Source organism: Streptomyces sp. NPDC012510, from assembly GCF_042955065.1.
Taxonomy (GTDB): domain Bacteria; phylum Actinomycetota; class Actinomycetes; order Streptomycetales; family Streptomycetaceae; genus Streptomyces.
In genome coordinates this window covers 265,545-314,135 of sequence record NZ_JBIBEN010000011.1, presented here as the reverse complement: position 1 = coordinate 314,135, position 48,591 = coordinate 265,545, and the positions used below count along the sequence as shown (strand labels likewise).

General features: G+C 71.2%; 56 protein-coding genes (1 of these 56 cut by a window edge). 28 read left to right on the top strand and 28 right to left on the bottom strand.

Features of this window, described 5'->3' with window-relative positions; translation table 11 throughout:
* Positions 1-98 precede the first annotated feature (98 nt).
* From ACFY9I_RS22435 to ACFY9I_RS22410, 6 genes are all read right to left on the bottom strand, one after another.
* On the bottom strand, positions 99-2,075 hold the full coding sequence (locus tag ACFY9I_RS22435; RefSeq protein ID WP_391004242.1) for a M20/M25/M40 family metallo-hydrolase: 1,977 nt from the start codon (positions 2,073-2,075) through the stop codon (positions 99-101).
* A 237-nt stretch (positions 2,076-2,312) separates the two neighbouring features.
* Complete coding sequence (locus tag ACFY9I_RS22430; protein WP_391004240.1) at positions 2,313-2,849, bottom strand: hypothetical protein; 537 nt, start codon at positions 2,847-2,849, stop codon at positions 2,313-2,315.
* A gap of 39 nt (positions 2,850-2,888) precedes the next feature.
* Positions 2,889-3,110: a helix-turn-helix domain-containing protein gene (locus ACFY9I_RS22425; protein ID WP_391004239.1), complete on the bottom strand. Its 222-nt coding sequence runs from the start codon at positions 3,108-3,110 to the stop codon at positions 2,889-2,891.
* Positions 3,110-3,607: a DUF2975 domain-containing protein gene (locus ACFY9I_RS22420; RefSeq protein ID WP_391004237.1), complete on the bottom strand. Its 498-nt coding sequence runs from the start codon at positions 3,605-3,607 to the stop codon at positions 3,110-3,112. Before ACFY9I_RS22420 ends, ACFY9I_RS22425 begins: the two co-directional genes overlap by 1 nt.
* A 54-nt stretch (positions 3,608-3,661) precedes the next feature.
* Positions 3,662-3,907, bottom strand: a complete 246-nt coding sequence (locus tag ACFY9I_RS22415; RefSeq protein WP_391004235.1) for a hypothetical protein — start codon at positions 3,905-3,907, stop codon at positions 3,662-3,664.
* Positions 3,901-4,245 carry a hypothetical protein gene (locus ACFY9I_RS22410; protein WP_391004233.1) on the bottom strand — a complete coding sequence of 115 codons (345 nt, stop codon included), beginning with the start codon at positions 4,243-4,245 and terminating at the stop codon, positions 3,901-3,903. The genes ACFY9I_RS22415 and ACFY9I_RS22410 overlap by 7 nt, the downstream gene beginning before the upstream one ends.
* Before the next feature lie 227 nt (positions 4,246-4,472).
* Between ACFY9I_RS22410 and ACFY9I_RS22405 the strand changes: the two genes are divergently transcribed.
* On the top strand, positions 4,473-4,931 hold the full coding sequence (locus ACFY9I_RS22405) for a nuclear transport factor 2 family protein (protein WP_391004231.1): 459 nt from the start codon (positions 4,473-4,475) through the stop codon (positions 4,929-4,931).
* 196 nt (positions 4,932-5,127) lie between these two features.
* Here ACFY9I_RS22405 and ACFY9I_RS22400 read toward each other — a convergent pair whose 3' ends face one another.
* Entirely contained in the window at positions 5,128-5,601 is a 474-nt protein-coding gene (locus ACFY9I_RS22400; RefSeq protein ID WP_391004229.1) for an SRPBCC domain-containing protein, read from the bottom strand.
* A gap of 9 nt (positions 5,602-5,610) precedes the next feature.
* Positions 5,611-6,624: a helix-turn-helix domain-containing protein gene (locus ACFY9I_RS22395; protein WP_391004227.1), complete on the bottom strand. Its 1,014-nt coding sequence runs from the start codon at positions 6,622-6,624 to the stop codon at positions 5,611-5,613.
* Between the two features lie 127 nt (positions 6,625-6,751).
* On the opposite strand from ACFY9I_RS22395, the gene ACFY9I_RS22390 reads away from it, so the two are divergent.
* From ACFY9I_RS22390 to ACFY9I_RS22380, 3 genes are all read left to right on the top strand, one after another.
* Positions 6,752-7,672, top strand: coding sequence for a squalene/phytoene synthase family protein (locus ACFY9I_RS22390; protein WP_391004225.1), 921 nt, complete (start codon positions 6,752-6,754; stop codon positions 7,670-7,672).
* Positions 7,673-7,935: 263 nt separating this feature from the next.
* Positions 7,936-8,247: a hypothetical protein gene (locus ACFY9I_RS22385; protein ID WP_391004223.1), complete on the top strand. Its 312-nt coding sequence runs from the start codon at positions 7,936-7,938 to the stop codon at positions 8,245-8,247.
* Between the two features lie 93 nt (positions 8,248-8,340).
* Positions 8,341-9,207, top strand: a complete 867-nt coding sequence (locus tag ACFY9I_RS22380; protein WP_391004221.1) for an endonuclease/exonuclease/phosphatase family protein — start codon at positions 8,341-8,343, stop codon at positions 9,205-9,207.
* A gap of 55 nt (positions 9,208-9,262) precedes the next feature.
* On the opposite strand, the gene ACFY9I_RS22375 is transcribed toward ACFY9I_RS22380, so the two are convergent.
* The 3 genes from ACFY9I_RS22375 to ACFY9I_RS22365 all read right to left on the bottom strand — a co-directional run bounded on the left by ACFY9I_RS22375 (position 9,263) and on the right by ACFY9I_RS22365 (position 12,257).
* Positions 9,263-9,898, bottom strand: a complete 636-nt coding sequence (locus ACFY9I_RS22375) for a GNAT family N-acetyltransferase (RefSeq protein ID WP_391004219.1) — start codon at positions 9,896-9,898, stop codon at positions 9,263-9,265.
* 448 nt (positions 9,899-10,346) lie between these two features.
* Positions 10,347-11,789, bottom strand: a complete 1,443-nt coding sequence (gene rox / locus ACFY9I_RS22370) for a rifampin monooxygenase (protein ID WP_391004217.1) — start codon at positions 11,787-11,789, stop codon at positions 10,347-10,349.
* A 234-nt stretch (positions 11,790-12,023) separates the two neighbouring features.
* The gene (locus ACFY9I_RS22365) at positions 12,024-12,257 is read right to left on the bottom strand and encodes a hypothetical protein (protein ID WP_391004215.1); all 234 of its coding nucleotides are present in this window, start codon (positions 12,255-12,257) and stop codon (positions 12,024-12,026) included.
* A 184-nt stretch (positions 12,258-12,441) separates the two neighbouring features.
* Here ACFY9I_RS22365 and ACFY9I_RS22360 point away from each other — a divergent pair, with 184 nt between their 5' ends.
* From ACFY9I_RS22360 to ACFY9I_RS22350, 3 genes are all read left to right on the top strand, one after another.
* Positions 12,442-13,530, top strand: coding sequence for a glutamate--cysteine ligase (locus ACFY9I_RS22360; protein ID WP_391004213.1), 1,089 nt, complete (start codon positions 12,442-12,444; stop codon positions 13,528-13,530).
* Between the two features lie 207 nt (positions 13,531-13,737).
* Positions 13,738-15,465: a SpoIIE family protein phosphatase gene (locus tag ACFY9I_RS22355; RefSeq protein WP_391004211.1), complete on the top strand. Its 1,728-nt coding sequence runs from the start codon at positions 13,738-13,740 to the stop codon at positions 15,463-15,465.
* Between the two features lie 163 nt (positions 15,466-15,628).
* Positions 15,629-16,063, top strand: coding sequence for an ATP-binding protein (locus ACFY9I_RS22350; protein ID WP_391004209.1), 435 nt, complete (start codon positions 15,629-15,631; stop codon positions 16,061-16,063).
* A gap of 58 nt (positions 16,064-16,121) precedes the next feature.
* Here the strand turns inward: ACFY9I_RS22350 and ACFY9I_RS22345 are convergent, their stop codons facing one another.
* The 3 genes from ACFY9I_RS22345 to ACFY9I_RS22335 all read right to left on the bottom strand — a co-directional run bounded on the left by ACFY9I_RS22345 (position 16,122) and on the right by ACFY9I_RS22335 (position 17,851).
* A complete protein-coding gene (locus ACFY9I_RS22345; RefSeq protein ID WP_391004207.1) occupies positions 16,122-16,580 on the bottom strand; it encodes an ATP-binding protein in 459 nt (152 codons plus the stop codon).
* 45 nt (positions 16,581-16,625) lie between these two features.
* Positions 16,626-16,931: a DUF5133 domain-containing protein gene (locus tag ACFY9I_RS22340; RefSeq protein WP_391004205.1), complete on the bottom strand. Its 306-nt coding sequence runs from the start codon at positions 16,929-16,931 to the stop codon at positions 16,626-16,628.
* Positions 16,932-17,011: 80 nt separating this feature from the next.
* A complete protein-coding gene (locus ACFY9I_RS22335) occupies positions 17,012-17,851 on the bottom strand; it encodes a SigB/SigF/SigG family RNA polymerase sigma factor (RefSeq protein ID WP_391004203.1) in 840 nt (279 codons plus the stop codon).
* A gap of 334 nt (positions 17,852-18,185) precedes the next feature.
* On the opposite strand from ACFY9I_RS22335, the gene ACFY9I_RS22330 reads away from it, so the two are divergent.
* Together ACFY9I_RS22330 and ACFY9I_RS22325 are read left to right on the top strand one after the other, a co-directional pair.
* Positions 18,186-19,061, top strand: coding sequence for a SigB/SigF/SigG family RNA polymerase sigma factor (locus ACFY9I_RS22330; RefSeq protein ID WP_391004201.1), 876 nt, complete (start codon positions 18,186-18,188; stop codon positions 19,059-19,061).
* A 118-nt stretch (positions 19,062-19,179) separates the two neighbouring features.
* The gene (locus ACFY9I_RS22325; RefSeq protein WP_391004199.1) at positions 19,180-19,584 is read left to right on the top strand and encodes an anti-sigma factor antagonist; all 405 of its coding nucleotides are present in this window, start codon (positions 19,180-19,182) and stop codon (positions 19,582-19,584) included.
* A 172-nt stretch (positions 19,585-19,756) separates the two neighbouring features.
* Here ACFY9I_RS22325 and ACFY9I_RS22320 read toward each other — a convergent pair whose 3' ends face one another.
* Positions 19,757-20,233, bottom strand: a complete 477-nt coding sequence (locus ACFY9I_RS22320; RefSeq protein ID WP_391004197.1) for a MarR family transcriptional regulator — start codon at positions 20,231-20,233, stop codon at positions 19,757-19,759.
* Positions 20,234-20,293: 60 nt separating this feature from the next.
* Here ACFY9I_RS22320 and ACFY9I_RS22315 point away from each other — a divergent pair, with 60 nt between their 5' ends.
* From ACFY9I_RS22315 to ACFY9I_RS22290, 6 genes are read left to right on the top strand one after another with little or no spacing between them, the layout of a single operon-like run.
* Entirely contained in the window at positions 20,294-21,478 is a 1,185-nt protein-coding gene (locus ACFY9I_RS22315) for a SpoIIE family protein phosphatase (protein ID WP_391004195.1), read from the top strand.
* Positions 21,479-21,538: 60 nt separating this feature from the next.
* On the top strand, positions 21,539-22,438 hold the full coding sequence (locus ACFY9I_RS22310) for an RsbRD N-terminal domain-containing protein (RefSeq protein ID WP_391004193.1): 900 nt from the start codon (positions 21,539-21,541) through the stop codon (positions 22,436-22,438).
* On the top strand, positions 22,435-22,875 hold the full coding sequence (locus ACFY9I_RS22305) for an STAS domain-containing protein (RefSeq protein WP_391004191.1): 441 nt from the start codon (positions 22,435-22,437) through the stop codon (positions 22,873-22,875). The genes ACFY9I_RS22310 and ACFY9I_RS22305 overlap by 4 nt, the downstream gene beginning before the upstream one ends.
* Entirely contained in the window at positions 22,875-23,315 is a 441-nt protein-coding gene (locus ACFY9I_RS22300; RefSeq protein ID WP_391004271.1) for an ATP-binding protein, read from the top strand. The genes ACFY9I_RS22305 and ACFY9I_RS22300 overlap by 1 nt, the downstream gene beginning before the upstream one ends.
* The gene (locus ACFY9I_RS22295; protein WP_391004189.1) at positions 23,315-24,382 is read left to right on the top strand and encodes a SpoIIE family protein phosphatase; all 1,068 of its coding nucleotides are present in this window, start codon (positions 23,315-23,317) and stop codon (positions 24,380-24,382) included. The genes ACFY9I_RS22300 and ACFY9I_RS22295 overlap by 1 nt, the downstream gene beginning before the upstream one ends.
* Positions 24,379-26,124, top strand: coding sequence for a SpoIIE family protein phosphatase (locus tag ACFY9I_RS22290; protein WP_391004187.1), 1,746 nt, complete (start codon positions 24,379-24,381; stop codon positions 26,122-26,124). The genes ACFY9I_RS22295 and ACFY9I_RS22290 overlap by 4 nt, the downstream gene beginning before the upstream one ends.
* 4 nt (positions 26,125-26,128) lie before the next feature.
* Here the strand turns inward: ACFY9I_RS22290 and ACFY9I_RS22285 are convergent, their stop codons facing one another.
* The 5 genes from ACFY9I_RS22285 to ACFY9I_RS22265 form a co-directional block, all read right to left on the bottom strand.
* Positions 26,129-26,542: a MarR family transcriptional regulator gene (locus ACFY9I_RS22285; RefSeq protein ID WP_391004185.1), complete on the bottom strand. Its 414-nt coding sequence runs from the start codon at positions 26,540-26,542 to the stop codon at positions 26,129-26,131.
* A gap of 89 nt (positions 26,543-26,631) precedes the next feature.
* Positions 26,632-27,441 carry an SAM-dependent methyltransferase gene (locus ACFY9I_RS22280; protein ID WP_391004183.1) on the bottom strand — a complete coding sequence of 270 codons (810 nt, stop codon included), beginning with the start codon at positions 27,439-27,441 and terminating at the stop codon, positions 26,632-26,634.
* 34 nt (positions 27,442-27,475) lie between these two features.
* Complete coding sequence (locus ACFY9I_RS22275) at positions 27,476-27,997, bottom strand: hypothetical protein (protein WP_391004181.1); 522 nt, start codon at positions 27,995-27,997, stop codon at positions 27,476-27,478.
* A 391-nt stretch (positions 27,998-28,388) separates the two neighbouring features.
* A complete protein-coding gene (locus ACFY9I_RS22270) occupies positions 28,389-28,640 on the bottom strand; it encodes a DUF397 domain-containing protein (protein WP_391004179.1) in 252 nt (83 codons plus the stop codon).
* 3 nt (positions 28,641-28,643) lie between these two features.
* Positions 28,644-29,465, bottom strand: coding sequence for a Scr1 family TA system antitoxin-like transcriptional regulator (locus tag ACFY9I_RS22265; protein WP_391004176.1), 822 nt, complete (start codon positions 29,463-29,465; stop codon positions 28,644-28,646).
* Between the two features lie 303 nt (positions 29,466-29,768).
* Here ACFY9I_RS22265 and ACFY9I_RS22260 point away from each other — a divergent pair, with 303 nt between their 5' ends.
* From ACFY9I_RS22260 to ACFY9I_RS22235, 6 genes are all read left to right on the top strand, one after another.
* Positions 29,769-31,181, top strand: coding sequence for a hypothetical protein (locus ACFY9I_RS22260; protein ID WP_391004175.1), 1,413 nt, complete (start codon positions 29,769-29,771; stop codon positions 31,179-31,181).
* Positions 31,182-31,656: 475 nt separating this feature from the next.
* The gene (locus ACFY9I_RS22255; RefSeq protein WP_391004172.1) at positions 31,657-32,076 is read left to right on the top strand and encodes an ATP-binding protein; all 420 of its coding nucleotides are present in this window, start codon (positions 31,657-31,659) and stop codon (positions 32,074-32,076) included.
* 14 nt (positions 32,077-32,090) lie between these two features.
* A complete protein-coding gene (locus tag ACFY9I_RS22250) occupies positions 32,091-32,630 on the top strand; it encodes a DUF6624 domain-containing protein (RefSeq protein WP_391004170.1) in 540 nt (179 codons plus the stop codon).
* A 46-nt stretch (positions 32,631-32,676) separates the two neighbouring features.
* Positions 32,677-33,213, top strand: coding sequence for a GNAT family N-acetyltransferase (locus tag ACFY9I_RS22245; RefSeq protein ID WP_391004168.1), 537 nt, complete (start codon positions 32,677-32,679; stop codon positions 33,211-33,213).
* Positions 33,214-33,560: 347 nt separating this feature from the next.
* Entirely contained in the window at positions 33,561-34,337 is a 777-nt protein-coding gene (locus ACFY9I_RS22240; protein ID WP_391004165.1) for a DUF6193 family natural product biosynthesis protein, read from the top strand.
* Positions 34,338-34,567: 230 nt separating this feature from the next.
* Positions 34,568-35,068, top strand: coding sequence for a hypothetical protein (locus ACFY9I_RS22235; protein ID WP_391004163.1), 501 nt, complete (start codon positions 34,568-34,570; stop codon positions 35,066-35,068).
* Between the two features lie 37 nt (positions 35,069-35,105).
* Here ACFY9I_RS22235 and ACFY9I_RS22230 read toward each other — a convergent pair whose 3' ends face one another.
* From ACFY9I_RS22230 to ACFY9I_RS22220, 3 genes are all read right to left on the bottom strand, one after another.
* Positions 35,106-36,074, bottom strand: a complete 969-nt coding sequence (locus ACFY9I_RS22230; protein WP_391004160.1) for an aldo/keto reductase — start codon at positions 36,072-36,074, stop codon at positions 35,106-35,108.
* 68 nt (positions 36,075-36,142) lie between these two features.
* A complete protein-coding gene (locus tag ACFY9I_RS22225) occupies positions 36,143-37,444 on the bottom strand; it encodes an MFS transporter (RefSeq protein ID WP_391004158.1) in 1,302 nt (433 codons plus the stop codon).
* Positions 37,445-37,592: 148 nt separating this feature from the next.
* On the bottom strand, positions 37,593-38,198 hold the full coding sequence (locus ACFY9I_RS22220) for a LysE family transporter (protein WP_391004269.1): 606 nt from the start codon (positions 38,196-38,198) through the stop codon (positions 37,593-37,595).
* A gap of 78 nt (positions 38,199-38,276) precedes the next feature.
* Between ACFY9I_RS22220 and ACFY9I_RS22215 the strand changes: the two genes are divergently transcribed.
* A complete protein-coding gene (locus tag ACFY9I_RS22215) occupies positions 38,277-39,185 on the top strand; it encodes an ArgP/LysG family DNA-binding transcriptional regulator (protein WP_391004156.1) in 909 nt (302 codons plus the stop codon).
* A gap of 94 nt (positions 39,186-39,279) precedes the next feature.
* On the opposite strand, the gene ACFY9I_RS22210 is transcribed toward ACFY9I_RS22215, so the two are convergent.
* Positions 39,280-39,957 (bottom strand): NUDIX domain-containing protein, encoded by a 678-nt coding sequence (locus ACFY9I_RS22210; RefSeq protein WP_391004154.1) that lies wholly within the window; start codon positions 39,955-39,957, stop codon positions 39,280-39,282.
* 101 nt (positions 39,958-40,058) lie between these two features.
* On the opposite strand from ACFY9I_RS22210, the gene ACFY9I_RS22205 reads away from it, so the two are divergent.
* Entirely contained in the window at positions 40,059-40,736 is a 678-nt protein-coding gene (locus tag ACFY9I_RS22205) for an AIM24 family protein (protein ID WP_391004151.1), read from the top strand.
* Between the two features lie 64 nt (positions 40,737-40,800).
* On the top strand, positions 40,801-41,433 hold the full coding sequence (locus ACFY9I_RS22200; protein ID WP_391004149.1) for an alpha-ketoglutarate-dependent dioxygenase AlkB: 633 nt from the start codon (positions 40,801-40,803) through the stop codon (positions 41,431-41,433).
* Between the two features lie 17 nt (positions 41,434-41,450).
* On the opposite strand, the gene ACFY9I_RS22195 is transcribed toward ACFY9I_RS22200, so the two are convergent.
* Positions 41,451-42,662, bottom strand: coding sequence for an FAD-dependent monooxygenase (locus ACFY9I_RS22195; protein WP_391004147.1), 1,212 nt, complete (start codon positions 42,660-42,662; stop codon positions 41,451-41,453).
* 402 nt (positions 42,663-43,064) lie between these two features.
* On the opposite strand from ACFY9I_RS22195, the gene ACFY9I_RS22190 reads away from it, so the two are divergent.
* Complete coding sequence (locus ACFY9I_RS22190) at positions 43,065-43,517, top strand: SRPBCC family protein (RefSeq protein WP_391004145.1); 453 nt, start codon at positions 43,065-43,067, stop codon at positions 43,515-43,517.
* Positions 43,518-43,547: 30 nt separating this feature from the next.
* Here ACFY9I_RS22190 and ACFY9I_RS22185 read toward each other — a convergent pair whose 3' ends face one another.
* Positions 43,548-44,282 carry an RNase H family protein gene (locus tag ACFY9I_RS22185; RefSeq protein ID WP_391004143.1) on the bottom strand — a complete coding sequence of 245 codons (735 nt, stop codon included), beginning with the start codon at positions 44,280-44,282 and terminating at the stop codon, positions 43,548-43,550.
* 64 nt (positions 44,283-44,346) lie between these two features.
* Positions 44,347-45,156 (bottom strand): VOC family protein, encoded by an 810-nt coding sequence (locus tag ACFY9I_RS22180; protein WP_391004140.1) that lies wholly within the window; start codon positions 45,154-45,156, stop codon positions 44,347-44,349.
* A gap of 197 nt (positions 45,157-45,353) precedes the next feature.
* On the opposite strand from ACFY9I_RS22180, the gene ACFY9I_RS22175 reads away from it, so the two are divergent.
* The 3 genes from ACFY9I_RS22175 (at position 45,354) to ACFY9I_RS22165 (ending at position 47,623) form a co-directional block, all read left to right on the top strand.
* Entirely contained in the window at positions 45,354-45,770 is a 417-nt protein-coding gene (locus ACFY9I_RS22175) for a DUF6153 family protein (RefSeq protein WP_391004138.1), read from the top strand.
* An 85-nt stretch (positions 45,771-45,855) separates the two neighbouring features.
* The gene (locus ACFY9I_RS22170) at positions 45,856-46,554 is read left to right on the top strand and encodes a DUF3105 domain-containing protein (RefSeq protein ID WP_391004135.1); all 699 of its coding nucleotides are present in this window, start codon (positions 45,856-45,858) and stop codon (positions 46,552-46,554) included.
* Positions 46,555-46,693: 139 nt separating this feature from the next.
* The gene (locus ACFY9I_RS22165; protein WP_391004133.1) at positions 46,694-47,623 is read left to right on the top strand and encodes an SGNH/GDSL hydrolase family protein; all 930 of its coding nucleotides are present in this window, start codon (positions 46,694-46,696) and stop codon (positions 47,621-47,623) included.
* Here ACFY9I_RS22165 and ACFY9I_RS22160 read toward each other — a convergent pair.
* On the bottom strand, positions 47,620-48,591 hold the 3' portion of the coding sequence (locus ACFY9I_RS22160; protein WP_391004131.1) for a TerC/Alx family metal homeostasis membrane protein. The gene runs 27 nt beyond the window's last position; only the last 972 of its 999 coding nucleotides appear in the window; the start codon falls outside the window, past its right edge; its stop codon occupies positions 47,620-47,622. The genes ACFY9I_RS22165 and ACFY9I_RS22160 overlap by 4 nt on opposite strands.

The window sequence follows — 48,591 nt, the reverse complement described above, 5'->3', positions numbered from 1 at the left end:
CTACGCAGCTGACCGCGTCCCGATACCCAGCGGCCTCGTGCACGACACCGACCTCTGACCAGGTCAAGTCCACCCACTTTTGTTAGGACCCCTAAGGGTCATAGGCCCGCGAGGGTGAGGGCGGTCGCCGTGACGGAGCGGGCGATCGTGGCCGCGAACCGGGGGCTGTGGTCCTGGTCGGTGACGGTGTCTCCCGGGGTGTGGTACTGCCTGGTGCCCGTGCCGGGTCCGCCGTCGGGGGCGAAGATGTCCTCGGAGACGGCGATGGCCGCCCAGCCCCGCTCGTGGAAGCTCGCGTGGTCGCTGCGTCCGATCGCCGGATCGGAGGGGCCCGTGAGCCGCTGGACGGTGACCGCGGGGTCGACGGCGGGGACGGCGTCGGCGACGAGCGCGCCCAGCGCGTCGGACGCGCCCGCGACCGGCCCCGGCACCGAGGAACCGGCGTGGATCTCGACGACGGCCGTGCTGCCCTGCCGGCGTCCCGCGATCATGTCCATCTGGAAGACACCAGCGATACGGTCGTCCGCCGCGGCGGCGGCCCGCGCGTAGAACTTGCTGCCGGTCAGGGCCTGTTCCTCGGCGTTGAAGAGTACGAAGCGCACGTTCCGAGTCGGTTCCCTGCCCTCCGCGAGGATGTCCCGCAGGCACTCGGCGGCGGCCATGACGGCGGCGGTTCCGCTGCCGTCGTCGTCGGCGCCCGGTGCGGGGTCCACGGCGGGGTCGTAGGGGCGCGGGTCGCCGTTCTCGTCGACGAACTCGCCGTTGGATGCGGTGGAATCGAGGTGCGCGGTGATCAGCACCGCCGAGTCCGCCCCGGTGACATGGTGCTCGGCCTCCACGTTGAACAGACGGCGTCCGCGCCACCGGAACCGGTGCAGTCGTACCCTCAGGCCGAGGTCCCGGAAGCGGTCCGCGAGTGCCTCGACGACTCGGGGGTTGTCCTCGGACGACGCGTCACGGCTGCGTACCACCAGCGGCTCGCCGTCCCTGAGCGGCTCGGCACCGGAGATGCGAGCGACGTGGCCACGCAGCACCTCGGGGGTCACTGCCGCCCGTACCGCGGCGATCGTCTCCGGGGAGGGGAGGCCGTCACCGGCTGCCGCCGTGGGTGGGCCCGGTTCTGCGAGGCCTTCGGCGGGGCCGGCGGCGAGTCCTTGCGCCCATGCCTCGCCGGGACGGGAGAGGAGCGCCGGGTCCGGAAGCAGTCGCTCGGTGTGGCCGGGCTTGGCGCCGGGCAGGTGGACGTCCTCGATCGGGGCGCCGGCGGGCGCTGCGACGTAGGCACCGCCCGGTGCGGGGCCCAGCGGGTGGAGCGGCGGTGTGGTGGGGCCGGCGAGTTCCTCGGCGACGACGGCGAAGGCGGACGTGGCGCGCGTGGTGGCACGGTCCGGGGCGTCGGCCAGGTCCTGGGAGGGGGCGAGGGGGCGGTCGTCGCGGATCAGGAAGGCCGCCGTGTCCTCCACCGGCCCTCGCAGGTCCACCGTGAACCCGGCCTGTTCGAGTGCCACGGCGCCGCGCATGCTGGCCATGGCCAGTACGAGCCGCGCGGAGGCGATGTGCACGGGGACGACCTCGGTCTGGTTCGCGACGGTCTCCAGCGCTGGCAGACCCCGGTCCTCTGGCAGTTCGATCCGCGCCCAGAGGACGGGACGGTTCTCCAGTGCGGCGCCGGTGAACACGGGGTGGGCCGCCGTACGCAGTCCGGCCTGTCGAGCGAACGCGCGCTCCTGGTGATCCTCGCCGACGAAAACGCACTCATCGGCGGCGCAGGCCGGGTTCCCCTCGCCTGCGGTGCCGGCGACCGCTTCCTCGAAGATCTCCCGGTTGTCCTTGGGGCCCCAGTGGATGAGCGTGTCGTCCGTGAACCGGCCGGGGAACGCCGCCCGCAGGGCCGACGCCGCCCGCTCCGCGGCGCCCTCGCCCGGCCCCGGGTTGGAGATGACGCCCTGGCGTACGTCGAGGAAGCCGTCGAGCACGGCGAGGACTCGGGGGCGGGGCAGCAACGTCAGCGAACCGTCCGCTTCCTCCCGCGCGTCCGCCAGCGTGGCTCCTATGTCGAAGAAGAGCACGGGCATTTCGGTGCCTCCACACAATGGCCGTGGCCGCACACCCGGGTCCGGGAATGGGCTCCCGACCACTCCATCGTCTGCCTTCGGTTGCGCGCTCGCATCCCGGGATGCGGGCGAATGCCGTTCGACGCCGGACAGTTGAAGGGCATACGGGTGTGGGTGGCGCGGGCCGCGCTCCGTGCGGACGACGCACCGCGCCGCCGCACAACCAGCCGTACCGTCGGCTCGGCGGCTCGCCGCGTGTCAGCCGGCCTCCGGCCGCTGCCTCGATCTCGCGCCGGGTATGTCGCGCAGCCAGTCGTCGAGTACGGCGAAGTCCGCCTCGGTGAGGCCGATGCCGGGATCGACGCGGTGGAGGAGGGCGAGCCCTTCGTGGTGTCCTGACACCCAAGCGCGGTCGCGATCGGTGATCTCGTCGTCGACCCAGATGAACGGGCGCCCGGCCGCCACCCGTACGAGGGCTCGGGTCTTCCAGTGCAGGAGGCCCGCCGCGTCCTCCTCCGCCTCCGGCAGGTCCACCACCGGGAGTGCCGGAAGGCCGAGCAGCGGGGCGATCACCTCGTTGGCGTCCTCCATCCACGCGGTGGCCCACCGCAGATCGCAGGGCAGTTCCCGCAGACGTGGGCCGTGGGTACGGTCGATCTTCGCCAGTTGGGGATTCGACAGCTCCTGCCAGCCGTCTCCTTCCTCAGAGGCCGAGGGAAGCCTTTTTCCGCCGTAGGGCAGAAGCGTTCCGTCGACGTCCAGGAAGAGCAGCGGGCGTCCGGCATGGTCGGTCATGAGCCGTCCGTCATCGGGGACAGGCAGCGGCAGTCGGTGTCAGTCATCCGCGTCTTTCTCGGCTTCCCAGCGCAGCAGGTCTCCCGGCTGGCACTCCAGTACCTCGCAGAGCGCGGCGAGCGTGGTGAAACGGACCGCCTTGGCGCGGCCGTTCTTGAGCACCGCCAGGTTGGCGGGGGTGATGCCGACACGTTCCGCCAAGTCGCCCACGGTCATCTTGCGCTTGGCCAGCATCACGTCGATGTCGACGGCGATCGGCATCAGATCACCTCAGCGAGTTCGGCCCGCATCCGCGTGGCCTCGATGTCGCGCGTGACGGCCTGCGCCAGCAGCATCCGCAGGACGAGGACGATGAGCGCCATCCCCAGCACCGCCAGGCCGATCACGCCCACCAGGAGCACGATGCCCGGGGGCACGGCCTCGCCGGGCGCCAGCACCGCTCCGAGTGCGAACACCAGGAGCGAGGCCGCCGTCATCGCGCCGATCACGCCGTGCACGTACCGGAAGGCAGCGTGGGAGAAGACCGTGTCGCGCCGGACCATCGTGACCAGCCGCCACACACAGCCCAGGACGACCTGGACCGTCACCATTCCCAGGACCACGATCACGAGCGCCGGCGTACGCATGGGCGCCGCGTCGGCGCCGGCGTTCTCCAGGTCCACGGCCAGCAACGGCACCATCACCGTCTGCACCACCACCGTCCCGGCGAACAGCGCCACGATCACGGCGCGCAGCGCCAGCACTGTCAACTGTCCCATCACCCCTCCATCCATCGACCAGCGATGGGAATCTATCGATATTCGATAGGGGAATCAAGGGGTGCGACCAGGCACGAGCGACTCCAGCCGGTCTGCCAGGTCTGCCAGGTCTGCCAGGTCTGCCACGTCGGTCAGGTCGGTCAGGTCGGTCACGTCGGTCAGGTCGGTCAGGTCGGAAGCGTGCGCGTCGAAGCGGTCCGAGGGGGCGGGTGGGTCGCCGACGGGCCGGGCGACATGGGCCATGCGCAGGCCTACGTTCTGTGCGCCGCGCAGGTCCCAGGCGTGGGCGGCGATCAGCAACCGCTCCGGCGATCGTCCGCCGGCCGGCGGCCCGACAGGGCGAGCGCCGCCGCGGCATCCGGCTCGTCACCGACTCCGGCGGTGTCGGTGACGAGCCGGGCGGCTTCCAGGTCGAGAGCGTCGCTGGGGGCGTAGGGCCGGGTGCCTTCGAGGATGCGGCGTTGCTCCCGGTCGACGTGCTGGTGCCACAGCGCCGTGAGCCGTTCGGTCTCGGGATCGTCGAGCCACGGGGCGAGCTCGCGGATAACGGCGCGGATTCCGGCGCGGATTCCGGCGGGTTCGTCGACGAGCGTGCCGAGCACGTCGACGACAACGGCATCGGTTTCCAACTCAGACATGGCGGAGGCCTCCTGGTGGAAACAGCGTGAGGACGAGAACGAGGAAGCGGTGGGACGGGGGTGGGGGAAGAGGGATGTCAGGCGAACGCGGTGGGGAGCCGCCCCGATCCCCCCGCAGCGGGCGCTGATTACCCCGGAGGTAATCGACCCCTCTCCGTCCTCTCGGCATGATCGAGGACACCGTCGCGCACACCGGCGGGAGAGAACCTCAACACGAGGAGAGCATCATGTCCGTCAAATCAGCCGATCTGCGGGCGAATTCGGTCGCTGCCGGGCGTTGCGTCGCCGAGGACACCCGAGCCGTGGTGCGGGAGTTCCTCACCGCCCGGATCGCCGGAGACACCGGGCGACTCGTCGAGCTGTTCGCCGACGAGGTCGACTGGCTGCTCGCAGAGAACCCCGGCGTGCCGTGGATCCGCCCGCGCTCCACCGCCGCCGAGTGTGCCGCCCAGTTCACGGACCTGATGCGGTTCACCGTGCCCGAGGAGGCGCGGGCCTCCGTGCACACCTTCCTCGTCGACGGCACCGACGCCGTCCTGATGGGGCACGTCGCGGGTACCGTACGCGCGACGGGAAAGCGCTTCGAGGGGCCGTTCGCACTGCACCTCACCGTCGAGGGCGGCCGCATCACTCGGCACCATCTCTACGAGGACAGTCGGTCGATCGCCGAAGCCTGCGCCCCGTGAGGGCGTGAGGGCGTGCGCGGCCGGGTGGAGGGCGAGAGGGAAGGACGAAGCGAGGGCCGGTGCGACCGCGCAGGACCTCAGCCACACCGTCCGAGGCCCGAACTGATCCCTGCCGCGAGTCGGCCGGCACCGGTTCGTCCGTGAGGTGCGGCACCATGCCCTCGTGGACGCTCATCCCTGCCCTTCGCCCCTGCCGCTACGAGGAGCGTCCGTCGGCCTCGACCAGTCGGGCGAGGTTCTCCAGTGCCATGCGGGTGCCTGTCTCGTTGTCGGCGGGCGGCACGGCGTCGGGGATTCCCTCGTGCAGCATGAGGACGTCGGTGCCGCCGTCGTCCGCGTCGGTGAGAGTGGTGGTCATCGTCATCGTGCCGCGCAGGGCGGGGTCCTCGGTCTCGAACTCAAGGACCTCGACCACCTCTTGGTCCGGTACGAGCTTCGTGAAGCGGCCGTGGTACGTGTCGGTGTGGGACGCCGACTTGCCGGCGCCGGTCGGCACGTCGTAGGTGAGCGAGACCCGGAACCTCCCGCCTTCGCGGGCGTCGAACTCGTGCACCTGACTGCTCATACCGGCCGGGACCCGCCATCTCGCGATCGCCTCCGGGTCCAGGAGTGCCCGGTACACGGCCGGGCGCGGGGCGGTCAGATGCCGGGAGACGCGCGTCGAGTACATGGAGCCAACCTAACGTCCGAGCCTGCCCGCAGATTCGTGCTGCCGTTCGGACAGGGCCTGGAGTCGGAACTCGCTGGGTGAGAGACCGTGGGCGGTGCGGAAGGCCCGGGTGAAGTCGGAGGGGCGGGGGATGCCCCAGCGGGCGGCGATGACGTGGATCGGAGTGGTGCGCAGTGAGGGGTCTGCCAGGTCTCGGCGGGCGCCCTCCAGGCGGCGGGCGCGGATCCACGCCGCCACCGTTTCACCCTGTGCGTGCTGCTGGAAAATGCGGTGGAGGTAGCTGAGGGAGATGTGGTGCGCGACGGCGATCATCGGTGGTGCGAGTTCCGGGTCGTGCAGGTTGTGCCGGATGAACGCACGGATGCGTTGCACCAGGGCGTGCTGGCGGGTCTCCGGCGGCAGGGCCGCCTCGGCCTCCAGCGCGTGGGCGAACCAGGCCGACAAAAGGTCGAGTACGACCGTGCCCAGCCGTGGCGCGTCGGACGGCTGGAGGAGATCCGCCTGCCGCTCCAAGCTCATGAGGAAGTCAGCCAGCACGGCGCCGAGTCCCTCCCTCCCCGACAGTCCTCGACCCAGCAGTCCCCGGACCTGGTGGGGCGGCAACGGCAACAGAGCCTTGGGGAAGTCGACGCCCACTCCCCTGACGAGCCCGGTCCCCGTGCAGTCCGCCGTCCGGACGTCGTACGGCTGGGAGCTGTCGACCAGGTGCAGGTCACGGGGGCCGAACGTGCCGGACCGGCCGCTGTGGTCGAGCGCCAGCCCGCCGTCGAGGAGCAGCGTCAGGTGGTAGAGCTCGGGGTCGGACTGGCGCACCATCCGCTGGTTGCGCCGGTAGCGCGCCGGCAGGAACGACGCCGGCCACACCGTCACGGGACCCAGCTCCATCAACCGCAACTGCGCCCAGAAGTCGGCGGAGTGCGCGCTGACCACGTCGCTCGTCCGCGTGGCGCCGATCAGTTCTCGCCAGTAGTCGAATCTGTCTCCCGCAGGTACGTCTTCGCTGCGGAACACGGTTCCGATCATTGCGTCCCATCTCCGATGTCCCGCCCGGTGTTCGCGGCGACATCCTTACATGCGGAGATTGGTGTGGTTCCGGCGCATGCGCTCGGCCGCCGGGTTCACTCCTGGGTGCCGCCCCTACGATCGGCGCATGAGTACGTGGAAGCGGAGCCTGGACGCCGCCGGGGTACGGAAGCCGGAGCTACGCGGGGACTACGACGCCCAGCGGAAGCTGGTGGCGCGTTTCCGGCGTGCCCCGTATCTCGCGGCACGGCTGTTGCTGCCGCGGCCGGTGCTGCCCCACGTCGTGGCGGCGACGGCGATGATGCATCACGGGGACAACCTCCTGGACAGCGGACCGAGGGCGCGGCGGGCCTCGGCGTGGGCGTCGTGGGAGCAGGAGGTACGCAAGGCGCTGGGCGCGGGGGTGAGTGACGATCCGCTGATCCGCACGCTGCTGCACACCGTGGAGGCGTATCCACGGCTTCGTGAGGTGGTGGAGGCGTACCTGTCCACGGCCACCGCCGAGTTGGAGTTCGCCGGCTTCGCCGACGAGGCCGACTACCAGGCGTATGTGGACGCCTACTCGCTCCCCGGTTTCATACTGATCGCCTCCTTGCTGGGACCGGAGGACGACGACGGGCGGTTCCGGGCCGGCTGCCGGACGTTCGTCGAGGGCAGTCAGCGGCTGGACTTCGTCAACGATCTCGCCGAGGACGTGCCGCAGGGGCGCCTGGGCATCCCGGTGGAGACACTGGAACGCTTCTCGGTCACGGTGGAGGATCTCGCGGAGGGCCGCGAGTCGCCGGAGGTACGGGAGTTGGTGACCTACGAGATCGAGGCGGCCCGCCGCTCCTTGCGGGCGGCCCGCGCACTGCCCGCGCTGGCCGACGGCCCTGGCGGGGTGTTGGTGGACGCCGTCATCGAGATCGAGCTGCTGACGGCCGACGCGGCGCTCGCACGCGGCGCCCGGTTGCTGCGCGGCTCGGCGTCCCCGCCACCGGCGCGCACACTGCGGGCGCTGCTGGGCGCCCGCCGGAAGGCTCGCGGGGGACATCGTCCGCGCCGTTGAGAGGTGTGGGGCGGGCGACACGGGCGGCGGCCGGCGCGACGCCCGGGCCTCTGCCGTCGACGCCGCAGTCGTTCGGTACGAGCGCCGGACCGGTGGCGCCCTGTTCGCGCAGCGCCCCGCCTGGAGCCCGGCCGGTTCGTCGAAGGCGAGGCGCCCGCGCGGCGGGCGTCGAGGCTGTCATGGCCGCCGCCCCTGAGGATCCGTGGCCGGGGCGGGAGCGGGCCGCTGTGTGAATCCGGGGCGGAACGTGATCCCATGGCCGTATGCGCGAGAATCCCTGCGTGACGCGGGACCACATCGAGGTGTGGAACGAGCGGGTGTTGCCGCAGGGAGCGACAGCGGTCAGGTTGCGGACCGTGGTGCGTGGGTCGCTGCTGCCGATTCTGGTCTGGCTGGGCATCGCGTGCTTCGTCACCTTGGTGTACGGCCCGGTGGTGACGGTGGTGGTGATCGGGGTCTTCGCGCTCTCCTTCTTCGTGGGGTTCTGTCTGCGTCGAAGGGCGGGGCATTCCGTCCGGTGCAGCTTCTACGGGACGGTCGGAGGCGTACTCGACAAGTCGATGGCCGGGTTCTGACGGTTCGACGCGGACGCGGTATTCGCGGCGTGCGCGGAGACCGGGACGGCAGTCGCGGCGGACTCCGGTGAGCTGTCGTCGTAGGGTGCGCCGATGAGGTTCGCGACCTTCAATGTGCTGCATGGGCGGACGCTTCGGGACGGTCGGCCCGTTGCGGTGTCGGGTGTGGATGTGGCGCTTCCGCTGAGGGAGGCGGTCGCGTCGTGGGACGCGGATGTCGTGGCGTTGCAGGAGGTCGACCGGCTGCAGCGGCGGTCCGGGGGTGTGGACCAGGCGTCCGTCGCCGCCGACGCGATGGCGGCGCGGGACTGGCGCTACGGGTCGGCGGCCCACGGTCGTACGGTGCCCGGCGCCGGGTGGGTGTTCGATCCGGCCGTGCCGGGGCTTCGGGTGTACGGCAGCCGGGATGTGGACCGGGAGGGTGACGTCCCCTCCCACGGCGTCGCTCTGCTGACCAGGTTGCCGGTGCGGGAGTGGAGGGCCAGGCGGTTCACCCCTGCTCCGTTCGGTCTGCCGCTGCGGGTGGCCGGGAGGCCCGGGCTCACCCTCGTCCGCGATCAGCCGCGCGCGGCCCTGGCCGCCGTGGTGGTGGGACCGCGTGGGCCGTTCACGGTCGTGGCGGTTCATCTGTCGTTCGTGCCCGGTTGGAACATCGGGCAGTTGCTCACCGTCCGTGACTGGATCGCCGGCCTGCCGCGTCCCCATGTCCTGCTGGGTGACTTCAACCTGATCGGTGCCGTTGCGCGAGTCGCCCTGAACGCGGCGGAGGTGATGTCTCCTGTGCGCGGGCGGAGCTGGCGGGATCTGGCCCGCGTCGCGACGTACCCCGCGCATCGCCCCCTCGTGCAGTTCGACCATGTGCTGGCGGCCGGGCTGCCTGTGTCCGCGGCCGTCGGTGTACGTACGCCGGGGACGCCCGTGTCGGATCACCAGCCTCTCGTCGTCGACGTGGCGCTCTGACGCTGCGGTTCTGCCCTGTCCTCCCTCTCGGTGCCCTGCCTCGTGCGCGCTGCCTTCACCCGCGCCCGTCGGGCCGGCTCGTCGTGCGCCCCAGGTAGGTCACCGGCCCGGGGTTCGGCACATCGATCTCGTGGAAGCCGAGGCGGTCGTAGAAGGCACGGGCCGGTGTGTTGGTGGTGACCATGGACAGGTGGACCGCCGGGACCGAACGGGTGTGCAGTGCCTGGAGGAAGGTGTGCATCAGGGTTCGGCCGTGGCCACGGCCCTGCCAGGCGGGGAGGAGGTCGATGTGCAAGTGGGCCGGATACGGGGCGAGTTCGGGGAGGACCATGCGGTCGGGATGGTGCAGGAGCCGGACGATCTCCTCGTCGGGGGTCGTGGGTGGATCGAGGGGCGGGGGGAAGCGGTCCCTGACCCGAGGGAGCCACTTCTCGCGGAAGTCGCGGGCGAAGGCGGCGGTGTCGGCGGTCCCGAGGATGTAGCCGACCGCCTGGCCGCGACCGTCGTCGAGTACGAAGGTGAGTTCCGGTTCCAGGTGGGCGTACGGGGTGGCGAAGGTGGCCGGGAAGATGTCGGGGTCCGTGTAAACGGGGCGGCTGTCGCCGCCGTTGTGGGCGGTGCGGACGCAGATGTCGTGGAGCGCGTCGTGGTCTTCCGGACGGTACGGGCGTACAGCGGGCGCGGGCGTCATCGCAGCATCCTGCGCGGGAAGGAACGAGCCCACAACCCCGGGGGGACACCCCGCTCGTACGCTCGCGGCTCTCGACGAACGCGGGAGTGACAAGGTGGTCGGGCGGGCCGACGGGGCGGTCCAGGAATCGCGAGACGAGAACACGGGCGCCGCCCGTTCCCGCGCCGCGATCACGGCTGCACGCACGCGGGCGACGGCCACCGCAACCGCAACCGCAACGGGCGGGGCTGAGTCGCCGGGAGCGCCACGCCACCGTGGCACCTCGGGCATCGCCACCGGGCCTCCCCGGGTACTCAGCCACCCCGGGAACCCAGCCACCGCAGCCGACGCCCCGGGCATCAGCTCCGGACCGCACCGGCAACGCAACCGCAACGCAGCCGGCCGCAGTCATCCCCGACCCCAGCCGCCAGCCACTCCGCGGTCCAGCCAACCGCAGCCGCCCCGGACGTCAGAGTGCGGCGGTGCCGAACCACCGCGGGAGTCGGTCGAGCAGGTCCCCCTGGTCGTCGCCGACCCACGCCACATGGCCGTCCGGCCGCAGCAGCACCGCGGACACGTCCAGTTCCTCGCTGTCGTCGACGACGTGGTCGACCCGGTCCGCCCAGCCCTCCACCGAGAGCCTGCCGGTCCGGTCGAGCAGCAGGCCCCGGCCGTCGTGCATCAGCTCGTAGAGGCGCCCCCGCTTCAGCCGTACGTCGCGCATCCGTCGGCCGAGCAGTGCGTGGCTCTCACCGTGACGGCCCTCGGTGAAGTCGTAACGGACGTCGACCGCGGTGATCATCCCGGTCACGTACCGGTTCACCTCCTCGAAGTCCATCAGCTTCGTGAACAGCTCCCGTAGCGCGGTCGCCCCCGGATCGGTCCCGAGCAGCGTGATCTGCGCGCGGGTGTTGTCCAGCACGGCGGCTCCCACCGGGTGCCGTTCGGTGTGGTAGCTGTCCAGCAGCCGCTTCGGTGCCCAGCCGTTGACCGTGGCGGCCAGTTTCCAGCCGAGGTTGAACGCGTCCTGCACGCCGAGGTTGAGTCCCTGCCCGCCGGTCGGCGGGTGGATGTGCGCGGCGTCTCCGGCCAGCAGCACCCGGCCGACCCGGTAGCGCTCGGCCTGCCGGGTGGCGTTGCCGAAGCGGGAGAGCCAGCGCGGCGAGTGCACGCCGAAGTCGGTGCCCGCGACCGCCCGAAGCTGCTTCCTGAACTCGTCCAGGGTCGGCGCGGCCGTACGGTCCTCGGCCACCCCGTCGGCCGGCACGACGACGCGGCACACCCCGTTCGCGCCGGGAGCGACACCGAAACGGAGTTGGGTCCTGCGGACCTCCGCGACGACGGCGGCGACCGTGGCCGGGTCCTCGGTCATCTCCATCTCGCCCAGCAGTGTCTCGACCGTGGCGGGCTCGCCCGGAAAATCGACACCCAGCCGCTTGCGCACCACACTGCGGCCGCCGTCGCATCCGACGAGGTAACGCGCACGCAGGCTCGTGCCGTCCGCCAGCTCGACGGTCACCCCGTCCTCGTCCTGGCTCAGCCCCGACACCTCGTGGCCGCGTCGGATCTCGGCACCCAGTTCGAACGCCCGCTCGAGGAGCAGTCGCTCGGTGAGCGGCTGGGGGGTGGCGAGGCCATAGGCGTGAGCCGTGTCCAAGCGGTCCGGCCACGGTTTCATGATGCCGCCGAAGAAGCCGCCGACCTGAAACCTCTCGCTGACCGCGAGGAACCGGTCCAACAGGCCGCGCTGGTCCATCACCTCGACACTGCGCACATGCAGGCCCTGCCCCCGGGATTCACCGGTGGGCTCGGTCAGTCTCTCCAACACGACCGTTCGCACCCCGGCCAGCCGCAGCTCGCTCGCCAGCATCAGCCCGGTCGGTCCCCCGCCGGCCACGATCACGTCGATCATCACAACCCCCATGTGCGCGCAGTTCTTCGCTTCGGCGAGCGATTCTGCGGCAGGGGCGGGGGCTTGTCGCAAGCCCCCCGGTGCGCTATACATTGACCATGGCAAGGAGTCGAGGACTCCTTGCCATCGTTGTTCTCCGCCCTCTCAGGACGTCCTTCCACCGGTTCGCGTGACGGCTCGGCCCACGCCCACCATGCCCGATGTCCGTGAGCCCGATGTCCGTGAGCGGGGCCGTCAGCCGCTCAGACGGCGGCGCAGCAGTTCCTTACCCAGATCGGCGCCCTTGCGGCTGTCGGCCTGCGCCTTGCGGAACAGCTCGACCACCTCGGTGTCCTTCTCCCGCTCCGCGTCCTGGATGTACGACTCGAGGCGCAGCGCGTTGTTCAGGCAGGCCTCGACGTACCAGATCAGGTCGTAGTCCTTGTCTGCCGTTCCGGTCACGCGGCCGGTCTCGGTGGTGCTGGTCACGTTCTCCTCCTCCGTGTCGCGGACTGGAAGCCGAGCCGACCCGGCACGACTCCCGAAGCGCCGCACGGGTACCCGGACCGTGACCCCGTACACGGACCGGGTTCGCACGCCGACCGGCGAGGTGTCCCGGCGTCGTCCGAGGGCACACGGCTGTCACCACCTCCCGAAGAAGGGCTCAGATGACGTGCGTACCGTCGGAGTGGAAGAGGAACTCCTGCTGGTCGACCCCGAGACCGGCGAGCCGCAGGCCCGGGCCACGGCGGTGCTCGCGCGAGCCGCTCAGGAGGGCGCGGAGCAGGACGTGTTCGAGAAGGAGCTCCACGACGAGCAGGTGGAGTTCGCCACGCACCCGCAGTCGGAGATGGCGGCCCTGGGGGCCGAGATCATCCGCTGCCGCAAGGACGCGGCGCGGCATGCCGAGGGAATCGGCAGCGCCGTCGTGGCGCTGGCCACGTCGCCGCTGCCCGTGAGTCCGACGATCACCATGAACAGCAGGTACCTGTGGATGGCGCGGGAGTTCGGCCTGGCCACGCAGGTACAGCTCGTCTGCGGCTGTCATGTGCACGTTTCCGTGGAGTCGGACGAGGAGGGTGTGGCCGTTCTGGACCGGATGCGGCCGTGGCTGCCCGTCCTGACGGCCCTGAGCGCGAACTCGCCCTTCTGGCAGGGCCGGGACAGCCGGTACGCCAGCTACCGTACCCAGGTGTGGGACATGTGGCCGATGGCCGGTCCGGCGGACGTCTTCGGTACGCCGGAGCGGTACCACCAGTGCGTCAGCGATCTCATCGCCACCGGCGTCGTACGCGACGAGGGGATGGTCTACTTCGACGCGCGGTTGTCCCAGCGGTATCCGACCGTCGAGATCCGGGTCGCGGACGTGTGTCTGCACCCCGACACCGCGGTCCTCATCGCGGCGCTCGCCCGGGGCCTCGTCGAGACCGCGGCGCGCGAGTGGCGGGCCGGGCTCGAGCCCCTCGGGCACAGTGCGGGTCTGCTGCGGCTGGCCACGTGGCGGGCCGCCCGCTCCGGCATGTCCGAGAACCTTCTGGATCCCGTGACAATGCGGCCCCGGCCCGCCGTCGAGGTGATCCGCGCGCTGCTCGACCACGTCGAGGAGGCCCTCGACGCCGACGGGGACGCCGAGCGGGTCCGCACGGCCGTCTCCGAGCTGATGAGGCGCGGCAACGGGGCCCGGGTGCAGCGCGAGGTGATGGAGCGGACGGGAAGCCTGCGTGAGGTCGTCGCGGCCTGCGTACGGCACACTCAGGCGTGATCAGGTCCGCGTGCGCGGGCCGAGGACGGGCGGACGGCGCGTACTCACGCGCGGGCCCGTGGGACGGAAGACCGGCTTCCGTCCGCGATCGAGCACGTTTCGCGCGTAGGTCGCCGAGGACGGGGTAATGCGTGCAGCACGTGCGGCGCCCCGTCCGCCTGCGCGTGACCCTCGTCCGTCGGTGACCCGAGTCGGAGGAACCCGAACATGAGCGCGTGGAGTCCGGATCACACCGATCGGCAGCCGCGGGGGGCGGCTGTGCGGTTGCCGGACGGGTGGCCCGATCTCGTGGACGCGGGCATGTACGTGGTGGACGACAACGGCTCCGTGGTCGCGGTGAACGCCCGGGCCGAGGCCCTGCTCGGCCGCCCCGCCGACGGCCTCGTCGGCGGGGACGCGCACGAACTGCTGCATCGCGACCACCTCGGACAGACGATGCCCCGTGCCGCCTGCACGATGATGCACGCCTTCCTCAGCGGCCGTACGGGCGGCGGGGAGGGCGAGTTCTTCCAGCGTGGCGACGGCACGCTGCTGCAGGTGTCCTGGCTGGTCACACCGTGCCGGCTCGAGGAAGCCACGACGGGCGCGGCGGTGCTCTTCTACGAGGCGGGTCCGGCGGGCGGCACGCCGCCGGCCGCCGAGTCGACGACGCTGTCACAGCTCGACCGGCTGGCGCTGCTCGCCGAGACCACGACCAGGCTGACCTCCACCCTGGACGCCGACGAGGCGGTCGCGCGCCTGGTCCGGCTGGTGGTGCCACGGCTCGCGGACTGGGCCGTCGTGGATCTGATCACCGAGAGCGACGACGTGTGGCGGAACACGGTGGCGACCCACCAGGACGGCATCCTGACGCGGGTCGAGGAGTTGGAGGGCCCGCTGCCGCCGGTGCACGAGGAGTCACTGATGCCGTTGTCCCGGGCGCTGCGCGGGGCGGCGTCGGCGCTGGCCGGGCCCGAGACCTACCAGGGGCCGGCCGACTCGGGGATCACTGTCGCGCAGCAGAAGCTGTTCCAGGTGACGGGCCTGCGCTCGGCGGCGATCGCGCCGATCCGCGGCCCGCGCGCGGTCCTCGGCGCCCTCACCCTGGGTCTGAGTGACCGCCCGGGAGCCTTCACCGACGCCGAGTTGTCCCTGCTGGAGGACATCGCCCGCCGGGCCGGGCTGGCGCTGGAGAACGCGCGCCTGTACCAGCGCCAGCGGCACATCGCGGAGACGATGCAACGCCATCTGCTGCCCCAGATGCCAGAGGTGCCGGGGCTGCGGATGGCCGCGCGCTACGAGTCGGCGTCGGAGTCGGCCCAGGTCGGCGGCGACTGGTACGACTCGTTCCCGCTGGCCGACGGTGCCACGGCGGTGGCCATCGGCGACGTGGTGGGGCACAACATCGACGCCGCCGCCGGCATGGCGCAGGTCCGGAACATGCTCCGCGCCTACGCCTGGGCCCTGAACGAGCCACCCAGTTCGATCGTGGAGCGGCTGGACCAGGCCGTGGTGAATGTGACCGAGGCGTCCATGGCGACCGTGATCTTCGGCCGCGTCGAGCAGCACGGCGACGCGTGGGTGCTGCGCTGGACCAACGCCGGGCATCCGCCGCCGCTGCTGATCACGCACGACGGCCGGTCCCGTTTCCTGGACGAGGAACACGACCATCTGCTCGGGACGGGCCTGGTCCGGGCGCGTACCGACACGCTCACGGCGCTGCCGCCGCAGTCGACGCTCGTGCTGTACACGGACGGCCTGATCGAGTCGCCGGGGCACACGCTCGACCGGGGCATGGCCCGGCTGCGCCAGCACGCGGCGGCGTTGGCGCACCGCCCGCTGCACGTGTTCTGCGACCTGCTCCTGGAGCGGGCCCGTCCTGTCGACAACGACGACGACGTCGCCCTGCTGGTCTTCCGGACGCCGGCCGAGGGCGGTGAGCCGGGTGAGCGGTAGCGCGTCGGCCCGGGCCGGAGGTGTCGGGGGACCACTGTCTTCCCCAGGCCCCACACATCGCCACGCTCTCGCACGCGTAGCCAGGGTGCGTGCGGGAAACACGTGCCTCGGAGGGGTACGCGAGATCGCGTCCGCCTCGAAGAGCCGAACCGGGGAAGACGAGATGGCAACAGAGCCGCGTAGGGACGACAAACTGACTGCCGAGGAGATCCACGACACTCACGCCGCCTTCGACGGAGAACTCGGCGACGTGACGGGCGCCCGTACGGCCGCCGAGGGGTTTCTGGGGGCACTGGCGCGCATGTCCCCGCCGGCGGCCGTGGAGCACTGGGACGACATATTGCTGGTGGTCACCGAGCTGGCCGCCAACGCCGTGCAGTACGCTCCGGGGCGCTTCGAACTGACGATGCGGCGCACCCATGACGGGGTGCACGTGACGCTCGGGGACACGAGCACCACGTCGCCCGCCCCGCGCCCCTTCAGCCCGAGCAAGGGCGGTGGGGGGATCGGCTGGTATCTGATCCACACGCTGTGCGACGAGGTGAGCGTGGTGGTGCACGACCAGGGCAAGGACGTCCACGTCTTCCTGCCCTGGTGACACGGGCCCTGGTGACACGGGCCCCGGTGACACGGGCCCTGGTGACACGGGTGGTCGGTCAGGTCAGCGGCACCAGCACGCTGATCGTCTTGCCACCGGACGCGGCGCGGTGGACGTCGACCTCTCGGGAGAGCTTGTTGATCAACGGCCATCCGTATCCCCGGCCCTCGTGGGCGCGGGGCAGCACGCCCGGCCCGTGCATGCCGACGGGCAGGGCGGTGCTGTGGTCCCGGACGTCCAGCCGCACGCCGTCAGAGGTGAGGGCGACGTCGAATCCCGCGAGGCCGCCGCCGTGGCGTACGGCGTTGGTGACCAGTTCCGAGACGACGAGGATGAGATCGATCATCGATTCCTCGGTCGGTGGTCCGGCCGACGAACGCCACCGTTCCCCCACGAACGACCGTACGTAGCGGCGGGCCGCGGCGGCGGTGGTGATCGCGACCGGCGGCCGCGCCGCGCGGCCGGGGGCTCCCTCGGAGGGGGCGGTGCCGTGGTTTCCGATCGGGTGGCGTTCCATCGATGTCATGGTGTCCGCGGGGTCGACGGTTCGGGGCAGCTGGGTTCAGCGCTCTTCATGTACCGCCGCATACCCGCTCCCGCCCGGACCATGGCTGTCGAGATCGCCGCGGAGTATGACCCGCTTCCCGCACAGCTCCGCGGTCTCGCTCACCTGCGCCGCCGCGAGCTGTGTGCGTGCCGCGTCCAGGGCCTGGCGGACGTCGCGGGTGCCCGTGGACACACACAACGTGTACGCCAGGTCCTGCGCGCGGCGAGCCGTCTGCGGGTCGTTCCGCTCGCCCTGGTGGGCCATGAGCGACTCGTACTCGTCGACGAGGCGGCGCAGGGTCGCAGGATGCGGCATCAGCATGTGGTTCGGCTCCTGGGTGATCGGACGACGGGATGTCGCGCGGGAGTCAGGCAGAGAGGGTGGTCAGGCAGAGAGGGTGGTCAGGCAGAGGGGGCGGTCCGGCCGAGTGCCTCGTCCCGGACGCGGGCGCAGCTGCGGCTTATGAGACGGGAGACGTGCATCTGCGAGATCCCGAGCTGGTCGGCGATGCGGTTCTGCGTCATGTCCTCGAAGAAGCGCATGTAGAGGATGGCGCGCTCGCGTTCGGGCAGCCGGCGCAGCCCCTCCTTGGCCGCCTCCCGGTCCACGACGACGTCGTACGCCGCGTCGCACGAGCCGAGGGTGTCGGCGAGGCTGTAGCCGTCGTCCCCGGAGGCCATCTCCGCGTCCAGCGACAGGGCGCTGAAGCTCTCCAGCGCCTCCATCCCGGCGTTGACCTCCTCCTCCGTCAGCCCGGCGTGGGCGGCGATGTCGGCGACCGAGGGCTCGTTGCCGCCGCCCGAGGTCTGGCTGAGCTCGCGGCGCGCCACGCGCACCTTGTTGCGCAGGTCCTGGACACGCCGGGGGACGCGCAGCGTCCACATCCGGTCGCGGAAGTGGCGCTTGATCTCTCCGGTGATGGTGGGCACCGCGTAGCTCTCGAACGCCCCGCGTTCGGGCTCGTAGCGGTCGACGGCCTTGACCAGGCCCATGGCGGCGACCTGACGGAGGTCCTCCAGCGACTCGCCGCGGTTGCGGAAGCGGCCGGCGATGCGGTGGGCCATGGGCAGCCAGGCCCGCACCAGTTCGTCTCGTACGACGTCGCGCTCCGGCCCTTCGTCCATCGCCGCGAGCCGGGCGAAGGCTGCGGCGGTGTCGGGGGCGTCGTCGTGGGTCCTCCTGTCGGACGTGCCGGGGCGGACAGATGTACCAGTACCGTGTGCGGACGCATTGACCAGCATGGGAAATCGCTCCTGAACGACGCTTTCAGGGTCTGGCGACGGGAAACGGTGGGGGGCGACCAGGGCCCGTGCGCGGAACACCGCTTCCGCCGACGTGCCTCCTGTCCGGAGGCGTGGAACTCCGCTTGCCCCGCGGTTCCGAGCACAAACAACGGTGCGCGCATCCCTTGTGACGGATCGCCAGCTCCTCCCATCCGCCGTCCGCAGTGCGGCGACGACTTCAAGCCAGAGTGCGGAGCAACACGGTCCCTTTCACGACCGAGTGGGACTGAGTCCCGGGTACCGGGGCAGGCGTGGGATGGCAGCAAGGCGTCGGGCGAGAGGGGTGGACAGCATGGCAGCCGTGACGGCACGGGCAACGGCCACGGCACGCGGGACGGTCGTGACGGACGGGGTGGGCCTGCCCCTGATCGAGGACCCCTCCCAGGTAAGGCCGAAGGACGCGCGCGAGATGTCGCGGCAGTTCTTCGACCGGCTGGCCATGCTGGACGAGGGCACGCACGCCCACCAGTACGTGCGCAACACACTCATCGAGATGAACCTGTCCCTCGTGCGGTACGCCGCGTCGCGCTTCCGCGGCCGGGAGGACTCGCTGGAGGACATCGTCCAGGTGGGCACGATCGGGCTGATCAAGGCCATCGACCGGTTCGAGCTGTCTCGGGAGGTGGAGTTCACCACGTTCGCCGTGCCCTACATCGTCGGCGAGATCAAGCGCTTCTTCCGGGACACGAGCTGGGCCGTGCATGTGCCGCGGCGGCTGCAGGAAGCCCGGGTGGAGCTGGCCCGCGCGACGGACGAGCTGCAGTCCCGGCTGGGCCGTATGCCGACCACACGTGAGCTGTCCGAGCTGATGTCCCTGTCCGAGGAGGAGGTCATCGAGGCACGCAAGGCCTCCAACGGCTACAACACCTCCTCCCTGGACGCCGCGCTCACCTCCGACGGGGGCGAGGACGGCGACGCCGTGCTGGGCGACCTCATCGGCGCGGAGGACCCTTCGCTGGAACTCGTGGAGAACTTCCAGTCGCTGGCGCCGCTGATCGCGGAACTCGACGACCGGGAGCGCCGGATACTCCACCTGCGGTTCGTCGAGGAGCAGACCCAGTCACAGATCGCCGAGCAACTCGGGGTGTCCCAGATGCATGTGTCCCGGCTGATCAGCCGCATCATCAAGCGGCTGCGCGCCGGACTCCTGGAACCCGGGGTCGCCTGATCGGGGCTGTGTGGTCGGACGATTCGCGGGTATGCGCACGGGCGCATCGCCGGGCGATGCGTCGAATCCGTGGATCGGGGCACACGTCCCCGATCGGTAATGCCTGTGGAGGCCCCTCGTGTCCGTTGCCCAGAACCCCCTGTCGATCAAGGTCGATCTGCCCCGGGACGACGCCGTGCTGCTCACGATCGAGGGGGAACTGGACATCGACACGGCGACCGAACTGCAACATCATCTGGCGAACCAACTGCGCCACGGCCGAAGGCATTTCCTGCTGGACGTGTCGGCCGTCCCCTTCATGGACTCGTCCGGAATGAACATCATCCTGCGCACGTACCAGGAGGTGCGGCAGATCCCCGGCGGTGTGTACGTGATCTCACCGGTCCCGGCCGTACGGCGGATACTCGATCTCACCGGTGTCAGCCTCACGGTGGCGACGGTGGACAGCGTCGACGAGGCGCTGGCCGCCGTGGACTCCGGCCAGGTCGCCCCACAGCCGGACGAGCCTCCGGCGCAGGAGTAGTCGTCGTGAACCCGCTGACGGGCGGGGCCATTTGGCCCGGCCCGTCGGGGCACGGGCACGGGCAACAGTTGTCGTTTGACAACTATGGCCGGAAGGCAACAGAGTGAGCCGGGGCCAAGCACAGGAGAAGGGTTGTGATGAGGCTGTCGGACCGGGGTCGGGTCGGCGGCGGTCAGGCGCTCCAGGCGCCGGTGGCGTCGCCTTCGTGGATCTGTGTCGCGGCGGCGACGCAGAACGCCTCCAGGCCTTCCAGCAGCGCGGTGCGTTTCGCGTCGGGCATCTGTTCCAGCACCGATCCCAGGGCGCGTTCGCGGCGGGCACGCAGGTCCACGAGGAAGGACCGTCCGCGTCGGCTGAGGCCGAGGCACAGCTCGCGCCTGCTGGCCGCGCCGGCCCGGCGCTCGACGAAGCCCACCGCCTCCAGGCGGTCGCACAGGCGGCTGGTGGAGGGTGGCGTGGAGCCGAGGGCGTCGGCGAGCATCCGCAGATTGATGCCGTCGTTGTGTTCCAGGATGAACAGGACACGGATCTGCGAGGCGGACACCGGCGCCGTCGAGGCGCGCCCCCACAGGACCTCCAGCAGCTCAGCCGCCTCGGAGGTCACACGGGCCACCTGGTCCGGCCGCGGATGGGAGGAGGAAGTCACCATCCCACTCTTTCAGGCATCTCGAACACTGTCAGCTGTGGAGAGAACGGCGTATCCGACATCGTGAACAGATTCGTGGCAGCCGGACGGGCACTTCGCTCCGCTGCTCCGCACCACCTGGTGGACGCGGTCCGCGACGTACTGGGCGACCACTGGTCGGCTCAGGACGTCGAGCTCCACCTGGCCGACTACTCGCTCACCACACTGCGCCCCGTGTCCACGGGCCCGGACGCGCCGGAGCCCCTGCCGATGCACGGCGGTCCCACCGGGCGGGCCTTCGGGGCGCAGGAACCGTACGTCCACGAGCGCGGCGACGGCCGGGTGCGGGCTCATCTGCCGGTCACCGTGCGCGGCGACCGGCTCGGCGTGCTGAGTCTGACACTGCCGTCCGCCGAGCATGCCGACGAGTGCCTCGCCGAGCTGGCCGAGCTGGCCCGGATGCTGGGACACGAACTGGTGGTCGCCGAGCGCGACACCGATGTGTACGACCGGGCACGTCGCGCCGGCCGGCTCACGCTGGCGGCGGAGATGCAGTGGCAGCTGCTGCCGGGGCGTTCCTCCACCCGGTCCGAGTACGCGCTCGGCGGCCAACTGGAGCCCGCCTACGCCATCTTCGGCGACAACTTCGACTGGGCGTCCGACGCCGACCACCTCATGCTGTACGTCACCAACGGCATGGGAGAGGGCATCGAGGCCTCCCTGCTGACCAATCTCGGGATCAACGCGCTGCGCAACGCGCGCCGGGCGGGCGTCCCCATCGCGGACCAGGCGGCCCTGGCCGACCAGGCGATCCACGCCCAGTACGGCGGAGCCGCCCATCTGTCGGTTCTCCTGCTGGACCTGGACCTGGCCACCGGGCGTCTGGAGGTCGTGGACGCGGGATCCCCGCGCATGCTGCTGCTGCGCGACAGGAGTGTCACCTCCGTCGCACTGGAGGCCCAGCTGCCGCTGGGCATGTTCGAGGAGACGCGGTACGAGGCCCAGGAACTGCACCTGGAACCGGGCGACCGGCTCCTCTTCGTCAGCGACGGGGTGTACTCCGTCGCCGCACCCGGCGGGGAGGCCTACGGGGATCGCGCGCTGGCGCGGGCGATGACCGCCACGAGTCTGCTGCCCGCCGCCGATGTCCCCGGCGCGGTGCTGAGAGAGCTCTCCGGTCACCGCGGCACACCCGTGGCGGACGACGACGCGCTCGTGGTCTGTCTCGACTGGTTCGGCCGGGAGGAGGCCGGCCGGCCCCGCCCATGAGTTCGTTCCGACAGTCGTCTCCCGAAGCGAGGAGGCGTGACAGCACGTGAGGAGAGACCCGTGCCGGAGCACGACACGGCAGGCCAGCAGTTGACACCGGCGCAGGAAGTCACGGACTTCCTGCGCAGCCGCCAGGAACAGATCGCGCAACGTTGGGCCGACGCCGCCCTGTTCCGCACCGTCTTCACCCACTCCCGGGACGAGGCGGTCGAGGCGGGGCGGGCCGTGGTGGACGCGCTCGCCGCCGTGGCCGCCTCGGACAGCGTCGAGGACGCGGAGTCCGGCGGCTTCCATGTGATCCGTGAGCAGCTCGCCCGGACGGCCGCCGCCCGGGCGCGGGCCGGTTCCACCGTCACGCAGATCTCCGCCGAGGTGGACGCGCTGCGGCCCCCGGTCACCGAGTTGTTCCTCTCCGAGTTCGCCGCCGCCCCGGCGGCGCATCTGCGGGAGTGCACCACGACGCTGACGGTCCTGATGGGCACCCTGCGTCTGGTCGTGCTGGAGACAGCGCTCAGCGAGGGTGAGGAGCTGATCAACCGGCAGCGTCTTCAGCTCATGGAGGTCGCCACGCCGATGATCAAACTGTGGGAGGGCATCGTCGCCGTCCCCCTCATCGGCACGCTGGACAGCGCGCGCAGCCAGGTCGTGATGGAGACCCTGCTGGACTCGATCGTGGAGCAGCAGGCCAGGTTCGCCATCCTCGACATCACCGGGGTCCCCACCGTCGACACGCTGGTGGCGCAGCACCTGATGAAGACCGTGGCCGCGGCGCGGCTGATGGGGGCCGAGTGCATCGTCTCCGGCATCCGGCCGGCCATCGCGCAGACCATCGTCCATCTGGGCATCGACCTGAGCTCGGTGCTCACCCGTTCGAGCCTCGCGGACGCCCTGGCCTACGCGTTGCGGGAGCAGGGCACGGACATCGTGTCCCGCGACCTGGCCGGTTCGGAGCGCGGGTGAGCGGCCATTTCCCCGTCGCGTACGGCGGGCCGTCGCCGTACGGCGGAACCGTTCCCGTCCTCAAGCTCGGCGAAGTCCTCCTCGTGTCTCTGCAGGGCGATCTGCACGACGGTTCGGCGGAGCAGCTCCAGCAGGACATCAGCGAGACGGTCTCGCGCAGCGGCGCGACGGGGGTGGTCATCGACCTCTCCGGAGTGGAGATCGTCGACTCCTTCCTGGGCCGGGTGCTCGGCGACATCGCCGCCCAGACGAGTCTGCTCGCCGCCCGCACGGTGGTGGCGGGTATGCGTCCTGCCGTGGCGATCACCTTGGTCGAGCTGGGTCTCACCCTCCCTGGACTGCGTACCGCTCTCAGCACCGAGGACGCGATGCGTCTCCTCGGCGCGTCGTACCCGACCTTTCCCCGGCGAGGGCACGCCCGCGAGGAGAGTCCGTGATGCAGACCGCCGGCGGCATCTCCGCCTGCCTGCCGATCCACTCGGACATGGATCTGGTCTGGGTACGGCAGCATGTGCGGCAGGCGGCCGCCCAGCTCGGCTTCGGTCTCGTCGAGCAGACCAAACTCGTCACGGCGGCCAGTGAGTTGGCCCGCAACACCCTCGTCCACGGCGGCGGGGGTCAGATGGAGTGCGAGCCCGTGGTCAACGGCGCCGTACGGGGGCTGCGGCTGACGTTCAGCGACGAGGGCCCGGGGATCGCCGACCTCGACCAGGCGCTCCTCGACGGTTACACCTCCGGCGAGGGCCTGGGGATGGGGCTGGGCGGTGCTCGCCGACTCGTCCACGAGTTCGCGATCGACAGTCGCCCGGGCTCCGGCACCAAGGTGACGGTGGCCTCCTGGATGCCCGGCGCGCCGCGTCCGCGCGAGGAGCGGTGATGCCACGCGTCTGGGAGGTTCCGGTGCACGACTCCACCCGGGTGCGTGACGCCCGGGTGGCCGCCGAGGCCGCGGCGGCCCGGGCCGGACTCGACGAGTCCCGCGCCGCCGGGTGCGCGCTGGTCGCCACCGAACTGGCGACCAATTTGCTCAAGCACGCCGGGGGCGGGCTGATACTCCTGGAGGTCGTGGCCCGCCCCACGCCCGGCCGGGCGGACGGCGCCGCCCCGATGGTGCAGATCGTGGCGATCGACCACGGTCCGGGAGTACATGATGTGTCGGGTGCCCTGCGCGACGGTTTCTCCACCACGTCCTCGCTCGGCGCGGGCCTCGGCACCTGCCGCCGGATCGCCGACGACTTCGACCTCCACAGCACGGTCGGCCGGGGCACCATCGCCCTGGCGCGGATCGGCGCCCGCCGGGGGCGCCGCACCCCGGACCGCTCCCCCGCCCCGCCCGTGCGCGCCGGGGGTGTCAACATCCCCTTCGCCGGCGCGGAGTTCTCCGGTGACGCCTGGGCGTGGGTCAGGGCTGAGGACCTCACCACGCTGATGCTGGCCGACGGGCTGGGTCACGGCCTGGCGGCGGCACGGGCCTCCTCGGCGGCCGTGGAGCAGTTGTGCCGTGCGCCCGAACTGCCTCCCGCGCAACTGCTGCGGCGGCTGGAGGGCGCGCTGCGCGACACCCGGGGCGCGGCCGTCGCCGTCGCCCAACTCGACGTCGCCGCCGGGCGGTTGCTGTTCTCCGGAATCGGCAACATCGGGGCACGGCTGCGCACCGGCGCGAGTTGGCAGCCGCTGCTGTCGCGCCCCGGCATAGTCGGCGCCCACCGGGCGGCTCATCTGCCGCAGCACGAAGTGGCCTGGCAGGACGACTGCCTGCTCGTACTGCACAGCGACGGCCTGCCCAGCCGCTGGAGCCCGGGCCCAGCCGCCCACAGCCCCACCCTCGACCCCGCTGTGATCGCGGCCGTCATCGTGCGCGACGCGAGCAGCCCCGCCCGGCCGGTACGCGACGACACCACCGTCGCGGTGCTGAGCCCCTCCCCGCCGGACCACCTCCCATGACCCGTACCTGGCATGTCAGTTCCGTCACCGACGCCGCCCGGGCCCGTATCGCCGCCGCTCGACTGGCCACCGCACACGGGGTCTCCACGACCGACCGGGCGCGGCTGGTGTCCGTGCTCACCGCGCAGTTGCGGCAGTGCCTCACCAAGGGAGGCACATGGCTGCTCACCGCGCGGGCCACCACGGCGGGTCCCGGTGGCGCCAGGTTCCTGGTGGAGGTGACGTCCGCGACCCAGCGGCCGGGCGAGTTCCGGCAGCCCTGGCGGCTGACGGTCGCCTGCTCGCAGGAGGTGCGGCTGCCGGACAGCGAGTATGTGGCCGGCGATCCGGTGACTCTCGCCGAAGCCCTGTTCGGGGCCGACGAGGACGCCGCGCTGCTGCTGGAGAAGCTGGACGAGCAGGAGGCGTTGGTCGCCTTCCACCGGGAGGAGCTCCACCAGACCAACCAGGGGGTCCTCGCCCTGCACGCGGAACTGGACGCGGCCGGTCGCGCGCAGCGCGAACTCTTCGCCGCCGAGCAGAAGGCCCGCAAGGAGGCGGAGAACGCCCGCGGCAGACTCACCTTCCTCGCCGACGCCAGCGCCGCTCTGACGGCCTCCCTCAACCCCGACGCGATCGTGCGGCTGCTGCCGACGCTCCTGGTGCCCCGCTACGCCCGGACCGCCGACGTGTGGCTGTTCGACAGCGAGGACGATGTGCGCCACGGCGGCCCCCGTCCGGCCGCCGCCGTCGTCGCGGCCCGCCGTGGGCGCCCCCAGTACGCGGCCGACCACCCCGGCGGACTGCCCGGAGTCGACGACCAGCCGCCGTCGGCGCTCGACCCCGCCCGGCCCCTGCTGTGCGTGCCGCTGATGACCCGCCGCGCTCCCCTCGGCGTCCTGACGCTGTCACCACCCGCCGACGAGCGCTGGGACGCCGACAACGCCTTCATGCTGATCGAGCTGGCCCGGCGGGCCGGTGTCGCCCTGGAGAACGCCCGGCGCTTCGAACACAACCGCGACATCGCCGAGACCCTGCAACGCGCGCTGCTCACCGAGCTGCCCACCACCCCGGGGCTGCGGCTCGCCGCGCGCTATCTGCCGGCCACCCGGGGCCTGAACATCGGCGGTGACTGGTACGACGCCTTCCGCCAGCCCGACGGCAGTCTGATCACCGTCATCGGGGACGTCACCGGACACGGGCTGCGCGCCGCGGTGATGATGAGCCAGCTACGGACCGCGCTGCGCGCCTACGCGGTCGACGGCAAGAGCCCTGGCCAGCTCCTCACCCGTCTCCACCTGTTCCTGCACCATCTCCAGCCCGACCTGTACGCCACCGCCGTCATCGCCCGGTTCCACCCGCACGAGCCCACCCTCACCTGGGCCGCCGCGGGGCATCCGCCGCCGGTACTGCGCTCGCCCGACGGACAGGTACGGATCCTGGACGCCAAGCCCGGCGCCATGCTCGGCATCCCTCTCCACCAGGAGATCGCCGACCACACCGTCCCGCTGCCGCCGGGGTCGACCCTGGCGCTCTACACGGACGGGCTGGTGGAGCGCCGCGCCCAGGGGATAGACCCGGGCATCGAGCAGCTCGCCGCCTCCCTCAGGACGCTCCCGCCCGACGCCCTCGACGAGGACCTCGAGGCCTCCGCCGACCGGCTGCTGCACCCGCTGCTGGACGACGAGCACGAGGACGACGTGTGTCTGCTGCTGTGCCATGTGCACAGCGGGACGGGGCATGTCACGGCGCTGCGCCCCTGACGGGTCATCCCAGGGCCCGCAGCGCCTGCTCGACCCGTGCGCGCTCCGCCGGCGGCATCGCCCCCAGCGCGTCGGTGAGACGTGCGGAGAGGGACTCGGTGACGTCCGCGAGGAACTGACGGCCGCGTTCGGTCAGCACCAGGCGCACCTCGCGGCGGTCGTCGAGCCGCAGGTCGCGCTGGAGCATGCCGGCAGCCTCCAGCCGGTCGCAGAGCCGGCTGGCCGTGGGCAGGCCGACCCCGAGCTGCTCGGCCAGGGCGGTGAGGTTCAGCTCGGGCCGTCGGCGCACCGTTCTCAACGCCATGACCTGTCTCGGGGACAGCCGCGGGGTGACGTCCTCGACCGCCGAGAACCACAGGGGCGCCAGGCTCTCCACGGCGTCGAGAACCTGCCGGGCGACATCCTCGGGGCCGGTCATGCCGGGGGGCCTACCCGAAGCGCCCGGGAGTACACGGCCGTCCCCGCACACTCCCGCACCGCCCCCGGGTCGACCGCACCGTGGCGTCGCTACGCCTTGTAGGCGACTCCCCCGTACACGTCCGTCGGCTCGGGGTTCGTTCCCGGTTCCGGGCGCCACAGCGGGCAGGAGACGATGCCGGGCTCCAGCAGTTCCAGGCCCTCGTAGTAGGCGTGAAGCTGTCGGGGGCTGCGCAGTACGTAGGGGACGGCGCCGGTGTCGTCGTAGCCGTCCTGGGCGCGCTTGAGTTCGGCGTCGGTGTCCGTGCTGTCGTAGTGGACGAAGTAGCTGCCGGACGGCAGGGCGGCCTGGAGGCGGCGGACGATGTCCTTGGCCTCCTCGTAGTCCTGGACGTGGCCGAGGATGCCCATGAGCATCAGGGCCACCGGCTTGTCGAGGTCGAGGATCTTCCCGGCCGCTTCGAGGATGGTGTCCGGGTCGTGCAGGTCGGCGTCGACGTAGTCCGTGACCCCTTCGGGGGTGCTGGTGAGAAGGGCCTGCGCGTGCCGCAGGACGAGAGGGTCGTTGTCGACGTAGACGATGCGGGACTCGGGAGCGACCTTCTGGGCGACCTGGTGGGTGTTGTCGTACGTCGGGAGGCCGGTGCCGATGTCCAGGAACTGGCGGATGCCGCGCTCGCGGGCCACGAAGGTGACCGTGCGGATGAGGTAGACGCGGGAGGCGCGGGCCATCGTCTCGATGTTGGGGGCGATCTCGCGGTAGGCGTCGCCCGCCTCCCGGTCGACCTCGTAGTTGTCCTTGCCGCCCATCCAGTAGTTCCAGATGCGGGCCGAGTGCGGCACCGTGGTGTCGATCTTCGACAGGGCTTCCTGATCGGGAGTGGGGTGGCCGTCTGCCATGGGAACTCTCCTGCCTCACATCGCGTGGTCGTCGCTAACCTATCGTCAACTGCCCCGGGTTTCGCCCAAGTTGCGACGGACGAGCAGCGGGGGCACGAATGGGGCGGCCCGGCTCGCCGACGTCGAGGGTCACCACGGGCACATGCTGGGCGAGGGTGCGGAAGGCCCGCGCGTAGGCGGTGGCGGCCTCCGCGGCCTCGGTGTCGTGCGGACGGGCGGTGTGCTGGGTCGCGGTCAGGTGCAGCATGGCCCCGTCGCGTTCGGCCACGGCTTCGGCGAGGTCCAGGGCCTGTATCCACGTCACCCGGGAACGGCCCCGGCGCAGCGGACCGTGGACGAGTTCCGCGAGGAGATGACCGTCGACGGCCAGCCTGCCGGGCCCGGCGAGGAGTTCGCGGTAGGGCAGGGCCGGATCCAGGTGATGGAGGAAGGGCGGCAGGTGCCGGACCTCGAAGCCGAGGTGGGCCAGTTCGGCGACCAGGCGCGTCCTGCCGGGGCCCTGGTGCCCCTCGACGACGAGGGTCCGGTACTGGGTGAGCGAGGACGGCGGTTTCATCCCCGCCCCTCGCGAGCGGCCCGGCCGGGGCGGCCGGTGTGTCCGTCGGGCGGCATGGTTCGACCCGGGACACCAGGGGGTGCGGTGAGGGTCCCGCGCGGTGCCCGCGGTCTGCGGGCCGGGCGCCGTACATGCTGTGCGGGACTCTCACGCCACCCCCCAGGCGGCGTACGCATGCCACTCCCTTCGGATGGTGTGCGGCGGGTGTCGGCTCCACAGTCTGGGTGCGGCCGGGAGACGACGGGAGTGCGCGTGCGAGTTGTCCGGTTGTGCGGGCGTAGTGATCCGCGCGCCGGCCTCACAGCCGTCGCGGGACGCGGGGCGTCCGTCGTCGGGTGAGGCGGAGGGGCGTGGTGGGGTGGCGTGGTGGGGCGGCGTGGTGGGGCGGCCGTCAGGCGATGAGGAAGTCGGCCTGGCCCGCCTTGGCGCCCTCCAGGAACGCCACCATCTCCTCCCGCGAGTAGACGAGGGCCGGGCCGTCGGGGTCGGTGGACTGACGGAAGGCGACGCTGCCGTCGGGCAGCCGCTTGGCCTCCACGCAGGAACCGCCGTTGGTGCCGCTCCAGGGCTTGCGCCAGCCCTCGGCGCCGAGTTCGGGTGCGGGCATGCCGCTGCGGAAGGGGCTGTCGGGTGTCCTTGCCATGTGTCACAACTCCTTGCGTAGTGCCGCCAGGATGTCCCTGGTCCGGGCCACCGGTTCCGCCTGCACGGACATCCGGTCCAGTACCTCCAGGTAGGTCACGACGTCCGCGGGCTGGTCGACGTACTGGGCGCCCGCGAGGCCCTCGGTGTAGACGATGTCGGGGAGTTCGGAGAACCCGAAACGGAAGTAGTGGAAGGGGCCGTACGCCCCCGGGTGGGGTCCGGCCGCGAACCGCATGATCTGGATCCGGATCTTCGGCTGCTCCGTGGCCTCGGCGAGCCGGTCGATCTGGGCCCGCATCACGTCGGGGCCGCCCACCGCCCGGCGCAGCACGGTCTCGTCGAGGATGGCCCAGACGGCCGGTGCCTCCGGTTTGACCAGCAGGTCCTGGCGTCTGAGACGCAGGGCGACGCGGCGGTCGACGTCCTCGGAGGTCGCGTTCGGGAAGCCGACGCGCATCAGGGCGGCGGCGTAGTCGTGGGTCTGCAACAGGCCGGGTACGTACTGGGGTTCGTAGAGGCGGATGACATCGGCCTCGCTCTCCAGGCTCACGTACGCGCTGAACCACTCCGGCAGCACATCGCGGTACTTGTGCCACCAGCCGGGCTGGTTGGCCTCGCGGGCCAGGGAGAGGAAGTCGTCGATCTCGGTGCCGGAGACCCCGTAGGTGCGCAGCAACTCCTTCACGTAGGGGATACGGAGACCGACCTCGGCTTTCTCCATGCGGCGGACGGTCAGGGCGGTGACTTCGATGGCGCGGGCGGCGTCGTCGAAGGAGACTCCGGCCTGCTCCCGCAACTGCCGCAGCCTTTTGCCGAGAACCATGCGCAGGACCGTGGGCGCCGCGGGGGCGCTCCCTCCTGAGCGGGCCTCACTCACGTGCAACCTCCCGGGGCGGGATTCACAGCGTGCAGTCTGCCACGCGATCCGCTGACACGGACAGGTCTTCGCAGTTCGTTCTGAAATTATCAGAACGCTGGTTGCGAGCTGAGTTGTTCGGCCACCATGGTGACTGAGTGACCTGCCGCGCATCGAGGGCAGCGTCCCTCGAACTCCTCCGGCCCGCCCCGGAGTCGGCGCCACGGCGGGTACGGATCAAGCCGCACGCCGACACGATGCGACACCTGGATGGCCGCCGTGACGAACGGATTACCTAGGAACCCGGTCAAGGGGGCCGGCGGGCCCAACAAGCCGCTGGCGGCAGCCCTGAAGGAGGCGGGCTGTTCGTACTCCTCCCTGGCCCTCCGGGTCAATGAACTGGGCCGCTGTCAGGGTTCGGAGACCAACTACGACAAGGCCTCCGTGACCCGCTGGCTCCAGGGCCAGCAACCACGGGGGAACACACCGGAATTGATCGCCGCCGTTCTCGGCGAGCGACTGGGCCGCGCGCTCACTCCGGCCGATATCGGCTTCCCGCTCGACCGCGGGCGACCGGTGACGGGGCGGTCCTTGATGTACGCCGAGAACGTGGGTGAGACCCTGCACACCCTGGCCGAGCTGGGGACCACTGACATCTCCCGGCGCAGTCTGCTGGGCGCGGTGCCGTTCGTGCCGGGCGCGCTGACCAACCCGCAGCGGGCCTGGCTGCTGTGGCTGGTGGAGAGCCGTGACGCCCCCAGGCTGGCGCCGGTGCCGGCCGGCGGGCCGGTGGAGCAGGTGCACGCGATGCTCCGCATGTTCGACGAGATGGACAACCAGTACGGCGGCGGGGGCATCCGCACGAGCATCGTGCAGTACCTCACCACCGAGGTCATCCCCCTGCTCCAGCAGCGCGGCACGCCACCGCACCACCGCCGCGAACTGTTCGCCGCCGCCGCCCGGCTGGCCGCCATGGCGGGCTGGAGTTCGTACGACGCCGGGGAGTACGGCCTCGCCCAGCGGTACATGACGCAGGGGCTCAGGCTCTGCGCGGAGGGCCGCGACCACGTACTGGGCGGGCAGATCCTCGCCGGCCTGTCCCATCTGGCGACCAGTCTGGGCCGCCCCGACGAGGGCGTGGCCCTGGCCCGCGCCGGGGTGGCCACGGCCAAGGACGCGGGCAGCCCGCTCGGTCTGATGCGGCTGCACGCCATGTCCGCACGCGGCCACGCGGCGCTGGGCCGTCCTCGTGAGACCGCCGATGCCCTTCGCGCCGCGGAGAAGCAGCTCGACGCGAGCCGGGGTGCCGCCCAGGAGTCGCCCTGGGTGCGGTTCCTCGACCACCACTACCTCCAGGCCGAGTCCGCCGTCTGCTTCCGCGATCTGGGCCTCGCCGCGCAGGCCGAGCACACCGCGGGCGAGTCGGTGCGCGCCCACGCCGACCGGCGCCGGCGCCAGGCCATCAGCCGGTCCGTCCTCGCGACGGCGCACCTCCAGCAGAACCGCCTCGACGAGGCGATCGCCACGGCCGACGACGCGCTGGAGGCGCTCAGCGGCGTCCACAGCGAACGCTCCATCCAGGCCCTGCGTGACTTCCGGGCCCGCCTGGCGTCCCACCGCCACGAGCCCCTCGTACAGGACTTCGAACGCCGGTCGCGGGTGGTGCTGGGCACAGCCGCCTGAGGCCACCCACTCGCCCCGCACAGTTGCCCGCCCTCCGGCGCCGGGCGCCACGCCCGAGACCGGCCGACTCGACCGAGAACCGGCCGGTTCAGCCGGGGGGTCAACCGCCAGGCCCGAGGCCGACCACCTGGCGGACTGTCCCGCTTGATGGCTGGCCCCTCCGTCGACGTCCACCACGATGGGAACACACAGCTCGCCTCACTACGCGCCCGCAACTGCACAACCCCTCCACCACCTGGTCTTTTGTGTGCCCGGTGCTGTTGTCTTCGACAACAGCACCGCGACAACAGCACCGGGGCCCGCCGCCCCTGTCCGCCCCCACCGCCACGCACGACGAGGAGGACCCGATGACGGCAGTCAGTGTCGGCGCGCTCCGCCGACGGATCCCTGCCGCAGCAGCACACGACCCGGGATGGAGCGCGCACGGCGCACCGTTCCGTGGGACGGACCGCCCCCTGGGCGTGGTGAGGCTGCCTTGATCTCCCTCAGGAGGTCCCGCCTCCTGCAGTTGGCGGTCCCCGCGCACCCGTCGTACGCGGCCGGGGTGCGGCGCACTGTGGCGGCACACCTCACCCGCTGGGAACTGGCCGGGATCCTCGACGACGCCGTCCTCGCCACCGACGAACTGTTCGCCAACGCGGTCCGGCACGCGAGCGCCGGTCCCGCCGACACCGTCGCCGTCGTCCTCGAATACTCGGAGCGCGAGCTGCGCGTGACGCTCGCCGACCCCTCGCCCACTCCGCCCCGGCCACGGACAGTGGACTCGGGCGCCGAGTCGGGGCGTGGGCTGGCCATCGTGGCCGCGCTGGCCGACGACTGGGGCACCGATCCGCCGGAACCGGGTGACGCGGGCAAGAGAGTGTGGTTCTCGCTCGCCGTCCGGGGACCGGTGTGAAGGGCGCCCCGGCCATGGAACCCGCCTCCGGCGACGCACCGCCCCGCGAGCAGGTCCTCGCCGCCGAACTGGTCCGCAGGGCCGAGGACGAACGGCGGCTGGCCCAGCAGGCCCGCTCCGCACCCCCCGCGCCGGCACGCGACCGTATCGCCGAGTGCCACACCGGCAACGCGGACGCCCTGCGCGCGATCGTCGCCCGCCATGGCTGGCCCACGGCCGCGCTGGTCGGTGAGCCCGCCTCGACGGCAGCCCTGATGATCCTCCTGCACTCCCCCGACCTCGGTTTCCAGCTCACCTGCCGCGACCTGATCGCCGAGGCCGTCGCGGACGGGCACTGCCCCGCCGTGCACCACGCCTACATCGCCGACCACTGCGCCGTCGCCCTCGACCAGCCGCAGTTCTACGGCACCCGTATCAACCCCGGCACCCTCTTCCCGTTTCCCATCCGCCACCCGGAGACCGTCGACGAACGCCGCCACGACGTCGGCCTCGGACCACTGACCGAGCATCTGCGGGCGGTGCGGAGCGGGGTGGGGGCGAGCGGCGGGGTCTGACGGTAAATCGATCGCCGACACCAGTTGGTCCCGGTAGTTTGGCGCGATGTCCGAGCTACGCACCGACCGTCTGCTCCTACGCCACTGGCGGGAGTCCGACCTCGCCCCCTGGGCGGCGATGAACGCCGATCCGGTGGTGCGCGAGTACTTCCCGGAGGTCCTCACCCCGGAGCAGAGCGAGGCGTCCGCCACCCGCTTCCAGACCGACCTCGACGAGCGCGGCTGGGGCTGGTGGGCGGTGGAGGTGCGGGCCACCGGCGAGTTCATCGGTTTCACCGGCCTGGATCCGGTGGAGGAGGACATGCCGTTCACCGGGGTCGAGGCGGGTTGGCGGCTGACGCGTGCGGCGTGGGGGCACGGTTACGCCACGGAGGCCGCACGAGCCGTCGTGGACTTCGGCTTCCGGCGCCTCGCCCTCACCGAGATCCTCGCCATCACCACCGCCACCAACCTCCGCTCGCAGGCGGTCATGCGCCGCCTCGGCATGACCCGCGACCCGGCCGACGACTTCGACGACCCGAGCGCGCCGGAGGGGCCGCTGCGCCGAAGCGTCGTCTTCCGGCTGCCTGCCGGCTCCGCGTAGGGGCAGGGAGTTCGGGGCGCTCGCTTCGCCCGGAGGTGTCCGTCCGTGCCGGTGGCCTTATTGGACGCGGCTCCAGTGGTCACCTGGCGTTCCGCGCAGGACAGAGCGACGGGCGATCCTCAGCGGCTCGACGTTCGAGGAGCGGATCGGCTCTGCCCGGACCGTGGTCGACGGGGACTGCGGCCGATGGCCCCGGCGAACAGGATCTGGTTCATCGGACGGCGGACTCCCCCTCGGTCGCGTTCGGATACGCGACCGCCTCGCCGGTGTCGCTGGTTCTCACAGACCCGCCCTATGCAGGCACCCGATCTTGTTACGGAGGTGGGTGGTTGGCACAATGACCGGTTGTGGTCACCCGCCCCGATCCGGTCGCCCTTTATCCCGACGTCGCCGCCCACGGCAGCCTCTCCGCCGCGCTCCGAGCCGTCGCGAGGGAAGGTTTCCTCGCGGGAGAGGGCTTCTTCTCCGCACCCGTCGGGTCCTCGGCCGACGATCCACTGAGGCATGCCGCTGTCGAGAGCACACTGCCGCACCGCAACGCACTGATCGTCAACTCATGGACGTGGAAACGACGGTGGTCGATCCGCGGCGAGGAGTCGTACCAGGGCATGGCACTCGTCCAGGGCGCTACCGAGGACTTGACGCAGGTCGCCAGGGCCGCGCAGGCGTGGCACGACGGGGTGGCGTTGGGCGACATCCGCCGGACGGCGCCGTTCGTGGAGCTGACCGGCCGCTTCGAGGTACCCGACAACGACCCCTTGCGCCTGACGGAGTCCGAGTGGCGGCATCTGCGCACGGAGGCCGACACGCTGGAGTCTCCCGGAGAGGCCTACCGTGCGCTGGTCGAGGCGGCGTACGCCGAGCCGGCGCTGCGGGCCCTCTATCCCTTCACCAGCCACTGGACACTGCGCTTCTCGACCACCACGCGTCGCCGCCGTCTGTCCGACGTCGGACTGTGCCTGTTCGCGCATGACGTCGACCGCTACACGGTCGGCGAAAACCTCACGAACGACTCCGTCTTCGCGCGAGCGACCACGGCACGGGAGGCGGTGGCGGCAGCCGTACGCCATCTGCGGCCCGGCCTGGGCCCGGTCACCCTCGAAGCAGCGCGCGTCGGAGACTGACGCGCCTCGCGAAGCCGCCCACGAGCCCCGCGTCCGCCCCGGCCGCCCGCTGCCCGTCGGGTCGCGCGGACAAAGCAGTCCACGCGCGACGGAGCACCCTGCGGTCCGCCGCGACCATCGGCCCTCGGTCGTCGCCCGGCACCCCATGGTCGGGCCGTCCCGGTTCGTGTGCCCGTCCCCGAACCCGCCCTCCGCTCCAGCACCCGGCTCAAGCTGAGACACTGCACGTCATGGCCTCCTTCACTCCCGCGCGCGCCCTGTTGATGCTCACCACCGGGCTGACCTGTCTGCTGATGGCGGGCGGCGCCCTCGTCGGCGCCCTGATCGGCGGTGGTCCGGTCGCCCTGGGGGCCGCCGTCTGCGCGGGACTCGTCGGCATGGTGGGTTCGCTCATCGTGCGGCGGCGTGCCATGGCGCACTTCGCCACGGCCCAGCGTCAGGCCGGGCAACGGGGATACGCCGAGGGCATCGCCCACGGCGTACTCATCCATGTGACCGCCTACGAGGCCGCCGTCTTCCCCCACACCGGGCCGAGCGGTGTCAGCGCCGAGGAGCGCGAGGCCCGCCGCACCATCGCCTACCGCATGGCCGCACTCGACGAAGTGCCCCGGCGCGTACGCCTGGCCGCCGCCGACGCCCTCGCCCTTCTCGACAGGACCGACCGCGAGGGCGCCGAGGAGGCTCTGGCCCGGCTCGCCACCACCGTGCGCCTGGAGTACAGCCGGCTGTGACGCCGCGCCCGTTCCCGGCACCCGCCTCGCCCTCGGTTCAGTGGCCGCTGATCGCGCGGGGTGTGTAGGGCCCTTCCAGCTCCTCGGTCTCTTTCTCCGTGAGGGTGAGGTCGAGGGACGCCACGGCGTCGTCGAGGTGGTGGGGCTTGGTGGCGCCGACGATAGGAGCGGCCACGCTGGGCCGGCTCAGCAGCCAGGCGAGGGCGACACGGGCCCGGGGCACCCCGCGCTCGCCGGCGATACGGGTCACGGCGTCGACGATCTCGCGGTCGCCCTCCAGGTAGAGGGTCCTGCCGAAGTCGTCGGTCTCGGCGCGTTCGGTCACCGTGCCCCAGTCGCGGGTGAGGCGACCGCGGGCGAGCGGGCTCCAGGGCAGCGTGGCCACGCCCTGGTCCTCGCACAGCGGCAGCATCTCGCGCTCCTCCTCACGGTAGAGGAGGTTGTAGTGGTTCTGCATGGACACGAACCGCGTCCAGCCGTGCAGCCGGGCGGTGTGCTGCATCTTCGCGAACTGCCAGGCGTACATCGAACTCGCCCCGATGTAACGGACCTTGCCCGCCTTCACCACGTCGTGCAGGGCCTCCATCGTCTCCTCGACCGGAGTGTGGGGGTCGAAGCGGTGGATCTGGTAGAGGTCCACGTAGTCGGTGCCCAGGCGCCGCAGGCTGTTGTCGATCTCCGTCATGATCGCTTTGCGGGACAGGCCCCGGCCGTTGGGGCCCTGGTGCATGGTTCCGTTCACCTTGGTCGCGAGGACGATCTCCTCCCGTCGCGCGAACTCCGCCAGTGCGCGGCCGACGATCTCCTCGCTGGTGCCGTCCGAATAGACGTTCGCCGTGTCGAAGAAGTTGATCCCGGCGTCCAGGGCCCGCCGAATCAACGGCCGTGACGCCTCCTCGTCCAGGGTCCACTCGTGCGTGCCTCGGTCCGGGAGCCCGAAACTCATGCATCCCACGCAGATGCGGGACACGTCCAGGCCCGTCGAGCCGAGCTTCACGTACTGCATCGTCACTACTCCTGCCTGTGGGGTGTACACCTGAGAGGCAGCGTACGAGTGGCGGTGGGTCCTTCCGGTCAGATCCGGTAACGCCGCAGTGCCGGTGTCACCGTCGCCAGGAGCAGCACGGCGGCGATGACCAGCAGACCGCCGCCGACGACGGCCGAACGGGCGCCGAAGGCCGCGCCGGCGGTGCCGTGCAGGACATCGGCGAGGCGGGGGCCACCGGCCACGACCACGGTGAAGACGCCCTGCATACGGCCGCGCATCTCGTCGGTGGCGGCGGACAGCAGGATGGCACCGCGGAAGATCATGGAGACCATGTCGGCGACCCCGGCGGCGACGAGGAAGAGGACGGCGAACCACAGGCTGGTGCTCAGCCCGAAGCCGGTGATGGCCGCGCCCCAGGCCGACACGGCCGCGATGACCATGAGGCCGTGCCGGTGCGAGCGGGAGAAGGTGCCCGACATCAGGCCTCCGACGACGGCTCCGATGGGGATCGCCGCGAACAGCAGGCCGAGGGCGAGGCCTTCGCCGTAGGGCGCGTAGGTGGTGTCGGCCAGTTGGGGGAAGAGGGCGCGGGGCATGCCGAGGACCATCGCGATGATGTCGGCGAGGAAGGACAGCAGGAGCACCTTGTGCAGCGCGATGTAGCGGAACCCCGCGAGGACCTCGCGCCAGCCGGCCCGTCGCTTCGCCGTGGTGTTCAGGGGCGGCAGCGGGGGGAGTCTGTACACCGCCCAGAGGGTGACGCAGAGGGCCAGCGCGTCGATCAGGTACAGCTCGGCCAGGCCGATGACCGGGATGAGGGCGCCGGCGAGCAACGGTCCGGCCACCAGTCCGAGTTGCATCACGGTGGAGCCGAGGGCGGCGGCCGCGGCCAGTTCGCCGGCGGGGACCAGCCGGGCCACGGAGGCGTTGCGGGCGGGTGAGTTGAGGCCGAAGAAGGCCTGCTGCAGGGCGAGCAGGGCCATCAGGGCCCACACCGACGCGAGACCGGTGACGGCCTGGACCCAGAACAGCACCGAGGTGACGGCGATGCCGGTGTTGGTGACGAGCAGCAGGGTGCGGCGGTCCACGCTGTCGGCGACAGCGCCGCCCCACAGCGCGAAGACCACCAGGGGCAGCAGACCGGCGAGGCTCGCGTAGCCCACCCAGGCGGAGGAACCGGTGATGTCGTAGATCTGCTTGGGCACGGCGACGGCGGTCAGCTGGCTGCCGACCGCCGTGACGATGGTCGAGGACCACAGGCGCCGGTAGGCGGGGCGGCGTAGCGGGCGGGTGTCCATGGCCCAGCGACGCCAGCCCCGGCGGGGTGCCGTCGGTGAGTCGTCCTCCGGTGCGGTGTCGTCGCCGGCGCTGCTCTTGGTGGTGTCCACGGGCATCCTGATGCTCGATACATCTTTTCGGTACGGGGACCACTATCGCGGAGAACGCCAACGCCGCGACAGGCGGTGGCGCGGTCGTCTCACATGCTGTCGGAGCGCGGTCGTCGGGCCGCGCTCCGTCGTCTCGTCGGTGGTCGGCTCACGCCCCGGCGATCAGCATGCCCCCGAGGGCGATCATCGTCACCGCTACCAGTCCGTCGAGGGCGCGCCAGGCCGACGGGCGGGACAGGAAGCGGCCGAGCAGTCGGGCGCCGAAGCCGAGGGCGGCGAACCAGCAGAGGCTGGCGACGGCGGCGCCGAGGCCGAAGGTCCAGCGCAGGGGTCCCTGGTCGGCGGCGATGGAGCCGAGCAGGAAGACCGTGTCGAGGTAGACGTGCGGGTTGAGCCAGGTCAGCGCCAGACAGGTGAGGAGGACCCGGCGCCGGGTGCCCGCCGTGCCCGCCTCGGCGCGCAGGGCGTCGCCGCCGGGGCGCAGGACGCGCCGGGCCGCGAGGGCGCCGTAGCCCAGCAGGAAGGCGCCGCCGACCAGGGCCACGGCGGTCAGCGCGCCGGGCCAGGCGACGACCACGGCACCGACCCCGGCGACTCCCAGGGTGATCAGGACCGCGTCCGAGAGGGCGCAGATGGCCACGACCTGGAGTACCGCGTCCCGGTGCAGGCCTTGGCGTAGGACGAAGGCGTTCTGGGCGCCGATGGCGACGATGAGGGAGAGGCCGGTGCCGAATCCGGCGGCGAGGGCGGTCATTTCACTGAACACGCACTCGACGCTAGGGAATGACCTGCTGTACGTACAGCTAAGGATTCTTACGTATCATTAGTGTTCGTGATGTCTCAGCTTCCCCTCGACCTGGTGCGCACGCTGCTCGCGGTGGTGGACGAGGGCACGTTCGACGCGGCGGCCGGTGCCCTGCATGTGACGCCGTCGGCGGTCAGTCAGCGGGTGAAGGCGCTGGAACAACGCGTGGGCCGGGTGCTGCTGATCCGGGAGAAGCCGGTGCGCCCGACCGAGTCGGGTGAGGTGATCGTCCGGTTCGCGCGTCAGCTGGCCCGCCTCGAACACGACGCGCACTCCGCGCTCGGCATGACGGGTCCCGGTGAGGCCACGCGCGTCTCCATCGCGGTGAACGCCGACTCGCTGGCCACCTGGTTCCTGCCCGCCCTGAGCCGGGTCCCGGAGGAGTTGCGCTCCTGCTACGAGTTGCTCCGCGAGGACGAGCAGCACACGGCCCGGCTGCTTCGGGAGGGGCTGGTGATGGCGGCCGTCACCTCGGCGCCGGACGCAGTGGCCGGCTGTTCGGTCCGGCCGCTCGGCCGGATGCGGTATCGGCCCTGCGCCGCCCCCGCCTTCGCCGGGAGATGGCTCGGTGTCGGGTCGGGCGTGCCGCTGGAGGACGTGATCGCGGATGCTCCGGTGGTGTTCTTCGACCGGCGCGACGAGTTCCAGGACGCCTTCGTGCGTGGGCTGACGCGCGGCCGCCCGGCCAGTTCCCGGCGGCACTACGTGCCGACGTCGGAGGGGTTCGTCGACGCCGTGGCCGCCGGGATGGGCTGGGGCATGGTGCCCGCCGCCCAGGCCGAGCGGCTGCTGGACGCCGGGCGGCTCGTCGATCTGGCGCCGGAGCGGTCCATGGACGCCCGCCTGTTCTGGCAGCAGTGGAAGCTCGACTCCCCCGCGCTCACCGCCGTGGCGGAGGCCGTCGCCGCCGAGGCCGCCGAGGCACTCGAACCCTGAGGAGCGCGGGCCCCGCACCCTCGAACCGCGAGACGCCACGCCCTCGAACCGCGAGGCCCCATACCCTCGGACCGCGAGGTTCGCCGCCACGGACTCAGCCGGCGGGGCCGAACGGCCCCTCCAACGCCGCCCATTGGAGCAGCATGATCGTCTTGGCGTCGGCGATCTCGCCGGTGCGGATCATCTCCAGGGCCCGGCGGAAGGGCAGTTCGACGATCTCGATGTCCTCGCCCTCCTCGTCGAGGCCGCCGCCCTCGTGGGTGCGGGTCGACGGGCCGTACGGGGCGGCGTAGAAGCTGACGCGTTCGGTGACCGAGCCGGGGCTCATGTAGATGTCGAAGACGTGCTGGATCTCGCCGATGGTGTGTCCGGTCTCCTCGACGACCTCGCGCCGCACGGCGACCTCGGGGTGCTCGTCCTCCTCGTCGAGCAGACCGCCAGGGGTCTCGACGAGCATCCCGTCCGGGTGGCCGTTGGCGTACACCGGGTAGCGGAACTGCCGGGTGAGCAGCACGGTCTCGCGTTCGGTGTCGTAGAGGAGGACGGTGGCCCCGTTGCCCCGGTCGTGCGTCTCGCGTTCCTGGGTGCTCCAGGTGCCGTCGGCGTGCTGGAAGTCGAAGGTCGTGGTGCGCTCCACGTACCAGTGGCTGGAGAGCAGTTTGACGTCCCGGACCTTGACCCGGGGGTTGCCGGTGAGGTCCCGGCCGGTGCGGTCGAGTCCGGTGCGCCCCCGACGGTCCGGGAGGTCGACGCCGGCGGTTTCGTTGGTCATGCCCGCTTCTACCATTCCGATCGAGACGTTGTCAGGCGCCTCAATTCGCCGGTCCCGCGCGTCGCTTGGCGGAATCGGACGGTCCGGGACAGCATGCGCGTATGAAGAGCGATCTTTTCTCGAACGAGAACATGGTGCAGCCGGCGTACGCGCCGGGGATGAGCGTCCAGAACGCCAAGTCGATCAAGTACGCCGTCAACGGCGAGATGCTCGCCCGGCAGGGCGCGATGATCGCCTTCCGAGGGAACCTGCAGTTCGAGCGCAAGGGCCAGGGCATGGGCGGCATGCTCAAGCGCGCGGTCACCGGGGAGGGTCTGCCGCTGATGGCGGTGCGCGGACAGGGCGAGGCCTGGTTCGCGCACGAGGCGCAGAACTGTTTCATCGTCGACATCGAGCCGGGTGATGTGTTCACCGTCAACGGCCGCAACGTGCTCTGCTTCGACGCGTCGTTGTCGTACGAGATCAAGACCGTGAAGGGCGCCGGCATGACCGGTGGCGGTCTGTTCAACAGCGTCTTCACCGGGCAGGGCAGGCTGGGGCTCGTCTGTGACGGCAATCCGCTGGTCATCCCGGTCTCGCCGCAGCTGCCCGTGTTCGCGGACACGGACGCGGTGGTGGGCTGGACGGCCAACCTGCAGACGTCGCTGCACCGTTCGCAGTCCTTCGGCTCGATGATCCGGGGCGGCTCCGGGGAGGCCGTGCAGCTGAAGCTGGAGGGCGAGGGCTTCGTGGTCGTCCGGCCGAGCGAGGTGACCCCGCAGAAGGCCCAGCAGCACTGACCGGGCGATCGACGGGGGCATGCGTGAGCGAACGGGTTTTCGAATCCGGGGGTACGCTGCTGATATGGCCGTGCACCTCCAGGGCTCCCTCTTCGACCAGTCCGACGACGTCCGCCTCGGCCCCCTCGACGGACTGCGCCGCCGTGAGCTGGGGGCCGGGGCCTGGATCGATCTGCTGCCCGGATGGCTCGGCGGGGCCGACGCTCTGTTCACCCGGCTCGCCGAGGAGGTGCCCTGGAAGGCGGAACGGCGGCAGATGTACGAGCAGGTCGTGGACGTCCCCCGGCTGCTCGCCCACTACGGCCCCGAGGACGCCCTCCCGCACCCCGCCCTGGACGAGGCCCGGGAGGCACTCTCCGCGCACTACGCCGCCGAGCTGGGCGAACCGTTCGCCACGGCGGGGCTGTGCTTCTACCGCGACGGCCGTGACAGCGTGGCCTGGCACGGCGACCGGATCGGGCGGGGCGCCCGGGAGGACACGATGGTGGCCATCCTGTCCGTGGGAGACCCCCGCGACCTGGCCCTGCGCCCGCACGGCGGCAGTGGCGGGGAGACCCTGCGGTTCCCGCTCGGCCACGGCGATCTGATCGTGATGGGCGGCTCCTGCCAGCGCACCTGGGACCACGCGGTCCCCAAGTCGACGCGTGCGGTGGGGCCGCGCATCAGCATCCAGTTCCGCCCGCAGGGCGTGCGGTAGGGACACCCGGGAGCCGGCTACTTCCGGTCGGCGAGGGCGCGCGCCTGCGACGTCCGGGCCAGCTTCGGGCCCAGCCAGCGCTTGAGGCGGCGCAGGGCCTCCAGACGCCCCGCGACACGGTCGAGCCGGTAGTAGAGCTGCGGCGGCACATAGGGCAGCAGCGGGGAGTGGCGCTGGCCGAGCAGGGCGAACATCTGCTCCGGCGGCAGGTCGATGTAGCGCTGGATGTTCTCGTACCACTGGGCGCTGTAGCGGGCCGCGCTCTGCAGCCGGAGGAGTTCGGACCTGCGGCGCCGCTCGTACGCGGTGAGCGCGGCCTCCCTGTCCGGGTGGGCGCCGAGGGCTTCGGCCAGGCAGATGGCGTCCTCCAGGGCGAGGGTGGTGCCGGCGCCGATGGAGTAGTGCGTGGTGTGGGCGGCGTCGCCGAGGAGGACGACGTTGCCGTGGTGCCAGGCGCGGTTGGTCAGGGTGCGGAAATTGAGCCACTGGGCGGTGCCGTCGTCCTGGGCCCGGCCCAGGAGCGGGTGGCCGTCCAGGATGTCCGCGAAGAGCTTCTCCAGCAGGGCCAGCCCGTCCGCCGCGTCCAGGTGGTCCAGGCCCGCGCCGTTCAGGGTCTTAGGGGAACACTCGATGACACAGGTGCTCTGTTCGTCGCTGAACGGGTAGGCGTAGGCCCAGATCCAGCCGTGGTCGGTCTCCTGGAAGGAGAAGGTGAAGGCGTCGAAGACCTTGGTGGTGCCGAGCCAGATGTAGGCGTTGCGGCCGAGTGCGACGTCACTGCCGAAGTGCTCCGCGTACCGTCCGCGTACCGCGCTGTTGACTCCGTCGCCCGCGACTACCAGGTCGGCGTCCGGCAGGTCGTCGGCCGTGATCTCGTTCTCGTACTCCACTCGCACACCGAGGGACCGGGCCCGGTCGGCGAGCAGTTCGAGCAGTCGGCGCCGGCCGATGCCGAAGCCGTCGTCGCCGGGCTGGGCCGTCGTGCGGTCGCGGACGTGGGCGATACCGCTGTTCCAGGTGACGGAGTTCTCGCTGATGGCGAGGGCCGTCTCGGGGTCCTTCTCGCGGAGCTTGTCCAGGAGTTCGGCCCAGTAGGTCACGCCCCAGCCGTAAGTCGATCCGGCCGGGTTCCGTTCATGGACGGTGATGTCGTGGGACGGGTCCTGCCGCTTCATCAGGATCGAGAAGTACAGGCTTGCGGGTCCGCCGCCGACGCACGCGATCTTCACGCCACTCCCATTTTGCTACGCAAAACGATCAATTGACCACGAAGAGTAGCAGCGTGTGCACGGCCCGGGTTCGCGTCACTTTGGCCGCGTTACCCCGACCACTCCATTCACACGGACGCCGCAAGATCATCGGCGGGAGCCGCACCACCGGGCGGAATTTCACAATCTCCACAACCGGGTGCATGTCTGGGTGGGCGGCCCTGGTCGATTTCGACGAGCCGATGAGCCGTGGAACGACACGACTCCTGCTGCGCTGTTGGACCACACCCCGCACCACACCCCGCATTACACGTTCGACGCGGCCTGATCACGTTGATCCACGGGAGACCTGGGTACTCGCGTCGGGCGCGGCCGAGACGATCGGTCGCGACGAAAGACGCCAACGATATGAGGAGGCGACCGGTGACGCAGATCGAGGAGTCCATCGAGGTCCAGGTCCCCGTACGGACCGCCTACAACCAGTGGACGCAGTTCGAGACCTTCCCCGAGTTCATGAGCGGGGTCGAGCGGATCGAGCAGCGTTCGGACACGCTCACGCACTGGGTGACCAAGGTGGACGGTGTGCGCAGGGAGTTCGACGCGGAGATCACCGAGCAGATCCCGGACGAGCGGGTCGCGTGGACGACCGTCGCCGGTGAGGCCAGGCAGGCCGGCGTGGTCACCTTCCACCACCTGTCCGAGGCACGCACGAAGGTGATGCTGCAGATGGAGCTCCAGCCCGAGGGCGCCGCCGACAAGGTCGCCGACAAGCTGGGCGTGGTGAAGCGGCAGACCAAGGGCGACCTGGAGCGCTTCAAGAAGTTCATCGAGGAGCGCGGCCGGGAGACCGGGGAGTGGCGCGGCGCCGTCGCGTGACGCCCGCGCCGGCCTCGTCCCGCCCGAGGGCTACTGGGCTCCGGACGTCTGCGCCGTACGGCACTCCGGGTGGCCCCAGCCCTGGTCGTTCTTGGCGATGGTCTCGCCCGCCGCGTACGGGCGACCGCACAGGCAGCGGCCGGGGAACTTCGCCTTGATCGTGCGGGACGACGAGGAGGACGAGGACGAGCCGGCCCGGCCGCCGGCCCGACCCGACTTCCCGGGCTTCTTCGCCGCGGCGCGGCGGACCGGGACCGTGTCGGGTACGGCCGGCGGCTCCGGGGAGCCCAGGTCGGTGCCGGCGGGCTCCTGGACGATGGCCGCCTGGCTCGCCGCCCGGTCGGCGAAGTCGTTGAGGGGGTCGCCGTCGACCTGGTGGGCGGGGACGTAGCGGAACTCGACGGAGCGGTCGGCGAGCAACTCGTCGATCCGGACCACGAGTTCCTGGTTGGCGACCGGCTTGCCGGCGGCCGTGCGCCAGCCGTTGCGCTTCCAGCCGGGCAGCCAGGTGGTGACCGCCTTCATCGCGTACTGGGAGTCCATCCGGATCTCGATCGGGACGGCCGGGTCGGTGGCGGCCAACAATCGCTCAAGCGCGGTGAGTTCGGCGATGTTGTTGGTGGCCCTGCCCAGCGGGCCGGCCTCCCAGCGCGAAGGGATCTCGTCGTTCTCGGCGACCACCCAGGCCCAGCCCGCTGGTCCGGGGTTTCCCTTGGAGGCTCCGTCACAGGCGGCCACAACACGTTCCGGCATGACCTCGATCATGCCATGCGCGGGGGCGTGGGACCGTCCATGGGTCCCACGCCCCCGCGCACGTCTCACCGCCCGCTCAGTCGACGTCCGTGAGCGTCGGCATCTCCCCCTGGGTGTTGGTGACGTCGATGACGGAGAACGACGCGCCCTGCGGGTCGCTGAGCGCCGCGAAGCGGCCGAAGGGGGTGTCCATCGGACCGAAGCGCAGGACACCGCCCAGTTTGGTGGCCTTCGCGACCGCGTCGTCGCAATCGGCGACGGTGAAGTAGACGTTGATGTACGACGGCACCTCGGGCGGGAAGTCCTCGTCGGTCATCTTCATCCGGCCGAGGAGCGGGTTCGCGCCGAGGTCGAAGACCCGGAAGTCCATGTGCGGGTTGTCAGGGTCCCTCATCTCCTTGACCCGGAACGGGAAGACGGCCGGGAAGAACGTGTCGGACTTCTCGGGCTCGCGGGTGAAGATCTCGGCCCACACGTACGCGCCGGGCACGCCCATGGATTCGAAGCCCTTGTGGACGCCGGCCTGCCAGACACCGAAGACGACTCCGTCCGGGGAACGGGCCAGCAGCATGGAGCCGAACTCGCCCACCCGCATCGGCTCCATCAGTACCTCACCGCCGTTGTCGCGGATCTTCGTCGCGGTGGCCTCCACATCGGACGAGGCGAAGTACAGGCACCAGGCGGACTGGCCCTCCTGCCCGGGCATCGGCGGGACGACGGCGGCCACCGCCTTGCCGTCCGCGTACGCCTGCGTGTAGTTGCCGTACTCGGAGGACGACTCGCCGAACGTCCAGCCCAGCACGTCGCCGTAGAAACTCTTCGCCCCCTCGACGTCGCTGAACATCGCGTCGGCCCAACAGGGCGTTCCCTCGGGATGTGCGGCCATGGCTGCCACTCTCCTCGGCTTCGACGGGTGGTTTCCCCGGCTCTCACGCTAGCCAGGGGCGGCCCCCGACGCGCGCCGAGTGGGACAGACCGCGTGAAACCGACCAGACATTCCCGGGACGGAACCACGGCTGTGCGTCGTCTGATAATTTCAGCGGCGCTCGCACCCCCGTTCGCCTCGACTCGTCAGGTGCCTCCATGTCCGGCCAACCGTTCAGACGTACGGCGATGCCGTGCGCCCGGGGCCGGTCGACGCGCCTGGTGCTGGCGATGGCGGCTGCCCTGGGGACCTTCCTGTTGTTCTGCGCGGGCGCGCACCCCGGCGACGGACCCGCGCAGCGTCCGCACGCGGTGTCGGCGGTCGCGGAGCGGCCGGTCGCCGCCCAGGCGGACCATGTGGAGCGCGACCCCTGCGAGCACGGCCCCGACGGGCACGACTGCCACTCCCCCGACCCGCGCGCGGTCCTCGGCCAGGCGCCGTCACCCGGCGCGGATCACACCACCGCGCCCTGGCAGCACGCGACCGCTCAGACCCCGGCCGCGCCCGACGGTTCCCGGCAGTCGGGACGGGCCCGCCCTCCCGATCTCCACGAACTGCAGTTGCTCCGCGTCTAGGCCGCCACCGGCCCCGTACGACAGCCCCCAGACGACTCGCAGGACCGCCGTGCCCGAGCGGCGCGGCGGGGAGAAGGACATCCCCATGGCTTCAGACAAGGCGAAGGCCAAGAACAGCGGCCCCAAGGGCACCGGCAGCGGCCCGAAGGGCAAGAACAACAGCCCGAAGGCCAGGGAGGCGGCGCGGCGCGCCCGCGTCGAGGAGATACGCAAGGCGGAGCAGGCCCGTGAGCGGCGCATGCGCCTGATCACCCTCGGCGTCACCGGCGCGATCCTCGCCGGGCTCGTCGGCGGCGGCTGGTACCTGATCGACGCGGCCCAGAGGAAGGACGAGGCGAAGGCCGCACCGATCGACGGGGTGAAGAGCTGGTCGAAGCTCAGCCAGAACCACGTCACCGAGACCGTCGACTACAAGATGAGCCCGCCGGTCGGCGGCGATCACAACCAGGTGTGGGTCAACTGCGACAAGCAGGTGTACACCAAGCCCGTGCCGAACGAGAACGCCGTGCACGGGCTGGAGCACGGAGCCGTCTGGATCACTTACAACGACAAGGCGGCCAAGGCCGACGTCGAGTCGCTGACCGACCTCGTGAACAAGACGACGTACACCTTCATGAGCCCGTACGAGGACCAGTCCTCGCCGATCGTGCTGAGCGCCTGGGAGCACCAGCTGAAGGTGGACAAGGCGTCCGATCCGCGCGTCCGGAAGTTCCTCGACAAGTACGTGCAGGGCGAGCAGACGCCGGAGCCGGGCGCCGCGTGCTCCGGCGGCATGACCCCGTGAGGTGACGGTGCGGGGGCGTCCGGCCGGTCCGGGCGTCCCAAGGCCTTGGTGCCCTTGGTGGCCGACACGGGTCTTCCGCCCCGCCCTGGGCTGTGCTTGCCTGGGGAGCCGTTTCGATGGCCGGGGCGGGAGTCGACGTATGCGCAAGCCGTGGATCGTGGGAGTGACGGGGGCGGTGCTCGCCGCGCTGCTGCTCGGCGCGTGCGGGGACCCGGAGTCGGCGCCCGACGAGGCGCCGTCGTCGGGCGCGGCGCCCGAGGCGTCGGCGACGACCCGGCAGCGGGCGGCCACCGCCTCCCCCGACGTCCGCCCGCCGAAGCCGGCGCCCAAGGTGCTCTATCTCGGGGACTCCCTCGCCATGGAGAACCAGAAGGTCCTGGGCGAGTTGCTCGAGGACGGCCTCGACGCCCGCTACACGAGCGCCCCGTACTCGGGCACCACCCTGTGCGACTATCTGGAGGGCACCGCCGACCGGTCGCTCGTCCCGACGAAGGACAAGGCGGCCGCGCTGGTGCGCCGCCTGCGGCCGGACTACGTCGTGTTGCAGTTCTGGGGCAACGCCTGGGACTACACGCCGTGCATGGACGGCATCACCTACGGAAAGGCCCGCGCGGAGTACTTCCGGCGGTACACGGCCGCCGCCGAACAGCTCACGGAACAGATCGCGAACGCCGGCGGCACGCACCGGCCGAGGATCGTGTGGGTGCTCCAGGGCCCCGACCCGATGACCCCGGACCGGGTCCGCCGGGTGAACGCCCTGTACGAGAAGCGGGCCGAAGCCTCCGGCGATCTCGTCGCCGACGCCGGCAAGGCGGTCAGCCCGGCCTCCGACCGCTACACCTGGACCCAGTACCTGCCCTGCACGTCGTACGAACGCGAGCACGACGGCTACTGCACCCAGCCCGGCCGGGACCGTACGGCCCTCCACCACGACGAGGACTATCTCCACTTCTGCCTGGCCCCCACGACGTCCGAGCCGAAGCCCTGCCCGGTGCTCTCGCCGGGGATCACCCGCTTCGCCCGTGAGATCACACGGGTGATCGCCGACGCGGGTCGGGAAGGCCCCTAAACCTCCTCCGCCGTGCGCTCGTCCTCGGAGTCCAGGGCCGGCTGCTCCCGTTCCGTCTGCCGCTTCGAGGCCCACAGGCTGGTCACCGTCGTCACGGCGAGGACCAGGACGATGAAGCCGAGGGAGAAGGGGATGGAGATCTCCGGTACGTGGACGCCGGACTCGTGCAGGGCGTGGAGGACGAGCTTGACGCCGATGAAGCCGAGGATGATCGACAGGCCGTAGGAGAGGTGGACGAGCTTCTTCAGCAGGCCGCCGATGAGGAAGTACAACTGACGCAGGCCCATCAGGGCGAAGGCGTTGGCGGTGAAGACGATGTACGGGTCCTGGGTGAGGCCGTAGATCGCGGGGATGGAGTCGAGGGCGAAGAGGACGTCGGTGGAGCCGATGGCGAGCATCACGACCAGCATCGGCGTCATGACACGCGTGCCGTTCTCCTCGATCCACAGCTTGGTGCCGTGGTACCGGTCGGCCACCCCGAAACGCTTCTCCACGGCCTTGAGGAGCTTGTTCTCTTCGTACTCCTCTTCGTGGCTCCCCTTGCGGGCGTCCTCGACCAGCTTCCAGGCGGTGTAGATCAGGAACGCGCCGAAGATGTAGAAGACCCAGGAGAAGCTGGAGATGATCGCCGCGCCGGCCGCGATGAAGATCGCTCGGAGCACCAGCGCCACCAGGACGCCGACCATGAGAACGCGCTGCTGGTACTGGGAGGGCACGGCGAACTTCGCCATGATCAGGACGAACACGAAGAGGTTGTCGACACTCAGGGACTTCTCGGTGATGAAGCCCGCGAAGAACTCTCCCGCGGGCTTGCCCCCGCCGACTGCCAGCACGCCCAGGCCGAACGCGATCGCCAGGGCGATCCAGACGGCCGACCAGATGCCGGCCTCCTTGATCGACACGTCATGGGGTTTGCGGCCGATGAAGAAGTCGACGGCGACGAGGACGCACAGGGCCACGACGGTGAG

Coding starts and splice junctions, on each gene's coding strand:
- ACFY9I_RS22435 (WP_391004242.1), bottom strand. CDS start 2,075: ATGCCCGTGCTCTTCTTCGACATAGGAGCCACGCTGGCGGACGCGCGG.
- ACFY9I_RS22430 (WP_391004240.1), bottom strand. CDS start 2,849: ATGACCGACCATGCCGGACGCCCGCTGCTCTTCCTGGACGTCGACGGA.
- ACFY9I_RS22425 (WP_391004239.1), bottom strand. CDS start 3,110: ATGCCGATCGCCGTCGACATCGACGTGATGCTGGCCAAGCGCAAGATG.
- ACFY9I_RS22420 (WP_391004237.1), bottom strand. CDS start 3,607: ATGGGACAGTTGACAGTGCTGGCGCTGCGCGCCGTGATCGTGGCGCTG.
- ACFY9I_RS22410 (WP_391004233.1), bottom strand. CDS start 4,245: ATGTCTGAGTTGGAAACCGATGCCGTTGTCGTCGACGTGCTCGGCACG.
- ACFY9I_RS22405 (WP_391004231.1), top strand. CDS start 4,473: ATGTCCGTCAAATCAGCCGATCTGCGGGCGAATTCGGTCGCTGCCGGG.
- ACFY9I_RS22400 (WP_391004229.1), bottom strand. CDS start 5,601: ATGTACTCGACGCGCGTCTCCCGGCATCTGACCGCCCCGCGCCCGGCC.
- ACFY9I_RS22395 (WP_391004227.1), bottom strand. CDS start 6,624: ATGATCGGAACCGTGTTCCGCAGCGAAGACGTACCTGCGGGAGACAGA.
- ACFY9I_RS22390 (WP_391004225.1), top strand. CDS start 6,752: ATGAGTACGTGGAAGCGGAGCCTGGACGCCGCCGGGGTACGGAAGCCG.
- ACFY9I_RS22385 (WP_391004223.1), top strand. CDS start 7,936: ATGCGCGAGAATCCCTGCGTGACGCGGGACCACATCGAGGTGTGGAAC.
- ACFY9I_RS22380 (WP_391004221.1), top strand. CDS start 8,341: ATGAGGTTCGCGACCTTCAATGTGCTGCATGGGCGGACGCTTCGGGAC.
- ACFY9I_RS22375 (WP_391004219.1), bottom strand. CDS start 9,898: ATGACGCCCGCGCCCGCTGTACGCCCGTACCGTCCGGAAGACCACGAC.
- rox (WP_391004217.1), bottom strand. CDS start 11,789: ATGATCGACGTGATCGTGGCCGGCGGGGGACCGACCGGGCTGATGCTG.
- ACFY9I_RS22355 (WP_391004211.1), top strand. CDS start 13,738: ATGAGCGCGTGGAGTCCGGATCACACCGATCGGCAGCCGCGGGGGGCG.
- ACFY9I_RS22350 (WP_391004209.1), top strand. CDS start 15,629: ATGGCAACAGAGCCGCGTAGGGACGACAAACTGACTGCCGAGGAGATC.
- ACFY9I_RS22345 (WP_391004207.1), bottom strand. CDS start 16,580: ATGGAACGCCACCCGATCGGAAACCACGGCACCGCCCCCTCCGAGGGA.
- ACFY9I_RS22340 (WP_391004205.1), bottom strand. CDS start 16,931: ATGCTGATGCCGCATCCTGCGACCCTGCGCCGCCTCGTCGACGAGTAC.
- ACFY9I_RS22335 (WP_391004203.1), bottom strand. CDS start 17,851: ATGCTGGTCAATGCGTCCGCACACGGTACTGGTACATCTGTCCGCCCC.
- ACFY9I_RS22330 (WP_391004201.1), top strand. CDS start 18,186: ATGGCAGCCGTGACGGCACGGGCAACGGCCACGGCACGCGGGACGGTC.
- ACFY9I_RS22320 (WP_391004197.1), bottom strand. CDS start 20,233: ATGGTGACTTCCTCCTCCCATCCGCGGCCGGACCAGGTGGCCCGTGTG.
- ACFY9I_RS22300 (WP_391004271.1), top strand. CDS start 22,875: ATGCAGACCGCCGGCGGCATCTCCGCCTGCCTGCCGATCCACTCGGAC.
- ACFY9I_RS22295 (WP_391004189.1), top strand. CDS start 23,315: ATGCCACGCGTCTGGGAGGTTCCGGTGCACGACTCCACCCGGGTGCGT.
- ACFY9I_RS22290 (WP_391004187.1), top strand. CDS start 24,379: ATGACCCGTACCTGGCATGTCAGTTCCGTCACCGACGCCGCCCGGGCC.
- ACFY9I_RS22285 (WP_391004185.1), bottom strand. CDS start 26,542: ATGACCGGCCCCGAGGATGTCGCCCGGCAGGTTCTCGACGCCGTGGAG.
- ACFY9I_RS22280 (WP_391004183.1), bottom strand. CDS start 27,441: ATGGCAGACGGCCACCCCACTCCCGATCAGGAAGCCCTGTCGAAGATC.
- ACFY9I_RS22275 (WP_391004181.1), bottom strand. CDS start 27,997: ATGAAACCGCCGTCCTCGCTCACCCAGTACCGGACCCTCGTCGTCGAG.
- ACFY9I_RS22270 (WP_391004179.1), bottom strand. CDS start 28,640: ATGGCAAGGACACCCGACAGCCCCTTCCGCAGCGGCATGCCCGCACCC.
- ACFY9I_RS22265 (WP_391004176.1), bottom strand. CDS start 29,465: ATGGTTCTCGGCAAAAGGCTGCGGCAGTTGCGGGAGCAGGCCGGAGTC.
- ACFY9I_RS22260 (WP_391004175.1), top strand. CDS start 29,769: ATGGCCGCCGTGACGAACGGATTACCTAGGAACCCGGTCAAGGGGGCC.
- ACFY9I_RS22250 (WP_391004170.1), top strand. CDS start 32,091: ATGGAACCCGCCTCCGGCGACGCACCGCCCCGCGAGCAGGTCCTCGCC.
- ACFY9I_RS22245 (WP_391004168.1), top strand. CDS start 32,677: ATGTCCGAGCTACGCACCGACCGTCTGCTCCTACGCCACTGGCGGGAG.
- ACFY9I_RS22235 (WP_391004163.1), top strand. CDS start 34,568: ATGGCCTCCTTCACTCCCGCGCGCGCCCTGTTGATGCTCACCACCGGG.
- ACFY9I_RS22230 (WP_391004160.1), bottom strand. CDS start 36,074: ATGCAGTACGTGAAGCTCGGCTCGACGGGCCTGGACGTGTCCCGCATC.
- ACFY9I_RS22220 (WP_391004269.1), bottom strand. CDS start 38,198: ATGACCGCCCTCGCCGCCGGATTCGGCACCGGCCTCTCCCTCATCGTC.
- ACFY9I_RS22210 (WP_391004154.1), bottom strand. CDS start 39,957: ATGACCAACGAAACCGCCGGCGTCGACCTCCCGGACCGTCGGGGGCGC.
- ACFY9I_RS22205 (WP_391004151.1), top strand. CDS start 40,059: ATGAAGAGCGATCTTTTCTCGAACGAGAACATGGTGCAGCCGGCGTAC.
- ACFY9I_RS22200 (WP_391004149.1), top strand. CDS start 40,801: ATGGCCGTGCACCTCCAGGGCTCCCTCTTCGACCAGTCCGACGACGTC.
- ACFY9I_RS22185 (WP_391004143.1), bottom strand. CDS start 44,282: ATGATCGAGGTCATGCCGGAACGTGTTGTGGCCGCCTGTGACGGAGCC.
- ACFY9I_RS22180 (WP_391004140.1), bottom strand. CDS start 45,156: ATGGCCGCACATCCCGAGGGAACGCCCTGTTGGGCCGACGCGATGTTC.
- ACFY9I_RS22175 (WP_391004138.1), top strand. CDS start 45,354: ATGTCCGGCCAACCGTTCAGACGTACGGCGATGCCGTGCGCCCGGGGC.
- ACFY9I_RS22170 (WP_391004135.1), top strand. CDS start 45,856: ATGGCTTCAGACAAGGCGAAGGCCAAGAACAGCGGCCCCAAGGGCACC.
- ACFY9I_RS22165 (WP_391004133.1), top strand. CDS start 46,694: ATGCGCAAGCCGTGGATCGTGGGAGTGACGGGGGCGGTGCTCGCCGCG.